This is a genomic window from Sunxiuqinia sp., from assembly GCF_055140945.1.
The window spans coordinates 1-57671 of record NZ_JBSQYS010000022.1 but is presented as its reverse complement, the minus strand read 5'-3'; the positions used below and the strand labels follow the sequence as shown (position 1 = coordinate 57671).

Below are 57671 nucleotides of genomic sequence, written 5' to 3'. Positions count from 1 at the left end.
CTTTTACCCGGATTGTATCTAATCTTTGCTTCAAATATTCCGTATTTCGACTGGAACAAGCCTCCGGTAGTCAAATTATCAGAGGAGTAATCAAATTCATGTTCAACAAATCCGAAAGCTGGATTCCACACCAATGAATTTATTTTATCCTTTTTTACCTGAATTTTTAAACACCGATCTTTTAGATGAATATTTTTCCCATTATCAAAAGCCTGCAAATCGCCAGCCTGTGAAAAATTCTGCCCTACAGTTTTTTCAGCCCAGTAGTTTATGGTTTTCCATTTCGTCTCATCCAACATTCCATTCTCAAATCGATCCTCAAAAGCAAGGTTCCAGTTTTCAAAGAATTCAAAAGCGTTCGAGTCCTTGTACTTCAAATAAAGGCCAATCTCCTGTTTATTTTTCAGCGCTTCGTACCGCTGCTCATCGCGATACTCATCTGTATTTTCCCATTTTTTCGGATCCTCCAAATACGCTCTGTGCTTCTGATAGTCTTCGCTTTCAATAATTTCCTTCAAACCTTCATAAGTTGCCTTTTCCTTCGACTGATCCATTCGAAGGAAATTTTTATAGGCCAATGTTTTAGGATATTTCATAAAAAAGCTAACATCATTAGAAGATTTCAGCTCATTGAATTCAGCTTTCTGTTCCTTATCAGCTCCCCGCGAAATTTGTTTTTCGAGCTCAAAATAACGATCAAGACTGTCTCCGTTTTTCAATTCCTGAAACCGTTTCAAATCAAAGGACTCCAATGTTTCATAATACCTTTTTAGGCGTTTATTTCCTCTTAGCTTTTCAAATTGCTTAAGCTGATGCTCTTCGGGACTCCCTTTAAACTTCAATGATTTTAATTCGGCTTTTAGCTTTTTAAACGACTTGGCAGTGACTTTTTCCTGTAGTTCTAAGAATTCTTTCAACTCGCCCGACTGCTGAACTTCTTTAAATACACGGTAATCATTCAAAAGAGATTCTTTCGCAGACTCGACTTTTGACGTGGCTTTTATACCTCCAAAGGTATTCAGCATAAACAATTTTAAAGACATGAGGATCGTTTTTTCCTGGTTTATGGAATTAAAAATAACAATAAAAAGGTAAGTTAATAACATTTTTTCATCATCTGGTGGAAAAATATTAATTTCAACCTTTGTAACAACACAAACCCAACCTATGAGAATGAGAAAAATTACACTATTTTTTCTTGTCGTTGCATGCTTTTTTACCAGTTTTCCGACTATTGCTCAAGACTATTTTAAGGACGGCGGAGAAGCTGGAAAAACCTATATTTTGATGGCTCATCCAACGGTACAAAATATCGAGCGGATGAAATACCTGATTGACAACCACTTTCTTTTTGTAGGAGAATCTGAGATTGTTGGTATTTATTACAGTTTTGAAAACTACAACTATAACCAATCGATCAATTATATTCGGGATAATGAGCTCAGCAAATTTCACTTGCAACATCTCACCGGACTACTGACCCCTGAAAACATCTACACAGAGAATGATTTTACACATAATTTTGAAGTGTTATTTGAACAGACTCTTGGGATTTTCTTTTTTGGTGGCCCCGACATACAACCAATTACCTACGGCGAGGAAAACCGGTATGCGGTAGTCACCGATCCATATCGGCACTTGTTCGAGCTCACTTTGGCTTTCCACTTACTTGGAGGCTCGCAAAGCCCGGATTATGTACCTTTACTTGAGAAGAATCCTAAATATTTTATTTGTGGGTTCTGTTTAGGCATGCAGACCATGAATGTTGCTACAGGCGGGAAAATGATACAAGATATCCCGGCCGAAATTTATGGCACAGACGATCCGTCAGAAATTGTTGAATTTGACAGAGACAAAATACATCGGAATTATTGGCAGGAAATATTTATCAACGATAAGTTGATGAATGTAAACTTTCATCAATTAAGACTCCCTGAAGGTGGCTTTTTTGCCGAAGAAGTCAAGTGGAAAAATGACGTTTCTCCACCTGTTTTAAGTGCCCATCACCAAGCAGTTAAAGACCTCAATGAATGTTGGGAAGTTACAGCTTGGTCAATGGATAAAAAGGTAATTGAAGGAATTCACCATAAAAAATACCCAAATGTTTTTGGAGTTCAGTTCCATCCTGAGATCCCGGAATTATACTACCCTGCCGATTCCTTAATCTTCTCTCCGTCAGATCAGCCAAAATCATACTTTGATCGTATCGGAAGCGATGGACAAAAATTTCACAAAAAGCTCTGGCGTTTTATATCAAAATCAATCCAATAATTCGTCACCATTTATTCTTTAAAAAATTCTATTTTTGCAGCTCAAATATATTTTATGGGCTTTAAAGAAGAGATCAAACGAAGAAGAACTTTTGGAATTGTTAGTCACCCCGATGCCGGGAAAACTACATTAACGGAGAAGCTTTTGCTTTTTGGAGGGGCAATCAGGGTCGCGGGTGCTGTAAAAAGCAATAAAATCAAAAAAGGTGCAACTTCCGACTTCATGGAGATTGAACGACAAAGAGGTATCTCTGTAGCAACTTCTGTAATGGGGTTTGAATATCGCAACTACAAAGTGAACATTCTGGATACGCCCGGCCACCAGGACTTTCAGGAAGATACGTTCCGCACGCTAACTGCTGTTGAAAGCGTTATTATTGTGATTGACGCAGCCAAAGGTGTTGAGCCGCAAACTGAAAAATTGATGAATGTATGCCGGATGCGAAAAACACCGGTTATTGTTTTTGTTAACAAGCTCGATCGGCCTTCGCAAGACACGTTTGACCTGCTGGATGAAATTGAAAACCAACTCCAGATTAGTACACGCCCACTCAGTTGGCCAATTAATAGTGGACCCGATTTCAAAGGGGTTTACAACATCTACAATCGTAGCTTGAGGTTGTTTGATGCCAATGTACAGCAGATTGAAGAAGGTATTGACTTTAAAGACGTCAGCAGTCCCGAATTGGAAGAATATATCGGCGACGATGCCGACGTATTGCGAGAAGAATTGGAATTGGTAGAAGGAGTTTATCCTGAATTTGATCATCAGGAATATTTGAAGGGAAATTTAGCGCCCGTGTTTTTTGGTAGTGCATTATATAACTTCGGAGTTCAGGAGTTGCTTGATGCCTTTGTTGAAATTGCACCTTCCCCACGTCCCAGCATAACGGAAGAGCGTGAAATTAAACCGGAGGAAGATGGCTTTACAGGCTTTATTTTCAAAATCCACGCTAATATCGACCCCAACCACCGCAGCCGAATTGCCTTTGTAAAAATATGCTCTGGCAAATTTGAGCGCAACAAACCTTACAAACATATTCGAACTGGCAAATCACTTCGAATTTCGAGCCCAACAGCATTTATGGCTTCGCAAAAAGAAATTATTGAGGAAGCCTATCCGGGTGATATTATCGGAGTTCCCGACTCCGGCAATCTGGTCATTGGCGATTCAATAACCGAAGGTGAAGAAATCCACTTCAAAGGACTACCGAGCTTCTCGCCCGAATTGTTCCGCTTTATTGAAAATGCCGACCCCATGAAATCGAAACAGCTTGCCAAAGGCGTTGACCAGCTTATGGACGAAGGTGTTGCCCAATTATTTACCAGCCAATTCAATGGCCGCAAAATAATTGGAACTGTGGGTCAGCTTCAGTTCGAAGTAATTGAATATCGTTTGTTGCACGAATATGGAGCCAAGTGCCGGTTCGAACATTTAAATATGCACAAAGCTTGCTGGATTGAATGCGATGATCCGAAAGTGCTGAGTGAGTTCAAAAAACGTAAGCACCAGAAAATGGCTGTTGACAAGCGCGGAAGAGATGTCTTCATGGCTGATTCAGGTTTTATTTTGCAAATGGCACAAGATGAATTTAAAGACGTTAAGTTCCATTTCACCAGCGAATTCTAGCTTTCGCTTTCTTTTTGGCTTTTGTATTGAATCGATATTTTTCTATTTTTAGAAAAAACCAGGTATGGAAATCCTAAGCATAAATTTTTTCGAAGGCAACCTTTTTTCATACGTTGTATTACCTCTTCTGATCTTTCTGGCTCGCATAAGCGATGTGACAGTTGGAACGCTTCGCATTGTCATGGTCTCTAAAGGACAAAAGTATATCGCTCCTTTGCTCGGTTTTTTCGAGGTGATCATCTGGCTGGTTACCATGAGTAAGATCATTCAGAATATTGACAATTGGGTAGCTTACGTGGCCTATGGTGCCGGCTTTGCTACCGGAAATTTAGTTGGTTTAATTATCGAAGAAAAGTTAGCCGTTGGAATTGTTCAACTACAGATTATCACACGCAAAAGTGCCGACAACCTGATTGCAAAACTGAAAGCAAGTGGTTATGGAGTGACCTATCACGAAGCTCAGGGAGCCAATGAAAAAGTGGCCGTAATTTACACCATCATAAAACGTAACGAAATAAAAAAGGTAACTGAAATCATGCTTACCTATAATCCAAATGCCTTTTATTCTATTCAGGATATTAAAATGATTAGCAAAGGAGTGCCTGGTTTTGTACAGCCAAGCCAACGCTGGCGAAAAGGAAAGTAGCAAACTTAATTTCGAATCAAAACACAAAAAAAATCTAATACAATAAGCTACTTAAAAGTTAACATCCTTCAAAAAAGCAAACCAAAAAATGTCAATTCTTAAATAAAATTCTGATCTTTGTCACACTTTTTAAAGCTACTACATAAAGGCAAAATCAATTATTGAAAATATATATCTATGTTTAAGATTCAGACCTTGAATAAGATTGATCCTGTTGGGTTGAAAAACTTCCCCTTAGATCAATATGAAATCGCCAGCGAGTTTGCGAATCCCGATGGAATTATCGTAAGAAGTATGAAAATGCACGATATGGAATTTCCGTCGAGCTTGAAAGCCATCGCTCGCGCTGGAGCCGGGGTTAATAATATTCCAATTGACAAGTGTACAAACCAAGGGATTGTCGTATTTAACACGCCGGGAGCAAATGCTCATGCTGTGAAAGAACTGACAATAGCAGGTTTAATGCTTACTTCCCGGGACATTGCCGGTTCGATCGAATGGGCAAAATCGCTAATTGGCAAAGGCGACGAAGTTCCAGCACTGGTTGAAGCCGGAAAGAAAAACTTTGCAGGTCAGGAAATTCGCGGTAAAACGCTAGCAGTTATTGGGCTGGGTGCAATTGGTGTTTTGGTTGCCAATGCAGCTCAAGCTCTGGGAATGAACGTATTGGGATACGACCCGTTTATTTCCGTTAAGCACGCGTGGAAACTGAGTCGCAATGTTAAGCAGGCTGAAGGGATGGAATCGTTGTTGGCAAATGCCGACTATATAACACTTCAAATCCCATTAACTGCCGACACCAAAGGGTTTATCAATAAAGATAAATTTAAGATGATGAAAGACGGAGCTCGATTGATGAACTTTGCCCGTGGAGGTCTGGTTAATCATGCAGATTTAGCAGACGCCATTGAATCGGGCAAAGTAGCTCGTTACATCACCGACTTCCCCGATGAAGAAACATTGAAAATGAAAAACGTCATTTCAATTCCTCACCTGGGAGCATCAACTGCCGAATCAGAAACGAATTGTGCGGTCATGGCTGTTGATCAAATACAAGAGTTTTTGGAGAATGGAAATATTATCAACTCGGTAAACTTTCCACCAGCGGAGATGGAACGTGCCGGTGGAGCGCGAATTGTTGTTGCCAATAAAAATGTGCCAAATATGGTAAGCCAAATCGCTACCCTATTGGCATCAGAAGGTTACAATATTGCAAACATGCTAAACCGTAATAAAGCTGAAATAGCCTACAATATTATTGATGTCGATCGTAAAGAAGCAGATCCTGCATTAGCTGATAAAATTGCAGCAATAGACGGAGTAATTATGGTTCGAATGATTCAATAAACCCATTAACAATGAGAAAAAGGGATACCGGTTCATGTTAAGCTTTCGCTTTCCTAAACCGGTATCCTTGTTTTTATTCCTTACAGCTCGCAAATAATTTTATTTTTGCGTACGTTTGAAAAAACACATAAAACTTGAAATTTAAATTCTGGCAAAAAATTAAATCATGAGTAACAAGTTGATTGAAAAAGCAGCAGATAATGTTCGTATACTTTCGGCTGCAATGGTTGAAAAAGCAAAATCTGGCCATCCTGGTGGTGCCATGGGCGGAGCTGATTTTGTAAGCGTATTGTATTCAGAGTTTTTAAACTATGACCCCTCAGACATGAGCTGGGCAAACAGAGATCGTTTCTTTTTGGATCCAGGTCACATGTCGCCGATGTTGTATTCCATTCTTTCGTTAACCGGAAAATACAGCATGGATGATTTATCCAATTTTCGCCAATGGGAAAGTGTAACTCCCGGGCATCCTGAAGTTGATGTTGAACGAGGCGTTGAAAACACATCTGGTCCGTTAGGACAAGGTCATACGATGGCCGTTGGTGCTGCCATTGCTGAACGTTTTTTAGTTGAACGTTTTGGTGACTGGATGGCTCACAAAACATATACATTCATTTCTGATGGAGGTGTTCAGGAAGAAATATCGCAGGGAGCTGGCCGTATTGCCGGATATCTGGGTCTTAGCAACCTGATCATGTTTTACGATTCAAATGACATCCAGCTTTCTACCGAAACGAATGCCGTAACGATAGAAGACACAGCTAAAAAATATGAAGCCTGGGGATGGCGAGTCGAAACAATTGAAGGAAACAACATTGAAGCAATCACTGGCGCACTTCACATCGCCCAGGCAGAAACAGAAAAACCAACCCTGATCATTGGTAAAACCATTATGGGTAAAGGTGCTGTTACCGAAGAAGGAGTTTGTTTCGAAGGTCAGTGTTCAACCCATGGTCAGCCGTTGGGAGCTGCAGGCGGTTCTTTGAAAAAAACAATCGATAACCTTGGTGGAGATTCTGAGAATCCGTTCCAAATTTTCCCTGATGTTGAAGATTTCTTCAAGAAAAGAAATGAAGAACTTATTGCTGCAGCGGCAGAAAAGAAAGCCAAACAAGCCGAGTGGGCAAAAGCAAACCCTGAGTTAGCTAAAAAACTTGAAAAGTTCTTCTCGAAAGATACTCCCGACTTTGACTTCAGTAAGATTGAGCAAAAAGCGGGTGCAGCCACGCGTGGTGCTTCAGCAACAGTACTTGCAGCATTTGCCGAAGAAGTTGAAAACATGATTGTAGCTTCAGCCGACTTATCAAACTCGGATAAAACGGATGGATTTTTAAAGAAAACAACAGCCTTCACAAAAGGAGATTTCTCTGGCGCATTCCTTCAGGCAGGAGTTTGTGAGTTAACGATGGCCGCATTAATGAACGGAATGGCATTGCATGGTGGTATCATTCCTGTATGCGGAACGTTCTTCGTATTTAGCGACTACCAGAAACCAGCTGTCCGCCTTTCAGCCTTAATGCAACTTCCGGTTAAATTTGTATGGACTCACGATGCTTTCCGCGTGGGAGAAGATGGTCCAACTCACCAGCCGGTTGAGCAAGAAGCTCAAATTCGCTTATTGGAAAAATTGAAAAACCATCACGGCGATAATTCAGCATTGGTTATTCGTCCTGCTGACTCTGAAGAAACAACTGTAGCTTGGAAAATGGCGTTGGAGAATACAAAAACACCGACAGCCCTAATTTTGTCTCGTCAGAATATTGCGAATCTTCCAGCGAAGGATCGTTATGCCGAAGCTTTAAAAGCAGAAAAGGGTGCCTATATTGTAACCGACACTGAGGGAACTCCTGATGTAATTCTTCTTGCCAGCGGATCAGAGGTTAGCACCTTGGTTGCCGGAGCTGAATTATTGGCTAAGGATGGCGTTAAATGCCGTATCGTTTCGGTACCTTCTGAAGGACTTTTCCGCTCTCAGAGCAAAGCATACCAAGCAGAAGTTCTTCCTGCCGGTGTTAAAAAATTCGGGATGTCTGCCGGACTGCCAGTTACACTGGAAGGCTTAGTTGGAGCCGACGGTTTTGTATTCGGAATGGAATCTTTTGGATTCTCGGCTCCCTACACGGTGCTTGACGAGAAACTGGGTTTCACCGGGCAAAATGTATACAATCAAGTGAAAAAGCTTTTGGCTTAATCGCAACATACATACAAACAGAAAGGCCGGAATATCCGGCCTTTCTTGTTTTATTTCCATTGCGTTCGACAAGTTTCGAACTCAAAGATTACAAAGTCAACAGGTCATCTCCAGACTTCATCCATTAGAATAGTTTTAATTTTTGGCTGATGAAAATGGAAATAGTTCTGAAGGAACACGCGCTCCATTCAAAATCTGCTGCATTTCCAGAACAAGGTCGGGGTACTCTTCTGCAACATTATTCTCCTCACCAATATCTTCTGACAGGTTGTAAAGCTCAACACTCGCTTTTTCCGGATCAAGCACGTTGTAACTTACATATTTCCAATTCTCCTTGCGAATAGCCTGCCTTCCGCCCATTTCATGAAACTCCCAGTACAAATGGTCGTGTTCTTTCTGACCTTCTTTTTCTAACAAAGTTGGCAAAAAAGAAATTCCCTGAATATTTTCTGGAGTTTCGGCATCAACAAGCTCAGCAAAAGTGGGCATCACATCCCAAAAGGCAGAGATATGATCAGTGGTACTTGCAGCCCTGATTTTCCCCGGCCAAACGGCAATCATTGGTTCCCTGATACCTCCTTCATACAAGTCGCGTTTATAACCTTTCAGGGGGCCGTTGCTATCGAAATAATCCGGATCAGCCCCTCCTTCAACATGTGGACCATTGTCGGAAGTAAAAATAACAAGGGTGTTCTCAGCTAATCCCAATTCTTCCAACTTATCGACAATTTCGCCAACCTGCTTATCGAGCAAAGTGACCATAGCCGCAAAAGCAGCATGTGACTCGGGCTGGTAACCATATGCTCCCTTCCGAAACCGTTCATCACCCGGACTGGCTCCTTCGTAAACATTTTCCGGCATAAACTCACCTCTATATTTGTTTAAATATTCTTCTGGCAACAGCAACTCTGCATGAGGAATAGTAGTGGGATAAAACATGAAAAAACTGGTATCTTTATTCTCTTCCAGAAACTCCAATGCTTTCTGATGAATTAGCTCAGGAGCATATTGCTCAAACTGGTCATCTACATTTTTCTCCAATTCTATTCGTTCGTGATTACTCCAGAGATGATCCGGATAATAATTATGCGCCAGCGTTTGACAATTGTAGCCGTAAAACACATCAATCCCCTGCTTTTTCGGATCTCCTTCTGTGTCAATAAATCCCAACCCCCATTTTCCAAAGGCACCTGTATGATAACCATGTTCTTTGAGCATTTCCGGTATTGTATAGGCCTGAGCTGCCAGCGGAACCTGACCTTCGGGCTTTCTACCAATATTGCCACGAATAGGTGTATGGCCGGTATCCTGCCCCGTTAAAAGCGATGATCTGGAGGGGGCACAAACCGTACACCCGGCATAATGCTGCGTGAAAATCATTCCCCGGCTAGCTAGTTGATCAATATTAGGAGTTTGGAACTTTTGTTGCCCGTAACAACCTAAATCACCGTAGCCTAAATCATCAGCAAGAATATAGACTATATTTGGACTAGTTTCTTCCTTTTCGTTTTGATTTTGAGAAGTTTGACAGGAAGTCAGAATAGCCAAAGCTGCAATGCCTCCTAAAATGGTTCGATTCATAATACTTAATTGATTTGTTATCTTTTTCAGACAACTAATTTAACCAATAATACGATAATCGCACACTACAGAGAGCATTCATCTTACCACCGTAAAAGTGTCTATTCCTCCATACGCTGGAATACAGATTCGGGATAAGCAATATTTGACAAGAACAATCCCTGAGGTGGTGCGGAAACTCCGGCTGCTCCACGATCTTTTAACTCAATTGCTCGCTTAAACTCCTGGATAGTCATTTTCTCCTGCCCCACCTGAATCATGGTTCCAACGATTGCCCGAACCATATTTCGCAAAAACCGATCTGCCTTAATCGTAAAAATCAACTGATTTCCTTTCTCACCCCAACGGGCATAGTATATCTTGCAATCATTGGTTTTCACATCAGTGTGCAACTTGCTGAAGCTCGTAAAATCGGTGTAGTCAAACAATACAGCACATGCCACATTCATTTGATAAACATTCAACGGATGCTTAAAATACCATGATGTCTCTTGCGCAAAAGGATCTTTTTGCTGATTAATGAAGTAGTGATAAGTTCGGGATGTCGCGTCAAAACGGGTATGTGCAGTCTCGCTCACCTTACTCACACGAAAAATGACAATATCAGCTCCTAAAAAGCTATTTAGTTTGTAGGTAAAATCAGGATTATCCAAGTTTGCATTTCCTGATTCGAAGTGAGCAACAAAATAACTGGCATGCACTCCGGTGTCTGTCCGTCCTGCTCCGGTCAGTGCAATCTCCTCCCGACAGATTAAACTCAACGCTTTTGCCAGTGTTTCCTGTACGCTCACAGCATTAGGCTGTATTTGCCAACCATGAAAACGTGTACCATTGTATGCCAGCTCAATAAAATATCGTTGCATCGAAATATTTGCTTTTTAGCAAAAGTAAAAAAGATATCAGAAAAGGGGCAAATGAACGTCTGAAATTATTAATTTTACAGCTCTTTCAGAGGAAAGTTAACTTAACAATTTTTAACAAGTTTACATCCTTTTTAGTACAAGTTTGCATTATTTTCGTGAACCAAAATCGAAAACAAACAATTTAAAATATGGATCAAGCAGTTGATATACGCGAATTGAACGAACGAATCCAAAAAGAAAGTTCTTTTGTGGATTTGCTAAACATCGAAATGAACAAGGTCATTGTTGGCCAAAAGCATTTGGTTGAGAGTTTACTAATCGGATTGCTGTCAGGTGGACACATTTTACTGGAAGGTGTACCGGGACTTGCAAAAACGTTAGCCATTAACACGCTTTCGCAAACCATTAATGCCGACTTTGCCCGTATTCAGTTTACTCCGGATTTATTGCCTGCCGACTTGTTGGGTACGCTTATTTACAGTCAGAAAAACGAAGAATTTATCGTAAAGAAAGGACCTATTTTTACCAATTTTGTGTTGGCTGACGAGATAAACCGCGCACCCGCAAAAGTGCAGTCGGCTTTGCTCGAAGCGATGCAGGAACGCCAAATCACCATTGGCGACGAAACCTATAAACTTCAGGAACCTTTTTTGGTAATGGCCACCCAAAACCCCATTGAGCAGGAAGGTACTTACCCACTTCCCGAAGCGCAGGTTGACCGTTTTATGCTGAAAGTAGTTATCAACTACCCGAAAAAAGAAGAAGAAAGGCTAATCATCCAACAAAACTTACTAAAGCAATTTCCAAAAGCAACGGCGATTCTTAAAACACAGGATATTCTGAATGCCCGCGATGTTGTGAAAGATGTCTATCTGGATGAGAAAATCAGCAAATACATTGTCGATATCGTTTTTGCCACCCGCGAACCAAAGGAATACAAACTTGAGAAGTATGCCGATATGATTTCTTATGGTGGCTCACCCCGTGCAAGTATTAGTTTGGCACAGGCATCAAAAGCATACGCGTTTATCAAGCGCCGTGGCTACGTTGTTCCCGAAGATGTACGCGCCGTTTGTCATGATGTCATGCGTCATCGCATTGGATTAAGTTACGAAGCCGAAGCCAACAACATCACTTCTGAAGAAATCATCACCGATATTCTGAACACTGTTGAAGTTCCGTAAATGAGTTTTGAGTTACTCGTTTCGGATTTTGAATTGTCTCCCTATTTGAAATCTGGAATTTGAAATTTGAAATTTGAAAACTAAAATGAGATGGAACACACGGAACTACTAAAAAAGGTACGGAAGATTGAAATTAAAACCCGCGGGCTGAGTCGCAATATCTTTGCCGGTGAGTACCATTCAGCCTTTAAAGGACGTGGAATGGCTTTCAGCGAAGTGCGCGAATACCAATTTGGTGACGATGTTCGCAGCATCGATTGGAACGTGACTGCCCGCTACAATAAACCGTACATTAAAATATTTGAAGAAGAGCGTGAGCTAACAGTCATGCTACTAATTGATGTTAGTGGATCGCGTGATTTTGGGTCATTGGATGTATTTAAGAAAAATGTCATTACTGAGATTTCAGCAATTCTGTCCTTCTCAGCCATTCAAAACAATGATAAAATCGGGGTGATCTTCTTTTCTGAAAAAATTGAGAAGTTCATTCCACCAAAGAAAGGGAAGTCGCATATTTTGCGAATCATTCGCGAGTTGATTGATTTTGAGCCGGAAAACAAAGGAACAAACATCACCGAGGCGATCCGTTACATGACCAATGCCATCAAAAAGCGATGTACTGGTTTTATTATTTCCGACTTCTTGCAAAATGATCCTGATTTTGATAAAGCACTGACTATTGCCAATAATAAGCACGACATTGTAGCCCTGAGGATTTACGACGAACGGGAAACACAATTGCCGCCAATTGGCATGATCAAACTGAAAGATGCTGAAACGAATGAATACGTCTGGGTAGATAGCGGCAGTAAGAAAGTACGCGACACGTATGCCAAATGGTGGCGCGACACAAGTCAAAAACTGGACACGACCTTCAAGAAGAGTGGTGTTGATTATGCAAACATCAACACGAACGAAGATTATATAAAATCGCTGATGACGCTATTTAAGAAGCGCGGATAAAAAGAAAAAAGCATGAAAGGACTTAAAACGATAGCGTTTGTACTTGCCCTGCTTTTGTGGCAGACAACCACGGTTCAGGCGCAAAAGATACAGGCTCGGGCAATCATCGATTCAACCAACATTCTGATTGGAGATCAAATCAACCTTCGGATTGAGTTGGATCAGCCCAACAATGTGGGAATTGAATTTCCTGTAATTGGAGATTCACTTTCGGCGACGGTAGAAATTATTGACAAATCGCCGCTGGACACTTTTCAGTTGGATGAAGAAGAGCAGATCAGGATTATCCAAAATCTGACAATCACATCGTTTGACAGTGGAAAGCAGGTGGTTCCACCATTTCGATTTCTATTGAAATATGATGAGCTTTACGATACCATTGAAACACTGCCATCCGAGTTTTTTGTGCACAGCATGCCCATCGACACAACAAAAGGGCCGACAGACATCAAAAAACCATACGATGCGCCCGTAACATTAAAAGAAGTGTCTCCCTATATTTTAGGAGCAATTCTAATTGGAGCGCTGATTTTCTTCCTGTTTTATTACATTCAACGGAGACGTAAAAACAAGCCTATTTTTGCGAAACCAGCGAAACCCAAAGAGCCGGCTCATATTATCGCATTGCGGGAACTCGACCGGATCAAGGAAGAAAAGCTATGGCAAACCGAAGAAATAAAAGCTTACTACAGTCTGGTATCAGATACGCTTAGAACCTATATTGAAGATCGTTTCAACATTCAGGCAATGGAATACACAACAGATGAAACAATCCGGGCTTTTGAACAACGCAAGACACTGGTTTCAGGAAAATCGTTTGAAGAGTTAAAAAATATACTGACGCTCGCCGACCTCGTTAAATTTGCCAAATATAAACCATTGCCCGATGATCATAACCTGACCTTGATGAATGCCTACCTTTTTGTAAATCAAACAAAAAAGGAAGACAAAAAGCAGAGTCAACCAACTGACGATCGTGAAGGTGAAGATGTTGTTTTAAAATAAAGAGTACGAGATGAATGGAATAACATATAAAAACCCGGAATTTTTCTACCTGCTATTGGTGTTAATACCAATCATTGCATGGTACATTTTTAAGTATCGAAAGGCAGGGGCAAGTATCCGGTATTCATCAATTAAAGGATTTTCCGGACTTTCGAAAAGCTGGAAACATTACCTCAGGCACTTACCTTTTGTAATGCAACTTGCAGGCATTGGTTTTCTTACTCTTGCTCTAGCCCGTCCGCAGTCGTCAAACAGCTGGCAGGACGTAAAAACAGAAGGAATCGATATTGTAATTGCGCTGGATATTTCCAGCTCGATGCTGGCACGCGACTTTCAACCAAACCGATTGGATGCTGCAAAAAACGTGGCAACTGAGTTTATTTCGGGAAGACAGAATGACAAAATGGGCTTAGTGGTTTTTTCGGGTGAGAGTTTCACCCAATGCCCGCTGACAACTGATCATGCAGTGCTGATCAACTTATTTAACGATATTGAAAGCGGTATGATAGAAGATGGCACTGCCATTGGAAATGGATTAGCGACATCAGTTGCTCGCCTAAAAGAAAGCGATGCGATTAGTAAAGTAATTATTTTACTAACCGATGGGGAAAATAACCGCGGTGAAATTGCTCCCGAAACAGCTGCTGAGTTGGCAAAAACCTACGGGATTCGTGTTTATACAGTTGGTGTTGGAACAATTGGTACAGCCCCCTACCCTGTGCAAACACCATTTGGCATACAAATGCGCGATGTGGAAGTAAAAATTGATGAGGAAACCTTACAGAAAATTGCTGACATCACTGACGGTCGCTATTTCAGGGCTACTAACAACGACAAATTGATTCAGATTTATCAGGAGATTGACAAACTGGAAAAATCGAAAATGGAGGTCAAAGAATACAGTCGCAAAGATGAAGAATTTGAGCGCTATGCTTTCCTAGCAGGCATTATTCTTCTTGGTGGTTTATTCTTGAAAACAACTTTATTCAGAAACATTCCTTAAAAAGGAAAGACTATGGAAATGTTCAGATTTGCACATATTGACTACTTATACGCACTGGCAATAATACCCGTGCTGATTGTACTTTTTTGGATTACACGAAGAAGTCGTCGCAAAGCGTTGGAACAATTTGGTAAGCCAGAAACGGTCAGCCAACTGATGCCGAATGTAAGCCACTCGCGCCCGGTTATTAAATTTATCATTTGGCTTTTGGCAATCGCCTCACTAATAATAGCAGTTGCAAGACCTCAGTTTGGGAGTAAATTAAAAACGGTTAAACGAGAAGGTGTTGAACTGATTATTGGATTGGATGTTTCCAACTCGATGTTAGCCGAAGACATACAGCCGAATCGGCTGGAGCGCGCAAAACGTGCTATTTCTCGTTTGGTTGACAATTTGAATAACGATAAAATTGGCTTAATTGTATTCGCCGGAGATGCCTACACGCAACTTCCAATCACAACTGATTATCCGTCGGCCAAGTTGTTTTTAAACGCCGTCAGCACCGACATTGTTCCGCGACAAGGAACAGCCATTGGAGCGGCCATCGACCTGGCATCATCATCCTTCAGCCCACAATTTGAGGGCAACAAAGCCATCATTATTATTACTGATGGTGAAAACCACGAAGACGATGCTATCGGCGCAGCAACTGCCGCAGCGGAAAAAGGGATTATCGTCCACACCATTGGGATGGGACTTCCTCAAGGAGGACCAATTCCGGTTTATAAAAACGGACAAAGAGATTATCGCAAAGACAAAGAAGGAAACGTTGTGGTAACCAAGCTGAACGAGGAGATGTTGCAACAGATTTCGGCTGCCGGAAATGGAATCTATGTGCGAGCCAACAATGCTCAGGTAGGATTAAATACCCTTTTTAACGAAATTGACAAAATGGAAGAGGCAGAAATGGAATCGTTGGTTTATTCGGATTATGAAGACCAATTTCAATGGTTTTTGGGCTTTTCAATTCTATTGCTATTGATTGACTTTTTACTGTTAGAGAGAAAGAACAAATATTTGAAAAACGTCAAATTATTTGGATAATGAAAAAATTAGGATTTATACATACAGGACTTTTCTTATTCTTGCTATTTCTGGGGATTCAGTCTCAAGCACAAAATGAACGCAAATTTATTCGACAAGGGAACGACATCTTTGAGCAAGCACTGGAAGATACCACCAAGCTCGACACCACTGCCTTTAGCCAAGCCGAAACGGCTTACAGAAAAGCGCTGGATAAACGCCCCGATGATTTGCAATGGAATTTCAATCTGGGCGATGCTCTGTACAAACAAATGAAGTTTGATCAGGCAACTTCGAAATTTGAAGAAATTGCCGAGAAAAGCGATGATAAAATTGAAAAATCCAGAGCGTATCACAATTTGGGAAATTCAATGCTCATGCAAAATAAACTCGACGAGAGTATTGAAGCTTATAAAAAGGCTTTGCGAAACAATCCGGAAGACCTGGACAGTAAATACAATCTGGTATATGCAATGAACCTGAAGAAGAAACAGGAAGAACAAAAGAAACAGCAGGACAAAGACAAGGACAAGGACAAAAATAAAGATCAGGATAAGAACAAGGATCAGCAAGACAAAGATAAACAGGATCAAAACAAAGATCAGAATAAAAACAAAAACAAGGATCAACAAAATAAAGATCAGCAGCAGCAACAACAACAGCAGCAACAGCAAAAAATATCAAAGGAGGCTGCTGAACGCTTGTTGCAAGCCTTACAGAATGACGAGAAGAAAATTCAGGAGAAAGTAAAAAAGGCTCAAGCGGAAAAAGCGAAACAGCGCAAAACCGACAAAGACTGGTAGCTGATTATTTGTTAATTTTAGCAAAAATTTCAATCGAGCATAATTAAGCAAGATGATTAAAAAACTTATTGTAACACTATTGCTTCTCATTCCGGCATTTTTAGCCGATGCCGACAGCGTAAAATTTACCATGTCGGGGCCCAATGTGGTCTCAGTAGGTGAACAGTTTCGTTTATCATTCACACTAAACGAACGTGGCACCGATTTGCAATTACCCGACATATCTAATTTTGATGTTCTAATGGGGCCATCCACCTCGCAAAGTTCGAGTGTGCAAATCATTAACGGACAGACGACTCAATCGGTCAGCTTTTCTTATATTTTTATTTTACGTGCTAAAGAAGAAGGCAAATTCACCATTCGCCCTGCATCCATTAAAGTTGATGGGAAAGTATATGAATCCAATGAGTTGAGCATTCAGGTAGTCAAAGGACAAAAGCCACAAAGTTCAACCAACAGTCAACAGCAGCAATCGTCAACCACTGCCAGTGGTTCTATCGATAAAGATGACCTTTTTGTAAAAGTGGATCTGGATAAACGCAACGTTTATAAGGGCGAACAAATTATAGCGACTGTTAAAATTTACGTTGCACCCGATGTTCCAATCACCAATTTCGATGATGTAAAACTTCCCTCTTACGCCGGGTTTTGGACACAGGAGATTGACATTCCAAATCAGATCAGCTTTGAACGAGAAGTATACAACAACAAGATCTACCAGGTTGGCGTATTGAAGAAAACCATCCTTTTTCCACAGCAAACAGGTAAAATCACCATCGATCCTTTTGAAATCACCTGTTTGGTTCGACAACGCATTCGTCAACAGCGAAGCTTCTTCGACGATTTCTTCGATAATTACCGAAACATTCAGGCTAAAGTGGTTAGCTCTCCGGTTTCAATCAACGTTAAAAACCGTCCTTCAGAACCAGCAAGCTTTACCGGCGGCGTTGGTAATTTGAAGTTTTCGGCTTCGTTGGATAAAGCTCAGCTTAAATCGAACGAAGCAGCAACTTTGAAGATTACCATTTCGGGAAGCGGCAATTTGCGCCTGATTGATGCACCGAAAGTTGAATTCCCAGCTGATTTTGAGGTTTACGATCCAAAAACCAGTGAGAACTTAAATACATCAAACGGCGGATTAACCGGAAGCAAAACGTTTGAATATTTATTTATTCCGCGTTTTGCTGGCGAATATTCTATTCCGCCTGTTAAATTTGCCAGCTTTAACCCGGCTAGTCAAAATTTTGAATACGCTCAGTCCAAAGAGTTTACACTTCAGGTAGAAAAAGGAAACGATGACCAAAATACAACGGTTACCAGTGCCTATTCGAAAGAAGATGTGCGCTTCATCGGAAAAGACATTCGTTTCATTAAACAAGGTCAGTATAAACTGAAGCCCAAGGAATCTTCGTTCTTCGGAAGTTTAGCGTTTTACTTGCTTTATTTGGGTGCTGCACTGCTATTTACTGTGATAGCCTTGGTATATCGTAAAAAGCTGAAAGAGAATTCCAACATGCAACTTGTTCGAAACAAAAAAGCCAATAAAGTGGCTCGTAAGCACTTGAAAGTTGCTGCGGGTCATTTAAAAAATAATAACGACGAGGCTTTCTACGAGTCCGTTTTAAAAGCTTTCTGGGGATATCTGAGTGATAAATTAAGTATTCCGCTTGCTGATATGAACCGACAAAATGCGTCGGAATCACTGGAAAAACGTCAGGTTTCACCAGAGGTAATCACCGACTTTATTCATATTGTCGACACGTGCGAATACGCCCGATATGCACCAAGTGCAGTTGAATCGACCAAAGCAGAACTGTACGATAAAGCCGCTGGCTTAATGGGAAAATTGGAAAAACAAATTCGTTAATAGGAAAAAACAATGAAAACATTTTTTCAAATCATATTCATTCTATTCTTTTCGTTGAATGCCCTCGCTCAACAAAGTTTACTCGAAAAAGCAAATGAGCATTATACGAGTCAGGAATACGATCAGGCCATTGAAGCATATAACGAGATTCTCAATGGTAATTTAGAGTCAGCCGAAGTTTATTTCAACCTGGGCAATGCTTACTTTAAATCCGGTCAGATTACTCAGGCAATCATCAATTACGAACGTGCCAAATTATTGGCACCAAACGATGAAGATATTCAATTCAACCTCGAACTCGCCAATCAGCATGTTGTTGATGCCATTGATCCACTTCCTAAAGTATTTTTTGTTCGATGGTGGAACAATATTGCCAATCAGTTTTCGACTGACGGATGGGCAAAAATCAGCATTAGTTCATTTATCTTAGTTCTAATTCTAGCCGGACTATTTCTTTTTACCCGGACAATAGCAATAAAACGTCTCTCTTTTTGGCTGGGCATTTTTATTATAGGCATTTCAATTTTTAGTTATAACTTTGCCGCCCGGCAGAAAAACCGAATGAAGAGCCACAATTTTGCCATAATTACTCAACCTAGTGTAACTGTTAAAAGTTCGCCATCGGAAAGTGGTACAGATTTATTCTTGATTCACGAAGGGCTAAAGGTGGAAATAAAAGACAGTTTGGGAAACTGGAGAGAGGTTCGAATAGCTGATGGCAATCAGGGATGGCTCCCTGTCAGCTACATAGAAAAGATTTAAAAATCAAATCAGCCGGCAAAAGCCGGTTTTTTGTTGTATGATAATTTTTTACAACCATTTTAAACGAGAGTTGTTTTACTCATAAATTTAAAATCATGGCTTATAATTTACTTAAAGGTAAAAAGGGAATTATTTTTGGTGCTTTAAATGCTGACTCCATTGCATGGAAAGTAGCTGAAAGAGCGCACGAAGAAGGAGCAACCTTCACGCTTACTAATACTTCCATTGCCTTACGAATGGGAGACACAGCTAAACTAGCTGAAAAATGTGGTGCAGAGTTAATTCCTGCAGATGCCACCAATGTTGAAGAACTTGAAAACCTCGTAAAAAAATCAATGGAAGTCCTTGGTGGTAAAATTGATTTTGTTTTACACTCAATAGGGATGTCGCCCAATGTTAGAAAAGGGCGCCACTATAGTGACCTTGATTACAGCTATCTCGAAAAGACACTTGATATCTCAGCGATTTCATTCCACAAAGTACTTCAGGTTTCACGCAAGTTAGACGCAATTAATGAATGGGGATCTGTGGTTGCCCTTTCTTATGTCGCAGCACAGCGTACTTTTTATGGGTATAATGATATGGCTGATGCTAAATCATTGCTGGAGTCAATCGGACGTAGTTTTGGTTATATCTACGGACGTGAACGTAATGTGCGCATCAACACCATTTCGCAATCGCCAACAGTAACCACTGCCGGTAGCGGTGTAAAGGGAATGGACAAACTGCTTGACTTTGGTGAGCGTATGTCTCCGCTTGGGAATGCAACAGGTGATGAGTGTGCAAATTATTGCATTACGCTTTTCTCCGATTTAACGAAGAAAGTAACCATGCAAAACCTTTTCCACGACGGAGGATTTTCATCGATGGGAATGAGTTTAAGAGCACTTGAACAGTACGAAAAAGGGCTGGATTGTGACTGCGATTGTGGTCCTGCAGAAGGAGAACATCAATACGATTAATCGAAAACAACAATTGATATTCAAAGACGAAGTTTTAAAGGCTTCGTCTTTTTTATGCTTTCAAAAACCGAACATCATCCTGATAGTCGAATTGAATATCTTCATGGAGCTTCTTAAGCAAGTTTTCAATTTTAATAACCTGACGAGCATAAATATTCCGCAATGCTAAACTTCTGTTGAGAGGAATTTTCGAGGTTCTAATTTTGCGACAATAATAGATCAATAAATCCAGCTCGGTAGTTTTAATCCCCGAGTACTTAATGTACTTAGTCGTATCTTTTAGTATTTTGCGTAAGCTCTTTTTAATCAAGTAAGTATTTTTCCGATTCAGACTCTCAAAACCGCTATCAATCTCATCTTTTACTGACTGAATATATGCTGCTTCATCATCAGCTTCAAACAATAAATAACTAAGTAATTCTTTATTATCCTTTTTATATTTTGCTAATCTGATGCACAACAATTGTAAATCTTCTGGAGAATAGATTTTTAGTTCATCTCTTAATTGTTTTAGTGAAGCAGCTTTCATGAATGATTTTTGTATTAATTATTTGATAACTGAAACATGACAATGATGTTTCAACCATAATAAGCATAAATTTGTTTCTTTGAATCTAAATTAATCGAAAATAGCAATTTCGACCACCACCCCTAAACTTTATCATATTGAAAAAAAAGTTATCAATTTGAAAAAATCAACTCATCAAAAAATGAAGGAAGTAGCAATCGACAACAAAATAATAAAAAAAATCTTCAGCTTATTTTCATTTGAGATAAGACTGCTAATATCAGCCCTTTATCTTGGCATCATTGTGCTGCTGTCTTTGCTACCTATTGACGACTTTCCAAAGGTGCCATTATTCCCGGGAGCCGACAAGTTAATTCACATGATGATGTACTTTCTATTCTCTCTCCTGGCTTTGTGGACCTTTCACGTGAAAACGAATATCGAACGTTGGAAGCTTTACTTGTTTATTATTGGCTGGGGTGTTTTCATGGAATTTCTTCAAATTACCATGCGTTTAGGCAGGCATTTTTCCTTGCTTGATATCTGCGCCAATATCTCGGGTGTAATATTAGGAATTGCTCTATACAAGTTCGTTATCAGCAAATTAAAGATATAAAACCTATTTTATTGATTCAACTTTTTCAACTAGTTCAATTGGAACATCAGCGAAAACAGAGCATCCTAGCGATTCAAAACGCATCCCGATTCTTTTTCGACCTTTGATCTCTGAGATTTCTCCCTCCATTCCTTCCAATGGGCCACTCAAAACCTTCACTTTCTCGCCCTTAGTCAGGTTTTCATTGGTAACTTGCACGGCGTCATTAAGTTCTTCCAGAAATACTCTTAAATCCTGAATTTGCTTTTCCGGAATCTCGGCTCGCTTTCCTCCAAAACTAACATAAGCCACAACTCCGGAAGCTTGTAAAACCTTAACATACTCCCGATTACTGACCTTTACAAACAGATAGCCCCGAATGAGAGGCTCTTCTACAACTTTAATCCGATCGCTCCATTTCTTCTTCGATATTTTAAGTGGCAAATAGGCATCTATACCTTTAGATGCAATGTCTTCGAATGATCTTTTCTCAGCACGCGATTTGACATAAACGGCATGCCATTTGTAATCCCCTTTTTTCAGCATAACAAAAAAATATAATTAGCCAACGCAACTATTATTTAAAAGTACCATCATGTTTAATAATAATCCTAATTCCAATTTATCCAGCGTCAAAAATAATCATTAAACAAAAAATGAAAGCAATCTATATACAACATTTAGTCGACACGGTCGTTTTCACCGGAAACAAAGTTACTTGATCCAATTTTATTAATCGATAGAAGTTTTTCAGAAGAGTTCACAAACAATAGATTAACAAACAATTACACATCACTATAATAAAAAAAGAGACAAAAGGAAACATTTTAATAATATTAAAATATGCTGACAAACATATTAAAGTGTTACTTTTGCATTAAACCATCTCATTATGGAACAGTACTTATTCTACATAGTCTGCACAATCACAATAAGCTTTTTCATCACTTATGTATGCATTCCCCCAATCGTACGTATTTCACAAGAAAAAAAATTATTTGACGTACCTAATTCACGAAAATTAAACAAAACTGTTATCCCGACATTAGGCGGTGTCAGTATTTTCATCGGTATAACCTTAAGTTCGATCTTATTTATTGGACAGATTGAGTTTCCCGAATTCAGATACATATTTGCTGCGCTCATCATGTTATTTTTCATCGGACTAAAAGACGATATCCTGATCATTGCTCCGATGAAAAAATTGTTGATCCAGGTATTAGCCGCCGGCGTTTTGGTTTTTATGGGCAATGTTCAAATCAGCAGTCTATCTAACTTATTCTACCTCAATCAAATCAGTATTTGGATGAGTGCCCCAATTTCATTTATGCTTCTGCTTTTTCTTATCAATGCGATAAATTTAATTGATGGGATTGACGGGCTTGCGGCTTCAATCACAATATTAGTTTCATCGGTGCTGGGCGTATGGTTTCTGATAACCGGACACTTTGCATACACCATTTTGAGTTTTGCAGTAGCCGGAAGTTTATTAGCCTTTTTACGCTTTAACCTTTGGGGAAATGAAAATAAAGTATTTATGGGCGATACCGGCTCTTTAGTATTAGGATGTTTATTAGGTATTTTGGCGATTAAATTTTTAAGCTTTAACGTGACTGCACCCGAGATGGTAAGAATTTACAATGCGCCTAACTTTATTCTTTCGTTACTCATTGTGCCGGTTACCGATACTTTACGGGTATTTGCTATTCGTCTTTATCAGGGGCGTTCACCTTTTTCGGCAGATATGAATCACATTCATCATATTCTAATTCGTTCCGGGATGAAACATATTCAAGCAAGTGGTTTTTTGGTATTATACACGTTATTCTTTGTTTCATTGAGCATTTCATCACAAGCGTACTTATCGACAACTATAAGTTTTCTTTTAACGCTGACAATCAGTTTTGCGGTGATCGGATATTTGCACAGACGTTCTGAAAAAATTATGAAGAAAAGATCAAAACAAATTCAGCTTACTCGTCGTGTTTTATCAACCGGAATTCCGGTTCACCAAGATCCATTCAAATTTATCAGGTCAAAAAAGAGACTTGCTTAAACCAATAATCCGGTAGATTATTTCAATGAATAGCTCAATTTAACAGCCGCTCCAAAATCGGACGGCAATATTGAGCCATGATCGTAAGCTAGTTGAATACCACACCGCAAAGGAATATTTGGCAATATATAAGTCGCTTGAACTGACGCCGAAAGAAACTCTTTAGGCGAAGCATACTCTGCATTGTGCCTTCCATAGTGCTTCGAATAGCTAAGCTTTGTTTTCCATTCGATTGAGTTGTTGAGCCACCCACTTAAGCCATTGTGAATTGCCCAAAACCGGGTATTATCAAAGCCTTTCGATATTCCGTTTTCATTAAAAATCGGAATGAATAATGGAATTCCCATCATCCGGTCGTAGCTCACAAAACCCGACTTATAAACGCCATGTGTAAAATAATTGTCTTCTCCTTCGCCAACCTCATAATCGGGTCGGCTTGGATCCGGATGGTATTTGTGATGTTGCCCACTTTGATCCCGGGTGTTTGCATATTCCAGCACAGCAGACTCTATAAAAGGTTTATCAGCTACATGCTTCCAATACACTCCCCACAAACCGTCAGGAGCATTTTCAAGCTGAATGCCGGAGCGATCTTCCCAAGGGTGTTGCCAATATAATTTCAGATAATTGCTTTCGCCATCGTACTCCAACGACACCAAGTATTGACCAAGCTGATTTCCCGCCACATTAGCCCGATCAATTGCCGGGGCATCGCTACTTCCTACCCTACCGGTTATATATCTGAAATAATCTTCAAGCCCGGGCATTTTAAAATCGCCGCTGCTAGATGTAAACGTACCACCCCAAAAAACCCAATGATCCAAACCGGCTGAGAAAGTCCACTTGTCGGTTATTGAATAATTTACGTCCAATCGTTTGTGGTGTAAGTTCCCATCATCAACAATTCGGTCGTCAACTAATAAATACTCATTGTACTCAAAATCGAAAGCGAACTTACTGAACCACCCACTTTGAAAGAGCCGGAAGTCGTTAGTTCCAAGGCCAACGCGTGGCAATGGACGTGCGTTATTCGACAGGTAAAAGTTTCCGTTCGTTAGTGATAAGCCATTGGCAAAAACCGGCTCAGCCTTTGCTCCAACATGCAAAAACCACTTTTTAAAGTGCAGCTGCGCCCAGTATTCATTCGGATGAAAGGCCGAATTCTTCGATATTTGTCCAACTAAATTCACACCATAGGCCAGTTGAAACTTATCTTGCAAGTTATAGTCAGCTTGTTTAACGTACTCTATAATAAATAGCTCCTGAACCGGTGCTGAGCCATCGACCATTCCCTGCTGATTCATTTGCAACCAAAAGGGAACATTGTCACCACTCGAGATAATGGTATTAGAATGAATCGTTAGTGCTGGATTGGTATCAGCTACCTGAGCAAAAAGTACAGTAGAAGCGAAGAATAATGCGCTAAGAAATAGTAAACTCTTTTTCATGAATGAGTGGATTTTTTATTGACTGAAAAGTATAAAAAAACAGACAAACTATTTTAACATATAATTGAAAAAATAGTTTGTCTGTATAAAAATTAAAAAACGCAGACCTGTAAGCCGGGTTCTGTATCCTCCGCCAAACGACGAAAAACCTCTATCATTTATCTGGCCGAAGCATCACTGCTACGATCTAGCAACCTACCCCTCACGACTTTCAACCAGGTTGAAATGGAACGGGCAGCTCCTGGTCGTGATATATTTGGTCTTGCAACCCACGAGGCGTACGGCTCTCGAAGTTACCTCCGAAACCGGTGAGCTCTTACCTCACCTTTTCACCCTTTCCCCGGCAAGCCGAGGTGGTCATTTTCTGTTACACTACTGCAAGCTTTCGCCCGCCTTCCAATTAAGAAACATGGTGCCCTGTGTTGCCCGGACTTTCCTCCCTTCAATATAAATTGAAGAGCGATAGAGCGGTCTGCACTGCAAAATTATGAAAAAGGTTGAACTATTTTAGCCAGCCCATTTTATTTATGCAGAATAACCATGGTCGCCCCATAGCCATATTCCTGAAAACTGGCATCCTGAAAGTTATACTTTTTATATCTATGTGTTAGTTCACGACGAACTTCCTGTTTGAGTGTTCCATTTCCCAGGCCATGAATAAAAACGGCTTTCTTTATCCGCTTTTTAATGGCCTCATCCATTTTCTCATGAAAATGAGTCATTTGTAAATCCAACATTTCCTTGTTCGAGAGTCCGGCGGTATCATCAATTAACTCGTGGATATGTAAGTCAACTTCAAGCAGATCTGTATTTTCAACAACTCGTCTTCGTTTACGGGCAGGCTCCTTAGCACTTACCGCTTCCTTCACCTCCTTTTCGGTCAAGTTTTCAACCACCTTTTCCATCGGATTTGGGTTCAGACTTACAACCATCGCCTTTTCGTTAAAAAACTCGTTGGACACAAAACTACCCGACTTATAGAACTTCACCGGGTTAATTTTTACTGAAGCTTCTACAGGACGTTCCAACTGACTGGCCTTTTCGCGATAGCATATCAACTGAAAGAAATACTCCGGCAGCTCCGCAATATCAACCTGGGCAATTGAATCCAACCACAATTTCGTATTCGGCTCCAACTCCCCGGCTTCCTTTGAGCTATATTCGTTTCCTTTCAACTCAGCAAAATGATATAATACGGAAAAATTGCTATCGTTAATCAAGTACAGTTTGATGGTTCCTTCCAGCGGATTTTGGCTATTCTCAGGCACAAAGGCCAACTGAAAATTGGGCTTGTCATTTCCTTCAATCAGCACTGCTTCTTCCTTTACCGGCTCGCTAACCGGTTCCGGCTTTTTCGGATTAGCTTGCGCTGCAAATTGTTCAACACTTGATTTTTCAGCATACTGCTCGTCGGCAATAATCACTAAGTCAGACACTAAAGTCGGAATCTCGAAACCGTCTTCATTTTCAACATGAACTAAAGACTTACTGACAACTTTGGTAACAACGCCGCCGCCGACATCATTCATAAACTTTACCCGATCTCCTACTTTTATCATAGTTCGCTATATTTTACTACAAAATTAAGAACTATTTTAACTGAAAATAATATTTCAGTACTTTTGCCGCTCATGAGCGAAAAAACTTCGATAAAACCGGTTTTCAATCAAAGTGCACAGGCATTGAACTACAATTTGCCGGACGAACGTATTGCGAAATATCCATTGAGCGAGCGCGATGCGTCGAAATTACTCGTTTGGAAAAATGGTCAGATATCAGATGCCAACTTTCGCTCGATTGCTGACTATTTGCCCGAACAGAGTTTACTGGTCTCGAATAATACCAAAGTCATTCGTGCGCGACTTCCATTTCAGAAAAAAACGGGGGCACAGATTGAGATTTTCTGTCTTGATCCGGAATCACCAGCCGACTATCAGCTTGCGTTTCAGCAAACCCAACAATGTAGTTGGAATTGCATGGTCGGCAACTTAAAAAAGTGGAAACAGGAACCACTGGAGCGGCAAGTGGACGTGAATGGGAAAGTAATTACCCTTGTGGCAAAAAAGTTGAGCCAGGAAAATGGCAACGTAGTTGTTCAGTTTAGCTGGAACAATCCGTCGGTTGACTTTGCCTCGCTGATTGAAGCCTGCGGAATATTGCCCATACCGCCCTACCTTCATCGCGAAACTGAAGCCAGCGACCACGAACGGTATCAAACGATTTATTCGAAAATAAAAGGTTCGGTGGCTGCTCCAACAGCAGGGCTGCACTTTACCGATGCCGTATTTCAATCGTTGAAGGAAAAATCAATATCGCTGGCTGAAGTGACGCTGCACGTTGGTGCCGGAACTTTTAAACCGGTTAAGTCTGCCACCATTGCCGATCATGAGATGCACTCGGAAACAATTGTTGTTTCGCGCCAGCTGATTGAAAAACTCATGCAACATACAGGTAAGCTCATCGCTGTGGGGACAACGTCAATTCGTACGCTCGAAAGCCTTTATTGGTTGGGTAAATCAATCATGAAGAATCCGCATCAGGCACCCGACAAATTGCATGTAAAGCAGTGGTCGCCCTACGAAACCACCAACCACGAACCTGCCGCCGATGTTTTACAGGCCTTGCTCGATTATATGGACAAAAACGAACTGCCTGTGGTGATCGCTTCTACCCAAATCATTATTGTGCCAGGCTATCAGTTCCGTTTGGTTGACGGTATGATTACGAACTTTCATCAGCCACAAAGCACCTTACTTTTGCTTATTTCGGCCTACCTGGGCGACGACTGGAAACGGGTGTATCAGCACGCGCTCGACAACAACTACCGTTTCCTCAGCTACGGCGATAGCAATTTATATTTAAAGTAAACAAGCCGTAACGCACAATCTAAACCGAAGTTCTGCAGACCGCAGTTTGCTTACAAAGCAAATTCTACCACGTTCTCATCAGTTCTTTTGGACAAAAATAATTTTCAGGAAGCTTGTCAACCGCAGATGAGAGCAAAATAAATTTTCCAGAATGCTGTCAAAGACAGATGAGAACAAAATATTTTTTCCAGAATGCTCTCAAAGGCAGACGAGAACAAAATAAATTTTCCAGAATGTTGTCAAAGGCTTTCGAGAGCAAAAAAAACTTTCCGGAAGCTTGTCGTCTGCTTTTGGGAACAAAATAAATTTTCCGGGAGCATGTTTTCCGCTTTTGAGAAATCTTCAAACGGCCAAAACGTACCGAGGAAACCGGTGAAAAAAGCGCAAAAAAAAGGCACCCCATTAGGAGCGCCCTTCAATATATCATCAATTAGAAAGTAATCTAAGGTCACGGACCTATTTGATATTTTCGGTTTCGCTTCTATCACAGATTATTAAAGACTCGAAACATCACACTAAATTATTCGCACTACTTACCACGCAAACAAGGGCAAATCCTTCATCATCTTATTTACTTTTTCGCGAACTGATGTGATTACAGCTTCATTTTCCACGTCACTCAACACTTCATCAATCAAATCAACAATCACGGGCATTTGATCTTCTTTCAACCCACGAGTTGTAATTGCGGGAGTTCCCACACGCAAGCCAGAAGTTGTAAATGGCGAACGACTGTCGAAAGGAACCATGTTTTTATTGATGGTAATATCAGCTTTTACCAACGTGTTTTCGGCAACTTTCCCGGTCAATTCAGGAAATTTGGTACGTAAATCAATCAACATACTGTGATTATCGGTACCTCCTGAAATTACCTTGTAGCCTTTATCGACAAAAGCCTGAGCCATAACCGCCGCATTCTTTTTCACCTGGCTTTGGTAGTCTTTATAAGAAGGATCTAACGCTTCGCCAAAAGAAATAGCCTTTGAAGCAATAACATGCTCAAGTGGTCCACCTTGTTGTCCGGGGAAAACAGCAAAATCGATCACTGCCGACATCATTTTTGTTACCCCTTTCGGAGTTTTAAAGCCAAAGGGATTTTCAAAGTCTTCACCCATCAAAATGATACCACCCCGGGGACCACGTAATGTTTTATGGGTTGTTGATGTTACAATGTGGGCGTGTTTGACAGGGTTTTCCAATAAACCGGCAGCGATTAAACCAGCCGGGTGAGCCATATCAACCATAAACATCGCACCAACTTCATCAGCAATTTTACGCATGCGGGCATAATCCCATTCGCGCGAATAGGCTGATGCCCCACCAATAATCAGTTTTGGTTTGTGTTCGCGAGCCAAAGCTTCCATTTCATCGTAATCAACCAAACCGGTTTCTTCTTTTACATGGTATGCAATTGGCTCGTATAAAATACCCGATGAATTAACCGGAGAACCGTGCGAAAGGTGGCCTCCATGAGAGAGATCAAGACCTAAAAATTTATCGCCCGGCTTAAGAATAACGCTTAACACGGCCGCATTGGCCTGTGCTCCGGAGTGTGGCTGAACGTTGGCATACACTGCTCCAAATACTTCTTTCAAACGGTCGATAGCCAATTGCTCAGTCATATCAACACACTGACAGCCGCCATAATACCGTTTGCCCGGATATCCTTCAGCATATTTATTGGTCATTACAGAGCCCATCGCTTCCATGACTTGCTCGCTAACAAAGTTTTCAGAAGCAATTAATTCAATTCCGCTCAACTGACGCTGGCGTTCTTTCTCAATAATGTCAAATACAATTTGATCTCTTTTCATCGTATTAAAATTGTTTACTTTATGGGTATATAATGGAACTTCCGGAAAATCCTGTCATTCTTTTTCGTCCCAACAACAAGGGGAACAGAACACCAAAATTTGCGATCGTTTCATTTGATAATTATTTCGATAACGAATTTAAAGGGCAAAGGTAAAACTTTTTATGTCGTGCCGAAACGATTAGAAATTAACAAACACCTGTTTTTTTGAACGTTTAACATTGAGAAAACCTTCGCCAGTGAGTTCTATACTATCATCCTTTTTCGAGTAGTAACCTTCTTCAGGATTGCTGAGTATAAACTATTAGAGTGGGTTGTCATTTAAGTTACTGCGTGCTTTATGATATTACCTTCGACTGCGTACTTTGATTTTATGCCTTGATTTATTGATTGTTTTTACTGAATGATTTAAAACGACCGTTATGCCAATAAAAAAACTAAAAAAGTATCTGGATCACTACAACATTGAGTACATTACCATTCGCCATTCGCTGGCATTTAATGCCCAACGAGTTGCCGCAACAACACACATTCCTGGTAAAGAAATAGCTAAAACCGTAATTGTAAAAGTTGATGGGAAAATGGCCATGGCTGTACTGCCGGCTTCGTACATGGTAAACCTCGACCTTTTGAAAGAGCAAATCGGTGCCAAAACAATTGAGTTAGCCAACGAAATGGAATTTAAACGATTTTTTCCTGAATGCGAAATTGGAGCAATGCCACCGTTTGGTAATTTATACGATATGCCGGTTTATGTGGCCGAAAGTTTAGCCGAAGATAAAGAAATTGCATTCAACGCCGGAACTCACATCGAATTAATACGAATGGCATACGCTGATTTTGAACGACTGGTACAGCCATTCGTTCTGAAATTTTCGAAAGCAAAAATGGTTTAAGAAGCCGATCATCGAATCGACGAAAAAGAAATCTCCCCCGTTCAGAGGTTTCTTTTTTTGTCTTCTGAAAATTGATGGTCGTTTCATTTTTAATTTGCATTTTTAATTTGCATTTTTAAGCCGCTCATGATCTCATTTGCCCAGAATTATCGCGGGTGAATCAAGAGACCGGAAATCAATGTATAAATGAAAGCAAGCAAAAACGAAGAGCCGTTACTATTTATATCTGCTATTTATTTGAGTTTATTGGGGAGTGTTTTTGGAATAGTGCTCTTCGGTATAGCCGCTTTGTTTTTTACTAAAACCAAGGAACTGGTTATCGGTGTAACCAACCTTACCAGTATGGATCATATTACTCCCTTGTATCTTTTGCTATTTGCCGGATTTTGTGGTGTCTCGCTTATTGGGGTATTGAAAATGAAACGCTGGCAAAAATCAGGATTTTATATTTATACAATCGCCCAACTTGCCATTCTTTTTCTCCCGGCTATTTGGATTGACTGGAATGCTTTTTCGGTAATGAACGGTTTATTTTCAGCTTTGTTCATCTTGATTTACCTTTCCTTCTATCCACGAATGGAATAAAACTCCGTAGCTTTTCACCAGCTAAGGTCGCGAACCTATTTGATATTTTCGGTTTCGCTTCTATCACTAATTGTTAAAGACTCGAAACATGACACTAAGTTATTCGCACTACTTAATTCACTTTTTGTCCTAGCTTTTTAAGCATCTCAAAATGCTTATGAAGGGCATCAAAAAAGCTTGGTTGAACATGATAAGGTAAGTTATACTTTTGAGCTGTATCAGCCACTAAAAGTGAAATTTTTCGATAATGGATATGGCAAATTGCCGGGAACAGATGATGTTCAACCTGGTAATTCAAACCTCCGATAAACCAAGAGAATAATCGGTTGTGGGGAGAATAATCAGTTGTTGTCAGTAATTGATGAATCGCCCAATTGTTCTCCACAGTTCCTGTTTGATCGGGAACCGGATATTTTGAAGAAGGCATTACATGCGCTGTCTGGAATATAACTGTTAGTATAAAACCACATATCAAGTGCATACTTAAATAAAACAAAACAACCAACCACCAAGCGATCGGCAACACCAAAATTGGTAACACCAATATGTAGGTGTAGTAAATTATCTTGGAAATAATCAGCTCTGTCAGAAGCTTCTTAAACGATTTTTTACGTCCCAACTTCACTCCTTCTTTTGAGTAGCGATACAGTTGTTTAAAATCTTTAACCGTGCTCCACATAATTGTCATCAAACTATACAAGAACCAGGCATATACATGTTGAAAACGATGAAATTTATGACGAGGCTTGCCCGGAGAAAGGCGTAATACAATGCCTGGATCAATATCTTCATCGTACCCATCAATGTTCGTAAAGTGATGATGTAATGTATTGTGCTGATATTGCCAGGTTTGGGAAAAACCTCCTAAAAAATTCAATGAATAGGATAAAACCTTATTAATCCTTTGATTTTTTGAATAAGAATTGTGATTCGCGTCATGCATGACCGAAAGACCGATTCCTGCCATTCCCAACCCCATGGTTATCCAAAGAAAAAACAACCCAAGCGGATTTGTAACAAACAGAAAAATCATCAGGAAATAGGGAACTAAATAAAGAGAAAACATGAAAATCGTTTTCAGGAACATCGTTTTATCTCCATATTTCGAAAGCTTATTTTCCTCAAAATAGTCTACTATTCTTTTTCGTAATTCATTTACAAATTCTTGCTTTTGGGCATTTGGAAATATGATTGCTTTTGATTTCATCACCTTTGTTTATTGTTCTAATTTTTACTTCAACTACATTCGAAAAACACGAGTCGTCAACCTTTTTTTCATCACGTATGATTCGACACTTCATCTTCGACCTTATCTTTATGGTACAAAGATATTGGGCTTTGATTCAATTAAAATAAAAAAGGGATTAACGATAGAATTCTGTTATTATTTTGATGCAAATGGGGATAAATAATGGAAGATGATGGCGAGTGGGATTCGCCCCAATTGTATTAAAAAAGCTCTTTGATCTTTAACAAATACTGGCGAGACACGGGAACTGGCTCATCAAAGTCCCTGATTTGCAATAAATGTGTATTATACTTTTTGGTGAGCTTTTCGACATGAAAAGTATTTACAATAGACGTTCGATGACATCTTATAAAATTCGAAAATGGCTTTAACTGTTGTTGGATATTCTTCAGGGTACTCCGTATCAATTTCCTCTTTATTCCTTGTCCTTCGCGGTATATAATTTCGACATAATTATCAGCCGAGCGCAAAAGTATTACATCAGCAATCGACAAGTTCAATTGGTCAGCACTATATTCTGAAATAAATTCGATGGTTTGATTCAAATAGTCATCTTCATAACGTTCAATCTCCTTCATGATGTTTTCTTTTTCACCAAGCAGCAGTTCGTTTTGATATTTCAACTTCTGGAACTGATCGAAGACATTCAAAATAACCGGAGGAACAAGACATATCAGCACTAATTTAAAGACGATGTAAAACGACAATTCAATCAAGCCAACATAGCGCAAATAAAAAGCAAGTGCGACTGTACTGAATGCCAAAATGAGAAATCCGCAAGCATAGGAAAATACGAGTGTATTTTCGTTTTCCGAAAATTTATCATGGATTAATGTTCGAAATGTTGTGCGAACCAGAACCATAAATAGAAAGATAATAGCCACAAAGCCGGCAACAAAAAGCAAGCGATTATTAAAGTTGAAACCGTCGATGGAAAACGGTTGAAAAAACAGAATAAATAAAAAAATACCAAAAGTGATACTCAACAGAAAACCAATGTTTTCTTTGATCCTTGCAACTAATTTATTGATTCTCCCAGCCAGCATAAAAAAGTAGTTTATTGACAGTGAAGTCGGAATATTTTCTTCTTTCAAAGTTAAACCATTTTTCCTCAGTCAGAAGAAATCACCCATTTTCCGACAACCATTTAAAAAGCGTTGGAGATATTCCAAATTTGAATCAGTACAAATTAAATGAGTCCAACACCAGATCATGACGGCTAGTCATGTGAAAAAGTCCGAACGGTTTTACGATAATTTGAAAACACTTTAGCTCGAGAAATAAAGCCAATATACCTGCCTCCGTCAATCACTGCCAAATTAAACCGTCCACTTGTTTCAAATTTCTCGGCAACCACGAGCATCGTATCTTTCGGGGAAATAAAATACTCAGGCATGTACATTAAATCCTTTACATAGACTTTCTCATACAAATCCTGATTAAAAACGATATCCCTGATATCATTCATTTTAATCATTCCTCGCATAATTCCATCGGCATCAACCACCGGAAAAAGATCGCGCTTCGACTTGGAAATAGACTTGGTGAGATCTCCCAAAGTTGCTTCGGGAGAAATAATTTCGAAATCAGTTTCAATCAAATCCTGAACTTCCATAAAGTGAAGAACCGCTTTATCCTTATGATGCGTTACTAACTTTCCATCGAGGGCTAATCGCTTTGTGTATATCGAGTGTTGTTCGAATCGGACTATTGTAATATAAGCGACCAACGATGCAATGATTAAGGGAAAGAAAAGTTCATAGCCTCCGGTAATTTCGGCAGTTAGAAAGATGCCCAGCAAAGGCGCATGCATAACACCCGCCATCATTGCACCCATACCTGCCAATGCAAAGTTATCGAGTGGTAAATTTAACCCAAAGACGAGATTCAGAAAGAAAGCCATAAAATAGCCGCCAATGGCTCCGACAAAAAGTGTTGGTGCAAAAATACCACCGATTCCACCACTAGCCGTGGTAACTGCCATGGCAATTACTTTAAAGCCTAATAAAAGCACTAAAAAAACAACAAAAAACCAAGGATTATCGCGTAACCCGTAAAATAGGGAATTGTCCAACAATTCCAGACCAAGGTCGTTAAACACTTTGTTTATGGAAGTATAGCCTTCACCCCAAAGTGGCGGAAAGAGAAAGATCAAAACTCCAAGAGCTATTCCACCATAAACCATACGAAGCCACTGTCTTTTTATGCCTTTCATTACTTGTTCTACCCACATCGCAACCCTGGTAAAATACAACGATACAAAGCCTGCAAAAATACCCAACGCGATATAAAAAGGAACCTGATCGGCCTGAAAAGTGTGGATCAGGTTGAACTTGAATAGCGAAACATCACCCATAAAATAAACGCTAATTACCGCCGCAGTAATCCCGGAAATTAACAAAGGAACCAGTGAAGCCATTGTTAAATCGAGCATTAGTACTTCCAAGGTAAAAACGATGCCAGCAATTGGTGCTTTAAAAATTCCGGCAATAGCTCCGGTAGCTCCACATCCAATCATTAAGATCACATCGGCATGTCCGAGTTTAAAGAAGCGGGCCAGGTTTGCGCCAATCGAAGCTCCCGTCAATACCACAGGTGCCTCAGCTCCAACTGATCCTCCAAAACCAATCGTGAAACTACTGGTAATCATGGAAGAAAAAGAATTGTGCGACTTAATCTTTCCTCTATTATTTGAAATTGAAGATAAAATTTTAGCTACGCCGTGTCCAATATCATCTTTAATAAAGTAGCGAATAATCAGTACCGTGATCGTAATTCCGATTAAGGGAAGGGCCAGATACAGAAAATTTTCATTGGTCGTAACAAAGTGGCCAACTAACTGTTCTCCAATAAAGTGAATTAATTTTTTTAAGATTAACGCAGCCAATCCACTGACAACTCCAATTATGAAGCTTATCCAGTACAGCTTTTTCTTGCCCATTAGCTGTTTCGCCAATGATTTCAAATCAATCTTCTCAATCCCCAACATGATTTTATTTTGCTTAATCGTGTGATAAATGTGCCATTCGCTTTCTGTATGTCGAAAAAACACGAGCTCTGGATATAAAACCGATGTATTTCCCCTGATCGATTACTGCCAGATTATAACGTTCACTTGATTCAAATTTCTCAACAACTTGTTCCATCGAATCAGACGTTGAAATTGAATGCTCAGGCAAATACATCAAATGACTAACATGAACCTTATCGTAAAGCTCCTGACGGAAAATCAAATGCCGGACATCATCCATTTTCACCATTCCTTTCAAGTAACCATCCTCATCAACAATGGGGAATAAATTCCGGTGTGCCTTGGAAATTGCTTCAGCCAGATCGCCTAAAGTTGAGTTTGGTCGCAGCACAAGAAAGTCAGTTTCAACTAACTTTTTCACTTCCATCATTCGAATAACATTGAGGTCTTTATCATGAGTCATTAGTTCTTTCCGCTTTGCCAGCTGAATATGGTAAACAGAATTTGACGTAAAAGCTTTAACCGTAAGGTATGCGAACGTTGACACAATCATTAATGGTACAAATAGTTTATAGCCTCCGGAAATATCGGCAATCAGGAAAATACCGGTTAATGGAGCTTGCAAAACTCCGCCTATCAATCCGGACATTCCAATCAGTGCGAAGTTATTTACATTTAATTGTTTTAACCCAGTCATGTTGACAAATTGTGCGAATAGCATTCCAGAATTAACACCCATGAAAAGTGTTGGGGCAAAAATACCGCCAATACCACCGCTACCAAAAGTTATTGAGGTGGCAACAATTTTTAAAAGAATTACAGCTATAATCAATACGAACATACTCCACATTTCTCCTTTAAAGCTGTAAAAGATCGAATCATCGTACAAATATCCCAGATCTCCTTCTAAACACATATTGATGGCTTCGTACCCCTCGCCATAAAGTGCAGGGAAAAAGAAAATCAAAATTCCTAAGCTCAATCCACCAATCGTAAGTCTTATTCGCTTTGTACTAAACCCCTCAAAAAGTTTTTCAATGTATAAGTACATTTTGGTGAAATAGGCCGAAACCAATCCGGCAAATATTCCTAAAACAATATAGTATGGAAGGTCTGACAGTTCGAAACTGGTCTCAACACTAAATGGATAAAGGACATCTTGCCCCATAAAAAAGTAGGAAGTCAATACCGCTGATGAAGATGCCAATAAGAGAGGAACCAAGCTAAAGGTAGTCAGGTCGATCATAATAACTTCAACCGCAAAAACAATGGCAGCAATGGGTGCCTTAAAAATAGCTGCCATTGCTCCGGCAGAAGCACAGGCAAGCATCAATATGGTATTCTTGTAATTAAGTCTGAATACTTTTGAAATCCAGGATCCGTACGCTGCTCCGGTAGCAACGGTAGGTCCCTCTAACCCAACTGAACCACCAAAGCCTACCGTAAATGCAGAAGTTATTACCGATGAAAACAGGTTGTGTCTACTCAGTTCGCCTTGCCGCATTGAAATACTGTGCAACACATTGGGAATACCATGACGAACCGGTTTTTTTATAATATAGGTAATAAACAAAACAGTGATAAAAATCCCTGTTATTGGAAGAATTAGGTAGATGTAATTTTCAACATAGTGCCCCAACGAGATATTGTGCACTAATCGTTGAGTCAGCCAAACAGCATTTTTAATTATCGTCGCTGCAATTCCGGCAATAATACCAACAACCACACTCAGAATCACCACAAAGTGGCGTTCGCTCAAGTGCCGTAAACGCCAACGGTGAAAACGAACAATTAAAGACTGCTTATTCTCCATTTGTTCGCAAAAATAATAAAAGGCAGTCTAAAATCGGGGAGAAACTATTTTTTCTTTTTGAAAATTCCTTTGATTACTTCCCAAACTTTTTTCTTTTCTTTCTTCTCAGGATTTTTAACCTCTTTCAACTTCTCTTCTTTCGATTTTCCGGCAAATATTCGTTCAATCAAATTGTCTTTATCATCCAAATCATAAAACTCCCGGTAGTGAGGAATTGCCAGATCGGCTAATAGCCCGTTATTCAAACTTGGAAAATCAGCATACTGCATCGTTTTATATCGAGCATCACGATAAAGCTTACTGTAAAACTTACCTACAATTGGTAAAGCCATGTATGCTCCTTGTCCATATTTTATTGTACGGAAATGAACTCCAGGATCTTCAGCTCCAACCCAGCAGCCAGTTACTAATTCAGGTGTGAGGCCAATAAACCATCCGTCCGACTGATTTTGCGTTGTCCCTGTTTTACCGGCAAAATCGCCAGAAACCTGATAGGTATTTCGGATCGAGCTCCCCGTACCATCATTCACAACTGATTCGAGCATGTGGGTAACAATCTGACAATTGACACCATTCAACGAAGTTCGGGTGGCTGGTTCGCGTTTATATTCAACCAGCTTGTTGCCTTTGTTATCACTGATTGAAACAAGGTAATTGGGTTCAACACGAGTTCCTTGATTTAACATGGTTGCATAAGCAAAAAGCAAATCCTTCAAACTAATTGAAGCTACACCAAGCGCTAAAGAAGGAAATTCGGGCAAGTCAGCTTCTAATCCCAATTCCCGACAAGTCTCAATCGTTTTCTCAATGCCTGTTTTCATCATGACATCAACAGCAACTGTATTTAATGACTGAGTCAACGCTCCTTCCATTGAATAATACCCTGTATACTCTCCGTGTGAATTACTCGGAGACCAATCCTGATAATCTTCATAGACTTTCTTTTCGTTTGGGTAATACTCAAATGGGCTTTGTCCGTCTTCAAGAGCTGCTAAATAAACAAACGGCTTAAATGTAGAACCAACCTGACGCGCTGACAAAACATGATCGTATTTAAAAAAGCGGAAATCAATTCCCCCAACCCACGCTTTTAGGGCTCCGGTTGATGGTTCAATTGCTAAAAAACCGGCATTAAGTAAGCGCAAATAGTGTTTAATCGAATCAAGCGGGGTTGTTTCGACCTGCTTTAATCCTTGGTGGGTAAAAAAAGTTGTCTTTATCTTCGAACTGAACGCCTGATCAATCTGCTCTTGCGTTTTGCCTGCTTTATTCATCTTCTTATAGCGCTCCGAACGACGTATTGCGCTCTTTAAAATGTTCTGTTTCCCTCTCCAAGGTTCTGTTTTTCCCCAGTGGTTGTCAAATACATTTTGTAAGTTTTCCATGTACTCTTTGACCGATTGTTGTGCAAAATACTGGAAATCGTAATTTAAGGTTGTCTTAACCCGCAGACCATCAGTAAATAAATTATATGGTTCACCGTTCTCTTTGGTATTGTTTGAACACCAATCCATCAACTCCGGCTTTAGCATCTCGACAAAATACGGCGCCGGGCCTTCATTGTAAGAAATTCTTCGGTATTTTACACCCAGTGGTTTTTCCTTAAAAACTTCTCCTTGTGCTTCCTCCAGAAAGCCATTTGCGATCATTTGATTGATAACCACATTGCGCCGTTCTTTCGAACGTTCAGGATTAATTCGAGGATTATAACTGTAGTTGGCTTTTAGCATGCCAACCAACACCGCTGATTCATCTACGGTGAGGTTTTTAGGATTTTTACTGAAGAATCGTTCCGCAGCGACTTCAATACCAAAAATGTTTTCTCCAAACGGAACCGTATTCAGATATAGTGTCAGAATTTCTTCCTTGGTATAAATGCGCTCCAAACGATAGGCAATAATTGCCTCGCGCAATTTATTAACCGGCATACTAAACATCCACAAATCATTTCGTGGAAATAAGTTTTTAGCAACCTGCTGGCTCAAAGTACTTCCGCCGCCAGCACTTTTATCCTGTAGCAGGATCGTTTTGAAAAGTACGCGCATCAGCGCAATCTCATCAATCCCGCGGTGTTCATAAAAACGAGCATCCTCTGTAGCAATCAGTGCATTGATTACATTAGGTGATATTTCATCAAATTGAACGTTGCTCCGATTCTCAATATAATAGCGACCAAGTAACCGACCATCCTCTGAGAATACTTCTGATGCCTGTGGGTTTTTGATATCATTTAACTGATTGGAACTCGGAACATGGCCTGTAAATCCTAAATAAACAGCCATAAAGAATATAAAAAAGAGAATAACACCAACTGCAAAAAGCTTAAGCAGAAACATCCAGACATTTCTCTTTTTAGCTTTCGATGATCGTTTTTGTTTTTTTCGTATTGGTTTTCTCTTTTTGGATGGTATCGTTTTTGACCTTTTTGTCGCCATTAAAATCTATTTTAAAAACAAAATTAGATAAATAAAACGATTCAATAGCCGGATGTTGTACTTACATTCAAAAACTTTTCAGTTACTGAGATTGTCTTAAAACTAACAATTAGATAAAACAGAAGTATGAGAATTGCAATTACCGGATCGGGAGGATATATTGGAACAAACATAATTGAAAAGCTAAACCAACGAAATTTTCAAATTATCAGGATTGACCGCGAACTGTTATATGGAGATTATCAATTACTCGCTGAAAAGCTACTAGAAACAGATGCAGTAATTAATTTGGCAGGAGCTCCAATTATTCAGCGCTGGACCAAAAAAAACAAATCAGTTATATACAACAGTCGTGTGCAAACAACCCAAAATCTGGTTAAGGCCATTAACGCAATAAAACATGCTGATAGACCTGGCATAGTTGTGTCAATATCGGCCATTGGTATTTACAGGGATGAATTTACTCACGATGAAACAAGTACCAGGTACGCAAATCATTTTGCAGCTCGCGTGATTGATGATTGGGAAGACACATTGGTTGAGCTACCAGAAGATATCCGGCGTATTATTTTCAGATCAGGCATTGTAATCGGCAAGAACTCACCATTTATGAATCGTCTGCTACCTGTTTTCAAACTAGGGGTTGGTGGAAAAATAGGTGCCGGCAAACAAGCCTTCCCTTTTATTCATATTGATGATGTGCTACAAGCTTTCGAAATCGCACTTACAGATGAATCATATTCGGGTATATACAATTTGGTAGCTCCGGAACAAACTTCGAATCAGGAATTCACAAAAAGCCTTGCAAAGAAAATAAATCGCCCGGCATTTTTTCAAGTTCCTGCTGTCGCATTACGCTTACTTTTCGGTAAAGCTGCGAATCTAATTTTGAAAAGTCCGGTAGTTGTGCCTCAGCATTTGATTCAGCAAAATTTCAAATTCATTTATCCTACCCTTGATGAATCGCTCAATGAGATTATAAACGAATAAAATCAGTAGAAAAATGTTACAGCACACGTCTGTAGGCTCTTACCTTTTTATTGAAAAAGCTCTTTTCTAAAATATAACTCGTAAGAATCATCTTTTCAAGTAGCTCAAATTTATTTTCAATGAGAATATACTTTGGCTTTTTCTTGAGCACTTCTCTTAATTCCAATTCCGGATTAACATTAAAAGCCATTGCCAGATGAGGTGAATTCAGTATGGATGAATGCACATACTTTGTGGGACACTCTTTTTCTAGTAATAAATATACGATTTGCTCATAATTAGCCACAAAAATATTGTCTTCACTAGTAATTCGCTTTTGTAAATATGCGGCAATTACCTCTGGCTCATCGGGACGAACTATTTTTCCCTGTATTCCCACGAACTGAATGACCAGCAACAATAAAATGCCGAAAGACATACCTGTTTTACCCCGAAAGAAAAAGCGAGCATATTTATCTAACCGAAATTCCGGATGAAAAGCCACCCCAACAATAAGACTTATTGGAATCATCAATTGTATCGCATAGTGACTAAATCCTTTTCCCGGAAGATAGATTGCCAATAATATAGCGGCAATCCAATAAATGAGTAAATACTTGTATATTGGCTTAAGTAGCTTCTGCTTCGAAAACAACACATAAAACATCAAAAACGTAACCGGGAAAAATCGACCCAAAAAGTCGAGTAACAGTTTTACAAATCGCCAGGTTGTGCCTTGCTGCATGTACCTTCCCGGCAATTCGTAAGTAATGAATCTAAAATATTCAAAATGATTTCCAACAAAGAAATATAGGTTCACCATCAAAAAAGGTAATGCAAACCCAATACCTGAGAACAGAAAGGGTAAAAAATCCTTCCACGAAAACCGACTTCGGCGCTGCATAATTTCGTAAACCAATAGAAAAGACATTAGAGCTACAAAGTCGAAAAGAACCAGGTATTTAATAATAAACCCGATTCCCATAAGTACACCTGCCACCCCGTAGCGAATTGAGCTCTTTTTCAATAAAAACAACAAAGAGGAGGCTGTAAAAAAGTTAAAAAACAATTCTGTATTAGGAGATAAACCAAAATAGTTCCAAGTAGACGTACAACAAATATAAACGAATCCTGTGGCCAGTGCTGCCGGTTGATTATTCAATATTTTCTTTGAAACGAGAAAAAGCAAGTGAGCAGTCACTCCGACAATAAGAGCAACAAACAACCGGCTCATCACAATTGAATGTCCAAACAAAAAGCCCATGAAAGCATAGATTGCAAATATCCCTACCGGCTTACTATCAGTAACATCATAGTAAAGCAATTTTCCATCCAACAAATCTCTTCCTATTATTAAATAGGTAGATTCATCATGATCAAGCACGCTGGTAAAAAAACTGAAAAGACGGAGTACAACTGCCGTAATTAAAAACAAAATGAGAACCTGCCTATCTTTGAAAACCTTCATCTGCAAAATCACCTACACTTTAAGCACAAAAAAAGCCCCACCAAATTGGTAGGGCTCAAATATAGTAATAAAATGTAATCTCTTACAATTGAGGACCGGCAGCAACCAATGCTTTACCTTCTTCGTTGTCAGTATACTTCTCGAAGTTTTTAATAAAACGACCAGCTAAATCCTGTGCTTTTGCTTCCCATTCTTTAACATCAGCATAAGTATCGCGTGGGTCAAGAATATTAGGGTCAACTCCCGGCAAAGAAGTAGGAACTTCCAAGTTGAATACAGGAACTGTTTTTGATTCTGCTTTTTCGATAGAACCATCAAGAATTGCATTGATAATACCGCGAGTATCTTTAATAGAGATCCGTTTTCCGGTACCATTCCATCCTGTGTTTACTAAATATGCTTCCGCTCCGTACTCTTCCATTTTTTTCACTAACTCAGCACCATACTGTGTAGGGTGAAGTGTTAAGAATGCAGCACCAAAACAAGCAGAGAAAGTTGGCTGAGGAGCAGTAACACCACGCTCAGTACCAGCAAGCTTAGCTGTAAATCCTGATAAGAAATGGTATTTTGTTTGCTCTGGAGTCAATTTTGATACTGGAGGCAACACACCAAAAGCATCAGCAGAGAGGAAAATTACTTTTTTAGCATGTCCTGCTTTTGAAGGAACAGCAATATTTTCGATGTGGTTAATCGGATATGAAACCCGTGTATTTTGTGTTACTGAACCATCAGTGAAATCAATTTTACCATTTTCATCAACAGTAACATTTTCCAACAATGCATCGCGCTTAATAGCACCAAAAATTTCAGGCTCGGCTTCTTTATCCAAGTTGATGGTTTTTGCATAGCATCCACCTTCAAAGTTGAATACACCATCATCATCCCAACCGTGCTCATCATCACCAATTAACTGTCGGCTTGAGTCAGTTGACAAAGTTGTTTTTCCAGTTCCTGAAAGACCGAAGAAAATAGCGACATCACCTTCTTTACCAACATTGGCAGAGCAGTGCATTGAAGCCATACCACGCAATGGCAAGTAGTAGTTCATCATAGCGAACATACCTTTTTTCATTTCTCCACCGTACCAGGTACCACCAATTACCTGCATTTTTTCAGTCAGGTTAAATACAGTATATACCTCTGAGTTTAATCCGTGCTCTTTATATTTTTCGTTTGTGGTTTTTGAACCGTTCATCACAACAAAATCAGGCTCACCGTAGTTTGCTAATTCTTCTTCGGTTGGACGAAGGAACATATTTTTCACAAAGTGTGCCTGCCATGCAACTTCCATGATGAAACGTACTTTCAAACGAGAATCTTCATTCGCTCCACAAAAAGTATCTACCACGTAAAGCTTTTTACCTGAAAGCTGTTCTACGGTATTTGCTTTAAGATCATTCCAAACTTCCTTAGAAATTGGTTTGTTATCATTTGGAGATTCTGGTGAATTCCACCACATGGTGTCTTTAGTTGTTTCATCTTCAACGATGTATTTATCTTTTGGCGAACGACCGGTAAAAACGCCAGTCATTACGTTGACTGCGTCCAACTCTGTCAACTGACCTTTTTCAAAGCCTTCCAACTCAGGCTTCGTTTCTTCCTCAAATAATACTTCGTAAGATGGGTTATGTACGATTTCTTTTACATCAACAATGCCGTACTTCGATAAATCTAAATTTTTCATAATCAACAATTAAAAATTAATATTTCCAACAAAACCAATTTTTTCTCGGCAGACGAAAATAATATTTTTTTCCTTCTTTTTGAGAGGCCAAAATCAATTTAATACTAATTTGAAACTAAGCTAAACAAAAAAAAGACAGCACGTTAACTAACGTACTGTCTCGCAACTTTATATCCAACTTATTTGACTAATTTACAATGTTAAGAAATCATTAAAACAGAACCAGATAATTTCTTATGACCGCGGGTGAAATTGACTAATTGTCGACTTCAAATAATCACGATCAAGGTGAGTATATATTTCAGTTGTCAAAATAGACTCATGTCCTAACATTTCCTGAACAGCTCTTAAATCCGCTCCTCCAGAAATTAGGTGAGTCGCAAATGAATGACGGAAAGTATGTGGACTAATCTTTTTATCCATCCCCACTTTTTCAGCCAAATTTTTAATGATTGTAAAAATCATAACCCGGCTTAGTTTCTTTCCTCTTCTATTCAGAAAAAGAACATTTTCACTTTCAGGGTTAATTTTCAATGTCTTCCGGTATCCACTGAGGTATTTATTAATTTCAACAACAGCTTTTTCGCTCACCGGAACAAGTCTTTCTTTTTCAGCTTTGCCTTCAACTTTTATAAAGCCTTGTTCAAAAAATAAGTTTGTCACCTTCAAATTCACTAATTCAGAAACTCGCAATCCGCAACTGTAAAGCGTCTCCAACATAGCCTTATTGCGCTGTCCCTCAGGCTTCTCAATATCAACAGCATCAATAATCGTATCAATCTCTTCCATTGTTAATACATCTGGAAGCTTACGCCCGATTTTTGGCGACTCCAACAATGTTGTTGGATCTCCCTGAATTTTTCCCTCGATCAACAAGTACTTAAAAAAGGACTTAATTCCAGAAATAGTACGTGCTTGAGTACGAGGAGAAACACCCCTGTCGTTCAGGTGTTCAACAAAACTCCTCAGATGATTTAACTTAACCTTTTCAGGTGCTAAGCGCTTGAAATTTTCTTCTAAAAAAACCATCAGCTTGTTAATATCATTCACATAAGCAGCAATGGAATTTTGAGATAAAGACTTCTCCAGTCTCAAGAAATTTTCAAATCCTTTTTTACTATCTTCCCATTTCATAATTAAACGCATTTAAATTTGTTCTCAAATCAATTTTCGTAATTTTGGTTCTGTAACACTTCTCAACTAAATTGATAACGATAGCTTCTTCCCCAAGAATACATAATTATCAATACGTCGTTAGATCGGCTAAAGTTACTAAAATTTTAATATAAAGCACAATAAAAATGAAAATATTGTTAATCAACGGCCCTAACCTAAACTTACTAGGAAAAAGAGAAAAAAATATTTATGGTGATTCCTCCTTTGAAGATTATTTTAAACAGCTTCAGACACAGTTTACTCAGCATGAACTAACATATTATCAATCGAATGTTGAAGGCGAATTAATAAATAAGATACACGAAGTAGGCTTTGACTATGACGGCATTGTCTTTAATGCTGGAGCTTATACGCATACGTCGGTTGCTATTAGAGATGCCATCGCCGGCATACAAACGCCAGTTGTTGAGGTTCATATATCCAACATCTTAACCCGAGAGAAATTCAGACACAAATCAATCATAGGGCCCGCCTGTAAGGGTAGTATTATGGGTTTTGGCCTCGACTCATACCGTTTAGGGATTGAAAGTTTTCTACAACGTTAACTTTAAAATCATTTAACGATCTCAAAAGGTCCTTTTGTTTACACTATAAGAAAAAAGTCTAATTTTGCCGGCCGATAATGTAATAAATGAATGTAATGAAACATACCAAAATTGTTGCTTCGATTTCAGACCTAAAGTGCGAACCGGAGTTTGTCAAAGCCTTATATCAAGCGGGGATGAATGTCGCCCGGTTAAATACGGCGCATATCACCGAGGAAACAGCCTTGACAATGGTAAACAATATACGATCAGTATCAGATTCAATAGCACTACTGATTGACACAAAAGGGCCTGAAATTAGAACTGTAAATATGGAAAGCCCAATTGAGATAGAGAAAGGGGATCTTGTTGAAGTTTCGGGACTTGACCGTAAAAGTGAAAAAGGCCGCCCTACCATGATGGTATCGTACAATAATTTTCATGTAGAGATACCAGCCGACGGAACATTATTAATTGACGATGGAGAATTAGAACTATCGGTTCAGGAGAAATTTGAAGACTATGTTTTGTGTCTTGTTGAAAATCCCGGGAAGATCAAGAACAAGAAAAGCATAAATACGCCCGGCTTTAGTGTAAAACTCCCATCTATTTCTGAAAAAGATAAAACATTTATCGAATTTGCTGCTAAAAATGAACTTGACTTTATCGCACATTCTTTCGTTCGTAATAAAGAAGATGTTATTCAAGTGCAAGAGCAGTTAGACAAACTCAATAGTCCGATCAAGATTATTGCTAAAATTGAAAACTGGGATGGCGTAAATAATATCGATGGGATTCTGGATCACGCATATGGAATCATGGTGGCTCGTGGAGATCTTGGAATTGAGATTCCGGCGGAAAAAATACCTGGCATCCAGAGAATGTTGATCAAAAAAGCCGTTCAGAGAAAGAAGCCAGTAATCATTGCTACTCAAATGCTGCATAGTATGATCGACAACCCACGTCCGACCAGAGCTGAAGTAAGCGATGTTGCAAATGCGATTTACTCAAGAACTGATGCTATCATGCTTAGTGGAGAAACCGCTTACGGACAATATCCGGTTGAGTCGGTTGAATACATGAGCCGCATTGCACAGCAAGTTGAAAGCAGCAAAGATAAACGTAACGACATTACACTTCCTGCTGTAAATAACGAAGTTGTTGCCTATTTGGCTGAAGCTGCCATTTTAGCATCAGATGAATTAAAAACGAGAGCAATTGTAACCAACACCCTTACCGGGAAAACGGCTCGTTACTTGGCTGCTTTCCGCGGAAAGAACCCGGTTTACGCCAGCTGCTACGAAATGCCAGTTGTTCGTCAATTAGCACTTTCGTATGGTGTTCGACCTTTCTTAGTTGAGCCTAAAAAGAACAAATTTAAAATGGTTCGTTCTTCATTAAAAGAACTTGTAAATAAAGGAAAAGTCGTTAATGATGATAACGTGGTATACGTTGGTGGAAGTTTCGGTATTGGCGGTGGATCAACCTTCATGGAAATTTCAACCGTTGAACGTTTAACCTACAAAGAAAAAGAATAGTTACAAATTATAGAACAAAAAAAAGGAGCTTTAAAGCTCCTTTTTTTATGTTATCTATCGCAAATCAATTTTCTCAACACCAGGGTGCTTCAACAAATCAAACTTAAAATCGGCTGTCGTTGCCGGAACATCTGTTTCTAAGTTCTTCACCTCCACAATGTAGTTGTTTCCTTCACGACCAACCATTTCAGCTTTCTTGATCAACATGCGCTTTTTATCAATCTGAATTCTGATTTTCGTATACTCTATTTCCTCATTGTCAGGAAATAAGTCGATCACATAAACCCCCTGTCCACCAACTGTTTTTTCTTCCACAAATTTATAGGCAAATCCTTCTTCATAAATGGTAAATAATTTCGAAGGATCCATCATTTCATTCATCTCATCATCAGCCTCAGCAATGGTTACCTCTCCGGCATCTTTCATATAAGTCCAAACGGTCTCCCCATTGTTGAAAATCTCCATGCCCAGTTCTTCTAAACTTAAGTGAAATTGATCTCCCATTAATAAAATCTGGCCATTGTTTTCTTCATGGATTCCTTCTGTTTGATTTTCCATGATGTAATTAAAGGTTGCTTGAATGGTCGAATATCCTTGCGTGGTTTCGGTTACCTTTTCTAAAATGCTTTTGGCTTTTTGATCTTGCTGGGCAAAGCCAATGCTCCAGTACAACGCAACGGTCAATAAAATTACTAGTTTCTTCATTTCTATATTTGAATTTTTACATGCTATTCAATAACTGTTCCAAACTATATTCATCCTGAATAAGCACCTGACGAGCCTTACTTCCTTCACTCGGGCCAACTACGCCTGCAGCTTCCAGTTGATCCATAATCCGGCCAGCCCGATTATAACCAATCGAAAATTTACGCTGAATCATTGAAGTTGAACCCATTTGATTGACCACCACGATGCGTGCGGCATCATCGAATATTTCATCCCGGTTAGCTAAGTCTGTTCCCGGAACTCCGCCAGCATCTTCCCCTTCATATTCAGGCAATAAAAAAGCAGTTGGATATCCTTGTTGTTCCGAGATGTGCGAACAAATGCGGTCGACCTCCGGAGTATCAAGAAATGCACATTGTAAACGCGTAATACTGCTGCCCATCGCAATCAACATATCACCTTTACCAATTAGCTGGTTGGCTCCTGAAGTATCTAAAATAGTACGTGAATCAATCATCGACGCTACTTTAAAAGCGATACGTGTCGGGAAATTCGCCTTGATTACCCCGGTAATGATACTTACTGATGGCCGCTGAGTTGCAATAATCATGTGGATTCCTACCGCACGAGCCAACTGTGCAATACGAGCGATCGGCAATTCCACTTCTTTTCCGGCGGTCATAATTAAATCGGCAAATTCGTCAATAACAACTACAATATATGGCAGGTATCGGTGACCTTTGTCAGGATTTAAACGCCGACTAATAAACTTCTTGTTGTATTCTTTAATATTTCGGGTATGTGCTTTCTTCAACAAATCATATCGGGTATCCATCTCAATATTGACTGAATTCAGTGTATGTTTCACTTTCTGAATATCAGTAATAATGGCTTCCTCTTCGTCTGGAAGTTTGGCTAGAAAATGCTTCTCAATAGTCGAATACAAGCTCAGCTCCACCTTTTTCGGATCAATTAAAACCAACTTTAGTTGTGCCGGATGCTTTTTATAAAGTAACGAAGCAATAATGGCATTCAATCCAACCGATTTCCCTTGTCCGGTAGCACCTGCAACCAAAATGTGGGGCATTTTCGCTAAATCAATCAAGAAAGTTTCATTCGAAATTGTTTTACCAAGTACAACGGGCAATTCGGCTGTGCTTTCCTGAAACTTTTTGGAGGCTATGATCGATCGCATCGAGACAATCTCAGGATTTTGATTAGGCACTTCAATACCAATTGTTCCGCGTCCGGGAATTGGTGCAATAATCCGAATTCCAAGAGCAGCCAAGCTCAAGGCGATATCATCCTCCAGGTTCTTGATTTTAGCTATTCGAATTCCCGGAGCCGGCACAATTTCGTACAAGGTAATCGTAGGTCCAATCGTTGCACGAATTTTAGTAATCTCAATTTTGTAATGGCGAAGTGTTTCAACAATTTTATTCTTATTCGAAATTAGCTCTTCATTACTTACTTCTGCATTACCTGAAGAGTGGTCATCAAGCAGATCAATTGATGGAAATTGGTAGTTTGATAAATCCAGCGTTGGATCGTAATCAACCATCGCTTCATGCTCATAATTCTCATCTGTCTCCTCTTCCACCTTCTCAACACTCATCTCCAGATCATCTTCATTTTCCTCTTTCCCGCTTTTTCCTGAAAGCTGTTCGCGCACGTTCGTTTGAATCTTGTTCTTATCAATAGATTCATCTAAATCGAGATCATTTTCATCGGGATCAAAAATGGTTTCGATGGTATCATTATCGTCGATAACTTTTGAAATGCTATCCTCCATCTCAACATCCTGACTTTGCTCAACAGAACTTGACTGCTCTTCAGTCTTACCCATCTCCTTTCTACCAAATAGCTTTTGCAACCAGGGAATAAAGTTTTTAAAACTGAAAAGCACGATTAAGAACAAACTAAGAACCAGAATAAAGAAAGTGCCGACATATCCTACAAGCGAGCTTAACCAAACAGCCAGAAAATAACCATTTTCACCTCCCAAGTACAGGAAGCTTTCGGTATTTACATCCGTTAGTAAAAGCCCAAAAAACAGAGAGAGCCAAAGCATACTCACAAAAGCAAGTATTATTGAATTCCAGTACCTGACCAGCGGACGCTTAAAAAAATGGAACGCTGTAATAACCAACATAAATATCAACAGGAAACTTGAAATTCCGAACCCACGATTAATGATCGCTTCGCTCAAAAATGCGCCAGTTTTTCCGGCCTTGTTTCTAACTTTTATTTCGGTATTCGCCAACAATTCACGCCACGAAAGATCCAATTTACTATGATCAGCATGTCCGGTAAACAAGAAAGACATAAATGCAATTAACAAATAAAGAGCAAACACAAATAGAAATAGCCCAACGGTATACTTAAACTTATCTCCCTTAAACAGAGAGAATAGTCCTTTCAAACTATTGTTTTTCTTCTTCACAGGTTTTCTTTTGGTCTTTTTAGCCATGAGGTATTTTTGAAATTTCGATTGCAAAGTTAACGAAATTTGGACAGCATATCGTGCCTTCTGGGCTGCTTAAATATTGAAAAAAAATCATACCAGATAGTCATTTCAAAAAAACCAACTTTTTTCATCCCTGTGTATTTTTGGTTGAATTTATTTTTTCGAAACAGAATTCTGACTTCCTAAATTTGAAAGAGAAGAACCACACTTAAGGTCACGGACCTATTTGATATTTTCGGTTTCGCTTCTATCACAAATTGTTAAAGACTCGAAACATGACACTAAATTATTCGCACTACTTACAATCAGAATAAAACGATCAAAAAACCTCTGCTCTACAACAGACGAATAAAGAAACAACCAGTAGTTTCGTCACCTTTTTATTACACCTATTTTTCTATGTTTGTGTAAAGCCAGTTAATTTGAAAACGATGAACAAACAAAAGTTGGCAGTAATAGCACTGGGAGGAAATGCCTTGCTACGTGATAATGAAGCTGGAACAATAGAAGAGCAAGAGCAAAACACCACCGCAACTCTCGAAAATTTGGTGCATCTAATTCGCAAGGGATACAACTTAGTTATTACGCATGGAAACGGTCCGCAGGTTGGCAATATCCTGATGCGAAATGATGCTGGAGAAGCCATGTACAATATTGCCCCAATGCCACTCGATGTTTGCGTTGCCGATTCGCAGGGTGGAATTGGCTATATGATTGAACGTATGATGCGCAACGTACTAAACCAACACAAAATTGGCAAAAATATCATTTCTGTGATCAGTATGGTTACTGTTGATCCAAATGATCATGCTTTTCAGAATCCAACAAAACGGATTGGTAAAATATACAGCAAAAGGGAAGCCAATCAGCTCGCGAAATTAAAGGGCTGGCAATTCAAACCAAGTTCAAAACATCAGGGAAGTTTCCAGCGGGTTGTTCCCTCTCCCGCACCAATTGACATACTCAACAAAGATATTATTGAGCGAATGGTGCGCGAAGGAAATATTGTTATTACTGCCGGAGGTGGAGGCATCCCTGTTTATTTAGACAGTGATAATAATGTTCGAACAACAGATGCAGTGATTGATAAAGACATGAGCTCTGCTCTGCTGGCATCAACCATTCATGCTGACGAATTTTACATTTTAACCGACGTCCCATACATCTTTAAAGATTTTGGGTTGCAAACTCAGAGAAAACTTGAATTCCTTAATTACAAGGACACCTTAAAACATCTGAATAATGGTACATTCGGTGAAGGAAGTATGGCTCCAAAAATAAGAGCTTGCCTAAGTTTTATTGAAAACGGTGGACAAAAGAGCGTTATTACTGAAGCAACCAAATTATCAGATAAATCCTATGGATCGAAAATAACGTTGAATTACGACAACAAAAAAACAAAATCATGATACTGAATCTTAAAAACCGAAATTTTCTGAAGCTATTAGATTTTGCAGCCGATGAAATCAATCAACTACTTGAACTAGCCGAGAAACTAAAACTGGCGAAATACAATCGTACTGAGGAACAAATGTTACAGGGAAAAAATATCGCCCTGATTTTTGAAAAAACATCAACTCGCACACGTTGCGCCTTCGAAGTAGCCGCATTCGACCAAGGGGCGCACGTCACTTTTCTTGGGCCGGGAGGTTCTCAAATCGGACATAAAGAATCGATGAAAGATACCGCCCGGGTTTTGGGACGGATGTACGATGGCATTCAATACCGTGGGTTTGGGCAACGAATTGTAGAAGAACTTGGAAAATACGCCGGTGTTCCGGTTTGGAACGGGCTTACCAACGAATTTCATCCAACGCAGATCTTAGCCGATTTTCTGACCATGAAAGAGCATACAGATAAACCACTCGGCAATATTTCATTTTGCTATTTGGGCGATGCCCATAATAATGTGGGAAATTCGCTCATGGTTGGAGCTGCCATAATGGGTATGGATTTTCGGGCTGCGGCACCCAAAAGCTGTCAACCTAACGAAGAGCTAATTGAGCTAAGCAAAAGCATTGCTGAAAAAAGTGGTGCTAAAATTACTGTTACCGATAACGTGCAGGAGGCAGTGAAAGGGTGCGATTTTCTGTATTCCGATGTTTGGGTGTCGATGGGTGAACCGCAAGAAGTTTGGGAGGAAAGAATAAGACTCCTTCTCCCCTATCAAATAAACCATGAACTAATGAAACTGACAGGTAATGCGGATGTAAAATTCATGCACTGCCTTCCGGCATTTCATAACCAGGAAACCAAAGTTGGTCGGGAAATTTTTGAGAAATTTGGACTTCAGTCGATGGAAGTAACTGATGAAGTTTTTGAAAGTCCGGCGTCCATTGTTTTTGATCAGGCAGAAAACCGTATGCACACCATTAAAGCAGTTATGGTTGCTACGCTGGCCTGAACGGAATAGCAAAGGGCACCCAAAACGAGTGCCCTTCTTTCTGATTACTTTTATATTATTACTACTAGTTTAATCTAATTTGATATTTAACGCCAAAACTAATCCAACGCCCCGGCTGAAGAATATTACCTAAATCAACATATTCCTTGTCAAATAAATTTGTTGCCGATGCTGATAACATTAATCTGGGCGTTTTCCAATACACTTTCAGATCAGTCAACCCAAATGCCGCATAGTTTGCTTCACCAACAGGCTCCTTATTTTCAAACTTGGTAAACGTTCCATTTCTTTCCTGAAATCGATAGTTCCACGAAGCAAAAAGGTTCTTCCATATTTTATGGTCGATTGAGATAACCAGTTTGTGTTTTAAATTGTCCAAAGCATAATTCGATAAAAACTCGCTTTGACTTCTATTGAGCGAGTTGTACGAATAGTTAACGTTGATCTTTTTAACGAAGGAAAGAGCATCAATGAGTTCAGGCACAAACAAAGCAGCAGTAAATTCAAAACCATCACTTTTAATTTCTGTAAGATTTCGGGTTTCCCAAAGGAAATCCTCACTTTCGCGAACCCAGTCAATCAAATCCTTTCCAACTCGATGATAGTAGCCTGTCTGCAAATGCAAATAACGATTATTCAGTTTTACACCACCTTCGATAGTTGTTGATCGCTCCGGCTTCAAATTCGGATTCCCTTGATTTGTTGGGCCATTGTAGTATAAATCAGTAAATGTGGGCATTCGCAACGATTTGTTGAATGAACCATACAGTTTCAGTTTTTCAGTGAGTAGGTAACTCAAATCAACACCGGGATAAATATTCCAGTCAAAATTAAGATCCGAAATCCAGTTAGCCATTGCTCCTCCCGAAGCCGTGAATCTTCCCAGATAGAACGTGTGCTCAGCAAAAAAAGATGCTATAGTTCTTGAATGTGATTTCGTAAACTGTTGTTCGTTTTCCCCCGGCACATCAATCGGTTCATCCAAATCTTCACCCAGGACATTGCTCCAAATATTTTCTGAACGAAACTCAGCTCCAAACGCAGTTTTTCCTAAATCACTGGAGAACCAACTGTTAATCGATGTTCCTAAAATATCGGTCATGTGGTAATTATGCCCGGAATACCACGATGCAGGACTATCGCGAAACAGTTCAAACCGATCCTGATGACGACGCCAATACAACGCTGGGGTAAAATGAACCTTTTCACCTGTTTCAAATTTTAATGACGCAAAGGTGGTTTTGGTTTCCTCAAACTGATTCGGATACTTGGGCGTGTAAAAACTGTTGGCTCCAAATTGTTTGTTGGAGAATCCAGCCTGTAGTTCCAACTTTCCGGCATCGCTATTCAAGGCTCCATGATAAAAGATATTTGAACTTTTAAAATCGGTGTTATCAATGTATCCATCGGATGCTTTGTTATTGAAAGCAACAAAACTCTGCAGTTTCCCAATTTGCTTATTTGTCGACACATTAATATCTCTCAACTGGTGTTGCCCATAAGTCACATCCAAAGTGGCCTGATCATTATCATCAGGCTCCGTAACGATATTGATAGCACCCGAAAATGCGTTCGGACCATAAATCCGGGCTCCGGGACCTTCCAAAATTTCAATACGTTTGATGCTTTTAAAACTAACCGGTAAGTTGAGGCTGTGGTGACCGGTTTGGGGGTCGGAAAGATTAATTCCGTTTAAAAGGATGAGTGTTTGATCGAAAGAACCTCCCCGAACTGAAACATCGGCTTGAACCCCATGTGTTCCTCGTTGCCTGATGTCAACACTCAGCGCATACTCCAAGAGGTCTTGAATACTATTGACCGGAGCCGCTTCAATTTGATCTTTCTCAATCACGGAAATAATCCGTGCCACCTGCGAATATGTTACAGGTGCTCGTTGAGCGCTGACCTCGATCTCATCAAGATCATACTCCATCTTTACTTCCAAACTATCGGGTTGTGCAATCGCATCATTAATTCCGGACACCATAAAATAAGCAACGGCCAATACGCCAATACGCACTTGTCTGTTTAATGCCTGAAATAATGAATACTTTTGACCACTCCATCGTTTGAAAACAAGTTTGGTTGCCCAACTGTGTTTAAAACTTAACTTTTTCATTTGAATTTGTTCACGAATAAGTAATCAGAAGCGGCAAATGTAAAAATATCTAACTACATCCGAAAGTCGTTTTCCAGAGCCATTTTGAAAAGCAACAAGCATTTTATGCACTATGGTACAAAATAAGTGAAGCGATCATTTTGTAGAACACATACCCCGACTGTAGATATATTGAAACAAATTAGTTAGTGGCATTTATACACAAACAACCCCCTTCAACAAAACACAACAAACTAACAAACAGCAAAATATGCAATTCAATGCGTCCAAAACAAACAATTCTCACAGGTTCTGCATGATCGTTGAGTATGGAAAGGTAGTTCTTTGATAAATAAATGATGCATAATAAAAAGAGACTATGGAAAATCCACAATAGCAGTTTTCTATTAAAAATTACAAGGAAAAATCCCTTGATAAAGATTTTAAAATACAAAACGAAAAGAATAATTCATAGTTAATCCAGATAAAAATAGATTGTTTTACGACAGCTACAAAACGTCAAACATTTTTATGTAAATGTCGTATCTAAACATTAACTGCTAATAATCAGCATGTATCAATTTTCTTTATCACAAATAAATAAAATCGAATAATAAAAGACCCCTAAATCCTTTATAAAGAGGGGTTGTTTATTTATATTTGTTCTAAACAATAACTCATTTAAAACACGCTGCCATGACACAAGTTCAATTTAACAACGCACTTTTAGGATTGCAAGACAAACTCTTGTATTATGCACTTAGTTTAACTGCAGATCAGGAAAAAGCACAAGATCTCCTGCAAGAGACCTTTTTAAAAGCGCTTACTTACCGTGATAAATTTACGCAGAACACAAACTTTAAAGCGTGGATTTATACCATCATGAAAAACACCTTCATTAATAACTACAGAAGGAATGTAAAAGCCAAAAGCACCTTTGATGGAGCAAATAACGATTTTCATTTAAAGTTTTCAAAAGACAAAATTTATCCGTCGCCGGATTCATTTTACAGTTCTAAAGAAATCATTAAAAATATCAATGCTCTTGAGAAAGAATATAAAGTTCCATTTAAAATGTTTTTGGATGGCTATAAATACAAAGAAATTGCAGACAAACTCAGCCTTCCATTGGGGACCGTAAAAAGCCGCATTTTCTTTACAAGAAAAAAATTAGAAAAAGCGTTAAAAGAATATGCTATCTAGTAAATAGCTATAAAATGATTATATCAGGTAGAAAATGGTTCGCAATTGCGGATCATTTTTTTTATTTTTAATCGAAAGTAAAATATGAACCACGAAAAATAGAAACTGATATGACAAAAATAGCTGTACATTTTGCAACCGGATTTGAAGAAGTTGAAGCAATAAGCATTGTTGATGTTTTAAGAAGAGCAGAGCTGGATGTTGTTATGGTTTCCATGACCGATACAAAAACAGTTGTAGGCGGCCATCAAATACCAATCGTTACAGACATCCTATTTCCTGAGCTCGATTATTCAACTATTGACGTAATTGTATTGCCAGGAGGAATGCCTGGAGCGACAAATCTGGATAATCATAAGGGCTTGCGGGAACAAATCCTGCAGTTTAATAACGAGAAAAAACTATTGGGTGCAATATGTGCAGCACCACTTGTGCTCGGGCATTTAGGAATATTGAAGGGACAGAAGACTGTTTGCTATCCTGGTTTTGAGAATGAACTACATGGAGCTGAAGTTTTAAAAGACCCAACGACTGTTTCTAACAACATCATCACGGGACGCGGAATTGGTGTTGCTTTAAAATTTGGCCTTAAGCTCGTTGAAGAAATAGTTGGTACCGATAAAGCAGAAGAATTGTCCAAAGCCATGTTAGTAGAGTAACAGAATCAGGAATGGCCGTTACTGCTCGGAAGTGCAAAATAGAAACGGCTGCCTTGACCAAGCTTGCTTTCAGCCCAGATGCGGCCACCATTCTTCTTGACAAACTCGCTACAAATAACCAGACCCAGACCAGTGCCGTCTTCCTCATGGGTTCCCTTCCGTTTTACTTTTGAATCAATTTGAAATAGTTTATTCAGGTCGTCAGGATTAATTCCCACTCCGGTATCTTCAACACAAACAGTTACCATCTCCTTTTCTGATTTCAAAACTGTTTTTACCTGTCCTTTTTCATTCGTAAATTTAATGGCGTTATTCAACAAGTTTCGCATAACTGTTTCAATCATCATCGGATCAGCATAAACAGTTACTTGTTCAGGCATTTCTGAAATTAACTGAATATTTTTTTGCGCTGCAGCTGGCAATAGCAACTGTTCAATACTTTCATAAATATCGCAAAAATTGAGTTCCTGCGGAGTATACTCCAATCGGCCCGTTTGGGAGCGGGACCAATCCAATAAATTTTGTAACAATCGGGAAATAGAATTGCTTGATTTATAAATATCTGAAGCATATTGCTTTCTATCAATGTCTGAAAAGCGATCATATTCCTTGTGTATCAAATAGGAATACCCCATTACGGTATGAAACGGATTTTTCAGGTCGTGTGCAATTATTGAAAAGAATTTATTCTTAGAAGCATTTAATAATTCAAGCTCTTTACGCTGTTCTTCAATCTTCAAATTCTTCAAACTCAACAGATCATTTATTCTTCTCTTATTTAAGTATGCAACTGAAACAAAAAATATTGCCGCCACCAATACCAAAATCAAAATAACCCCAAAAGCGCGAAGTTCCTTATCACGCTTTATTTGCAGTTGATCAATTTCTCGCGATACTCTTAATCGCTCAATTTCTGCCTCCTTTTGCTGGGTTTCATATCGCTTTTCAAGCTCAGCAACCTGGTTCTGGCGTTCTTCCTGACGCAAGGTATCCTGATATTGATCATGTATCTTAAACGCATGATAGGCCTCGTCAATTCGCCCTTGTTCTTCGTAGGTAAGAGCCAGATCCAAATAATTAAGTTGCTTTAAATAATATTCGTAATCGTCAGCTAGTTGCAAACTTTTATAAAATGTATTGATCGCACTTTCATACTGACCAAGTTCACGATAAGCGCCACCCAATCCTTCAAGCGCAAAAGCCTCACTTCGACTATCACCCAACTCACCAAATACGTCAACTGCCCTCTTATAAAAATCCAGAGCTAGCTCCATACTATCTTTTGTATTTAGATAGATGTTTGCAATATTATTAAGTGCGATGGCCTCTCTTTTCTTATTTTTCAATTCCCGAAATAAAAACAAGGCTTTATTGTAATACCAGGGCAAACGCATCTAATTTAATTGCCAATCAGCTTTAACAAGTATTCATTGCCCCATCCGGCCATTTTTCTTCGGCTTTTAATGCCCACCTTGGCAT

General features: G+C 39.4%; 46 protein-coding genes and 1 other RNA gene (1 of these 47 running past the window's edge). 26 read left to right on the top strand and 21 right to left on the bottom strand.

The window, feature by feature from the left end; translation table 11 throughout:
* On the bottom strand, window positions 1-1043 hold the 5' portion of the coding sequence (locus tag ACTB00_RS11790) for a glycoside hydrolase family 16 protein (RefSeq protein ID WP_463300118.1). It extends 352 nt beyond the left edge of the window; the window shows 1043 of its 1395 coding nt (coding positions 1-1043); it begins with the start codon at window positions 1041-1043; its stop codon lies off the left edge, out of view.
* 130 nt (window positions 1044-1173) lie between these two features.
* On the opposite strand from ACTB00_RS11790, the gene ACTB00_RS11785 reads away from it, so the two are divergent.
* The 5 genes from ACTB00_RS11785 to ACTB00_RS11765 all read left to right on the top strand — a co-directional run bounded on the left by ACTB00_RS11785 (window position 1174) and on the right by ACTB00_RS11765 (window position 8084).
* A complete protein-coding gene (locus ACTB00_RS11785) occupies window positions 1174-2271 on the top strand; it encodes a gamma-glutamyl-gamma-aminobutyrate hydrolase family protein (protein WP_463300117.1) in 1098 nt (365 codons plus the stop codon).
* Window positions 2272-2325: 54 nt separating this feature from the next.
* Window positions 2326-3900: a peptide chain release factor 3 gene (locus ACTB00_RS11780; RefSeq protein ID WP_463300116.1), complete on the top strand. Its 1575-nt coding sequence runs from the start codon at window positions 2326-2328 to the stop codon at window positions 3898-3900.
* Window positions 3901-3964: 64 nt separating this feature from the next.
* On the top strand, window positions 3965-4546 hold the full coding sequence (locus ACTB00_RS11775) for a DUF2179 domain-containing protein (protein WP_463300115.1): 582 nt from the start codon (window positions 3965-3967) through the stop codon (window positions 4544-4546).
* A gap of 177 nt (window positions 4547-4723) precedes the next feature.
* Window positions 4724-5893: a phosphoglycerate dehydrogenase gene (locus tag ACTB00_RS11770; protein ID WP_463300114.1), complete on the top strand. Its 1170-nt coding sequence runs from the start codon at window positions 4724-4726 to the stop codon at window positions 5891-5893.
* 166 nt (window positions 5894-6059) lie between these two features.
* The gene (locus ACTB00_RS11765) at window positions 6060-8084 is read left to right on the top strand and encodes a transketolase family protein (RefSeq protein WP_463300113.1); all 2025 of its coding nucleotides are present in this window, start codon (window positions 6060-6062) and stop codon (window positions 8082-8084) included.
* 135 nt (window positions 8085-8219) lie between these two features.
* Here ACTB00_RS11765 and ACTB00_RS11760 read toward each other — a convergent pair whose 3' ends face one another.
* Together ACTB00_RS11760 and truA are read right to left on the bottom strand one after the other, a co-directional pair.
* The gene (locus ACTB00_RS11760) at window positions 8220-9665 is read right to left on the bottom strand and encodes an arylsulfatase (protein ID WP_463300112.1); all 1446 of its coding nucleotides are present in this window, start codon (window positions 9663-9665) and stop codon (window positions 8220-8222) included.
* Between the two features lie 101 nt (window positions 9666-9766).
* On the bottom strand, window positions 9767-10528 hold the full coding sequence (gene truA, locus ACTB00_RS11755; RefSeq protein ID WP_463300111.1) for a tRNA pseudouridine(38-40) synthase TruA: 762 nt from the start codon (window positions 10526-10528) through the stop codon (window positions 9767-9769).
* A gap of 188 nt (window positions 10529-10716) precedes the next feature.
* Between truA and ACTB00_RS11750 the strand changes: the two genes are divergently transcribed.
* The 9 genes from ACTB00_RS11750 (at window position 10717) to ACTB00_RS11710 (ending at window position 20100) form a co-directional block, all read left to right on the top strand.
* A complete protein-coding gene (locus ACTB00_RS11750; protein WP_463300110.1) occupies window positions 10717-11712 on the top strand; it encodes an AAA family ATPase in 996 nt (331 codons plus the stop codon).
* Between the two features lie 90 nt (window positions 11713-11802).
* On the top strand, window positions 11803-12675 hold the full coding sequence (locus ACTB00_RS11745) for a DUF58 domain-containing protein (RefSeq protein WP_159517108.1): 873 nt from the start codon (window positions 11803-11805) through the stop codon (window positions 12673-12675).
* A 12-nt stretch (window positions 12676-12687) separates the two neighbouring features.
* A complete protein-coding gene (locus ACTB00_RS11740; protein ID WP_463300109.1) occupies window positions 12688-13680 on the top strand; it encodes a hypothetical protein in 993 nt (330 codons plus the stop codon).
* A gap of 10 nt (window positions 13681-13690) precedes the next feature.
* Window positions 13691-14683, top strand: a complete 993-nt coding sequence (locus ACTB00_RS11735) for a vWA domain-containing protein (protein WP_463300108.1) — start codon at window positions 13691-13693, stop codon at window positions 14681-14683.
* A 12-nt stretch (window positions 14684-14695) separates the two neighbouring features.
* Window positions 14696-15727: a vWA domain-containing protein gene (locus tag ACTB00_RS11730; RefSeq protein ID WP_463300107.1), complete on the top strand. Its 1032-nt coding sequence runs from the start codon at window positions 14696-14698 to the stop codon at window positions 15725-15727.
* A complete protein-coding gene (locus ACTB00_RS11725; protein ID WP_463300106.1) occupies window positions 15727-16509 on the top strand; it encodes a tetratricopeptide repeat protein in 783 nt (260 codons plus the stop codon). The genes ACTB00_RS11730 and ACTB00_RS11725 overlap by 1 nt, the downstream gene beginning before the upstream one ends.
* A gap of 52 nt (window positions 16510-16561) precedes the next feature.
* On the top strand, window positions 16562-18376 hold the full coding sequence (locus ACTB00_RS11720; protein WP_463300105.1) for a BatD family protein: 1815 nt from the start codon (window positions 16562-16564) through the stop codon (window positions 18374-18376).
* A gap of 12 nt (window positions 18377-18388) precedes the next feature.
* Window positions 18389-19138 carry a tetratricopeptide repeat protein gene (locus tag ACTB00_RS11715; RefSeq protein ID WP_463300104.1) on the top strand — a complete coding sequence of 250 codons (750 nt, stop codon included), beginning with the start codon at window positions 18389-18391 and terminating at the stop codon, window positions 19136-19138.
* A 95-nt stretch (window positions 19139-19233) separates the two neighbouring features.
* Complete coding sequence (locus ACTB00_RS11710; protein ID WP_159517103.1) at window positions 19234-20100, top strand: enoyl-ACP reductase FabI; 867 nt, start codon at window positions 19234-19236, stop codon at window positions 20098-20100.
* 52 nt (window positions 20101-20152) lie between these two features.
* On the opposite strand, the gene ACTB00_RS11705 is transcribed toward ACTB00_RS11710, so the two are convergent.
* Window positions 20153-20629 carry a hypothetical protein gene (locus tag ACTB00_RS11705; RefSeq protein WP_463300103.1) on the bottom strand — a complete coding sequence of 159 codons (477 nt, stop codon included), beginning with the start codon at window positions 20627-20629 and terminating at the stop codon, window positions 20153-20155.
* 181 nt (window positions 20630-20810) lie between these two features.
* On the opposite strand from ACTB00_RS11705, the gene ACTB00_RS11700 reads away from it, so the two are divergent.
* The gene (locus ACTB00_RS11700) at window positions 20811-21224 is read left to right on the top strand and encodes a VanZ family protein (protein WP_463300102.1); all 414 of its coding nucleotides are present in this window, start codon (window positions 20811-20813) and stop codon (window positions 21222-21224) included.
* A 3-nt stretch (window positions 21225-21227) separates the two neighbouring features.
* Here the strand turns inward: ACTB00_RS11700 and ACTB00_RS11695 are convergent, their stop codons facing one another.
* Window positions 21228-21749 (bottom strand): UpxY family transcription antiterminator, encoded by a 522-nt coding sequence (locus ACTB00_RS11695; RefSeq protein ID WP_463300101.1) that lies wholly within the window; start codon window positions 21747-21749, stop codon window positions 21228-21230.
* A 346-nt stretch (window positions 21750-22095) separates the two neighbouring features.
* On the opposite strand from ACTB00_RS11695, the gene ACTB00_RS11690 reads away from it, so the two are divergent.
* Window positions 22096-23259 carry an MraY family glycosyltransferase gene (locus ACTB00_RS11690; protein ID WP_463300100.1) on the top strand — a complete coding sequence of 388 codons (1164 nt, stop codon included), beginning with the start codon at window positions 22096-22098 and terminating at the stop codon, window positions 23257-23259.
* 17 nt (window positions 23260-23276) lie between these two features.
* On the opposite strand, the gene ACTB00_RS11685 is transcribed toward ACTB00_RS11690, so the two are convergent.
* From ACTB00_RS11685 to ACTB00_RS11675, 3 genes are all read right to left on the bottom strand, one after another.
* Entirely contained in the window at window positions 23277-24707 is a 1431-nt protein-coding gene (locus ACTB00_RS11685; protein ID WP_463300099.1) for a capsule assembly Wzi family protein, read from the bottom strand.
* A 94-nt stretch (window positions 24708-24801) separates the two neighbouring features.
* An RNA gene (rnpB, locus tag ACTB00_RS11680) (RNase P RNA component class A) lies at window positions 24802-25186 on the bottom strand.
* Window positions 25187-25228: 42 nt separating this feature from the next.
* On the bottom strand, window positions 25229-26266 hold the full coding sequence (locus ACTB00_RS11675) for a Smr/MutS family protein (RefSeq protein ID WP_463300098.1): 1038 nt from the start codon (window positions 26264-26266) through the stop codon (window positions 25229-25231).
* A 72-nt stretch (window positions 26267-26338) separates the two neighbouring features.
* On the opposite strand from ACTB00_RS11675, the gene ACTB00_RS11670 reads away from it, so the two are divergent.
* On the top strand, window positions 26339-27574 hold the full coding sequence (locus tag ACTB00_RS11670; RefSeq protein WP_463300097.1) for an S-adenosylmethionine:tRNA ribosyltransferase-isomerase: 1236 nt from the start codon (window positions 26339-26341) through the stop codon (window positions 27572-27574).
* Window positions 27575-28107: 533 nt separating this feature from the next.
* Here the strand turns inward: ACTB00_RS11670 and glyA are convergent.
* Window positions 28108-29388: a serine hydroxymethyltransferase gene (gene glyA, locus ACTB00_RS11665; protein ID WP_463300096.1), complete on the bottom strand. Its 1281-nt coding sequence runs from the start codon at window positions 29386-29388 to the stop codon at window positions 28108-28110.
* Between the two features lie 421 nt (window positions 29389-29809).
* Between glyA and ACTB00_RS11660 the strand changes: the two genes are divergently transcribed.
* Together ACTB00_RS11660 and ACTB00_RS11655 are read left to right on the top strand one after the other, a co-directional pair.
* Window positions 29810-30283 carry an aminoacyl-tRNA deacylase gene (locus ACTB00_RS11660; RefSeq protein ID WP_463300095.1) on the top strand — a complete coding sequence of 158 codons (474 nt, stop codon included), beginning with the start codon at window positions 29810-29812 and terminating at the stop codon, window positions 30281-30283.
* Between the two features lie 186 nt (window positions 30284-30469).
* Window positions 30470-30868 carry a hypothetical protein gene (locus ACTB00_RS11655; RefSeq protein ID WP_463300094.1) on the top strand — a complete coding sequence of 133 codons (399 nt, stop codon included), beginning with the start codon at window positions 30470-30472 and terminating at the stop codon, window positions 30866-30868.
* 112 nt (window positions 30869-30980) lie between these two features.
* On the opposite strand, the gene ACTB00_RS11650 is transcribed toward ACTB00_RS11655, so the two are convergent.
* The 5 genes from ACTB00_RS11650 to ACTB00_RS11630 form a co-directional block, all read right to left on the bottom strand.
* Window positions 30981-32075 carry a fatty acid desaturase family protein gene (locus tag ACTB00_RS11650; RefSeq protein ID WP_463300093.1) on the bottom strand — a complete coding sequence of 365 codons (1095 nt, stop codon included), beginning with the start codon at window positions 32073-32075 and terminating at the stop codon, window positions 30981-30983.
* A 242-nt stretch (window positions 32076-32317) separates the two neighbouring features.
* Window positions 32318-33211, bottom strand: coding sequence for a LytTR family DNA-binding domain-containing protein (locus tag ACTB00_RS11645; protein ID WP_463300092.1), 894 nt, complete (start codon window positions 33209-33211; stop codon window positions 32318-32320).
* Between the two features lie 125 nt (window positions 33212-33336).
* The gene (locus ACTB00_RS11640) at window positions 33337-35106 is read right to left on the bottom strand and encodes a chloride channel protein (protein WP_463300091.1); all 1770 of its coding nucleotides are present in this window, start codon (window positions 35104-35106) and stop codon (window positions 33337-33339) included.
* Between the two features lie 13 nt (window positions 35107-35119).
* Window positions 35120-36901 carry a chloride channel protein gene (locus ACTB00_RS11635; RefSeq protein ID WP_463300090.1) on the bottom strand — a complete coding sequence of 594 codons (1782 nt, stop codon included), beginning with the start codon at window positions 36899-36901 and terminating at the stop codon, window positions 35120-35122.
* 44 nt (window positions 36902-36945) lie between these two features.
* Complete coding sequence (locus ACTB00_RS11630) at window positions 36946-39336, bottom strand: penicillin-binding protein 1A (RefSeq protein ID WP_463300089.1); 2391 nt, start codon at window positions 39334-39336, stop codon at window positions 36946-36948.
* A 126-nt stretch (window positions 39337-39462) separates the two neighbouring features.
* On the opposite strand from ACTB00_RS11630, the gene ACTB00_RS11625 reads away from it, so the two are divergent.
* Window positions 39463-40326 (top strand): TIGR01777 family oxidoreductase, encoded by an 864-nt coding sequence (locus ACTB00_RS11625; RefSeq protein ID WP_463300088.1) that lies wholly within the window; start codon window positions 39463-39465, stop codon window positions 40324-40326.
* Between the two features lie 16 nt (window positions 40327-40342).
* Here ACTB00_RS11625 and ACTB00_RS11620 read toward each other — a convergent pair whose 3' ends face one another.
* The 3 genes from ACTB00_RS11620 to xerD all read right to left on the bottom strand — a co-directional run bounded on the left by ACTB00_RS11620 (window position 40343) and on the right by xerD (window position 44591).
* Complete coding sequence (locus ACTB00_RS11620) at window positions 40343-41773, bottom strand: ArnT family glycosyltransferase (protein WP_463300087.1); 1431 nt, start codon at window positions 41771-41773, stop codon at window positions 40343-40345.
* A gap of 82 nt (window positions 41774-41855) precedes the next feature.
* Window positions 41856-43457, bottom strand: a complete 1602-nt coding sequence (pckA, locus tag ACTB00_RS11615; RefSeq protein WP_463300086.1) for a phosphoenolpyruvate carboxykinase (ATP) — start codon at window positions 43455-43457, stop codon at window positions 41856-41858.
* Between the two features lie 234 nt (window positions 43458-43691).
* Window positions 43692-44591, bottom strand: coding sequence for a site-specific tyrosine recombinase XerD (xerD, locus tag ACTB00_RS11610; RefSeq protein ID WP_463300085.1), 900 nt, complete (start codon window positions 44589-44591; stop codon window positions 43692-43694).
* A gap of 167 nt (window positions 44592-44758) precedes the next feature.
* On the opposite strand from xerD, the gene aroQ reads away from it, so the two are divergent.
* Both aroQ and pyk read left to right on the top strand, forming a co-directional pair.
* On the top strand, window positions 44759-45178 hold the full coding sequence (gene aroQ / locus ACTB00_RS11605) for a type II 3-dehydroquinate dehydratase (RefSeq protein WP_463300084.1): 420 nt from the start codon (window positions 44759-44761) through the stop codon (window positions 45176-45178).
* A gap of 95 nt (window positions 45179-45273) precedes the next feature.
* Window positions 45274-46695, top strand: a complete 1422-nt coding sequence (pyk, locus tag ACTB00_RS11600; protein ID WP_463300083.1) for a pyruvate kinase — start codon at window positions 45274-45276, stop codon at window positions 46693-46695.
* A 54-nt stretch (window positions 46696-46749) separates the two neighbouring features.
* Here the strand turns inward: pyk and lolA1 are convergent, their stop codons facing one another.
* Window positions 46750-47400, bottom strand: a complete 651-nt coding sequence (gene lolA1, locus ACTB00_RS11595; protein WP_463300082.1) for an outer membrane lipoprotein periplasmic chaperone LolA1 — start codon at window positions 47398-47400, stop codon at window positions 46750-46752.
* Between the two features lie 16 nt (window positions 47401-47416).
* Window positions 47417-49831, bottom strand: a complete 2415-nt coding sequence (locus tag ACTB00_RS11590) for a DNA translocase FtsK (protein ID WP_463300081.1) — start codon at window positions 49829-49831, stop codon at window positions 47417-47419.
* Between the two features lie 428 nt (window positions 49832-50259).
* Between ACTB00_RS11590 and ACTB00_RS11585 the strand changes: the two genes are divergently transcribed.
* Window positions 50260-51237 carry a carbamate kinase gene (locus ACTB00_RS11585; RefSeq protein ID WP_463300080.1) on the top strand — a complete coding sequence of 326 codons (978 nt, stop codon included), beginning with the start codon at window positions 50260-50262 and terminating at the stop codon, window positions 51235-51237.
* Window positions 51234-52232, top strand: a complete 999-nt coding sequence (gene argF, locus ACTB00_RS11580; protein ID WP_463300079.1) for an ornithine carbamoyltransferase — start codon at window positions 51234-51236, stop codon at window positions 52230-52232. Before ACTB00_RS11585 ends, argF begins: the two co-directional genes overlap by 4 nt.
* A 64-nt stretch (window positions 52233-52296) precedes the next feature.
* Here the strand turns inward: argF and ACTB00_RS11575 are convergent, their stop codons facing one another.
* The gene (locus ACTB00_RS11575; RefSeq protein WP_463300078.1) at window positions 52297-54351 is read right to left on the bottom strand and encodes a TonB-dependent receptor plug domain-containing protein; all 2055 of its coding nucleotides are present in this window, start codon (window positions 54349-54351) and stop codon (window positions 52297-52299) included.
* 675 nt (window positions 54352-55026) lie between these two features.
* Here ACTB00_RS11575 and ACTB00_RS11570 point away from each other — a divergent pair.
* Together ACTB00_RS11570 and ACTB00_RS11565 are read left to right on the top strand one after the other, a co-directional pair.
* Window positions 55027-55533 (top strand): RNA polymerase sigma factor, encoded by a 507-nt coding sequence (locus tag ACTB00_RS11570; RefSeq protein WP_159517076.1) that lies wholly within the window; start codon window positions 55027-55029, stop codon window positions 55531-55533.
* 110 nt (window positions 55534-55643) lie between these two features.
* Window positions 55644-56192: a DJ-1 family glyoxalase III gene (locus ACTB00_RS11565; RefSeq protein WP_463300077.1), complete on the top strand. Its 549-nt coding sequence runs from the start codon at window positions 55644-55646 to the stop codon at window positions 56190-56192.
* Between the two features lie 5 nt (window positions 56193-56197).
* Here ACTB00_RS11565 and ACTB00_RS11560 read toward each other — a convergent pair whose 3' ends face one another.
* A complete protein-coding gene (locus ACTB00_RS11560) occupies window positions 56198-57586 on the bottom strand; it encodes a tetratricopeptide repeat-containing sensor histidine kinase (protein ID WP_463300076.1) in 1389 nt (462 codons plus the stop codon).
* Window positions 57587-57671 lie beyond the last annotated feature (85 nt).

What these genes read in the sequence shown, in the direction of transcription:
- ACTB00_RS11670 (WP_463300097.1), top strand. Translation starts at nt 26,339, where the DNA reads ATGAGCGAAAAAACTTCGATAAAACCGGTTTTCAATCAAAGTGCACAG.
- ACTB00_RS11785 (WP_463300117.1), top strand. Translation starts at nt 1,174, where the DNA reads ATGAGAAAAATTACACTATTTTTTCTTGTCGTTGCATGCTTTTTTACC.
- pckA (WP_463300086.1), bottom strand. Translation starts at nt 43,457, where the DNA reads ATGAAAAATTTAGATTTATCGAAGTACGGCATTGTTGATGTAAAAGAA.
- lolA1 (WP_463300082.1), bottom strand. Translation starts at nt 47,400, where the DNA reads ATGAAGAAACTAGTAATTTTATTGACCGTTGCGTTGTACTGGAGCATT.
- ACTB00_RS11705 (WP_463300103.1), bottom strand. Translation starts at nt 20,629, where the DNA reads ATGAAAGCTGCTTCACTAAAACAATTAAGAGATGAACTAAAAATCTAT.
- ACTB00_RS11750 (WP_463300110.1), top strand. Translation starts at nt 10,717, where the DNA reads ATGGATCAAGCAGTTGATATACGCGAATTGAACGAACGAATCCAAAAA.
- ACTB00_RS11655 (WP_463300094.1), top strand. Translation starts at nt 30,470, where the DNA reads ATGAAAGCAAGCAAAAACGAAGAGCCGTTACTATTTATATCTGCTATT.
- ACTB00_RS11780 (WP_463300116.1), top strand. Translation starts at nt 2,326, where the DNA reads ATGGGCTTTAAAGAAGAGATCAAACGAAGAAGAACTTTTGGAATTGTT.
- ACTB00_RS11730 (WP_463300107.1), top strand. Translation starts at nt 14,696, where the DNA reads ATGGAAATGTTCAGATTTGCACATATTGACTACTTATACGCACTGGCA.
- ACTB00_RS11635 (WP_463300090.1), bottom strand. Translation starts at nt 36,901, where the DNA reads ATGGAGAATAAGCAGTCTTTAATTGTTCGTTTTCACCGTTGGCGTTTA.
- ACTB00_RS11715 (WP_463300104.1), top strand. Translation starts at nt 18,389, where the DNA reads ATGAAAACATTTTTTCAAATCATATTCATTCTATTCTTTTCGTTGAAT.
- ACTB00_RS11590 (WP_463300081.1), bottom strand. Translation starts at nt 49,831, where the DNA reads ATGGCTAAAAAGACCAAAAGAAAACCTGTGAAGAAGAAAAACAATAGT.
- pyk (WP_463300083.1), top strand. Translation starts at nt 45,274, where the DNA reads ATGAAACATACCAAAATTGTTGCTTCGATTTCAGACCTAAAGTGCGAA.
- ACTB00_RS11625 (WP_463300088.1), top strand. Translation starts at nt 39,463, where the DNA reads ATGAGAATTGCAATTACCGGATCGGGAGGATATATTGGAACAAACATA.
- ACTB00_RS11720 (WP_463300105.1), top strand. Translation starts at nt 16,562, where the DNA reads ATGATTAAAAAACTTATTGTAACACTATTGCTTCTCATTCCGGCATTT.
- ACTB00_RS11565 (WP_463300077.1), top strand. Translation starts at nt 55,644, where the DNA reads ATGACAAAAATAGCTGTACATTTTGCAACCGGATTTGAAGAAGTTGAA.
- ACTB00_RS11650 (WP_463300093.1), bottom strand. Translation starts at nt 32,075, where the DNA reads ATGAAATCAAAAGCAATCATATTTCCAAATGCCCAAAAGCAAGAATTT.
- ACTB00_RS11620 (WP_463300087.1), bottom strand. Translation starts at nt 41,773, where the DNA reads ATGAAGGTTTTCAAAGATAGGCAGGTTCTCATTTTGTTTTTAATTACG.
- ACTB00_RS11775 (WP_463300115.1), top strand. Translation starts at nt 3,965, where the DNA reads ATGGAAATCCTAAGCATAAATTTTTTCGAAGGCAACCTTTTTTCATAC.
- xerD (WP_463300085.1), bottom strand. Translation starts at nt 44,591, where the DNA reads ATGAAATGGGAAGATAGTAAAAAAGGATTTGAAAATTTCTTGAGACTG.
- argF (WP_463300079.1), top strand. Translation starts at nt 51,234, where the DNA reads ATGATACTGAATCTTAAAAACCGAAATTTTCTGAAGCTATTAGATTTT.
- ACTB00_RS11690 (WP_463300100.1), top strand. Translation starts at nt 22,096, where the DNA reads ATGGAACAGTACTTATTCTACATAGTCTGCACAATCACAATAAGCTTT.
- ACTB00_RS11640 (WP_463300091.1), bottom strand. Translation starts at nt 35,106, where the DNA reads ATGTTGGGGATTGAGAAGATTGATTTGAAATCATTGGCGAAACAGCTA.
- ACTB00_RS11575 (WP_463300078.1), bottom strand. Translation starts at nt 54,351, where the DNA reads ATGAAAAAGTTAAGTTTTAAACACAGTTGGGCAACCAAACTTGTTTTC.
- ACTB00_RS11560 (WP_463300076.1), bottom strand. Translation starts at nt 57,586, where the DNA reads ATGCGTTTGCCCTGGTATTACAATAAAGCCTTGTTTTTATTTCGGGAA.
- ACTB00_RS11585 (WP_463300080.1), top strand. Translation starts at nt 50,260, where the DNA reads ATGAACAAACAAAAGTTGGCAGTAATAGCACTGGGAGGAAATGCCTTG.
- ACTB00_RS11630 (WP_463300089.1), bottom strand. Translation starts at nt 39,336, where the DNA reads ATGGCGACAAAAAGGTCAAAAACGATACCATCCAAAAAGAGAAAACCA.
- ACTB00_RS11745 (WP_159517108.1), top strand. Translation starts at nt 11,803, where the DNA reads ATGGAACACACGGAACTACTAAAAAAGGTACGGAAGATTGAAATTAAA.
- ACTB00_RS11675 (WP_463300098.1), bottom strand. Translation starts at nt 26,266, where the DNA reads ATGATAAAAGTAGGAGATCGGGTAAAGTTTATGAATGATGTCGGCGGC.
- ACTB00_RS11700 (WP_463300102.1), top strand. Translation starts at nt 20,811, where the DNA reads ATGAAGGAAGTAGCAATCGACAACAAAATAATAAAAAAAATCTTCAGC.
- ACTB00_RS11570 (WP_159517076.1), top strand. Translation starts at nt 55,027, where the DNA reads ATGACACAAGTTCAATTTAACAACGCACTTTTAGGATTGCAAGACAAA.
- ACTB00_RS11770 (WP_463300114.1), top strand. Translation starts at nt 4,724, where the DNA reads ATGTTTAAGATTCAGACCTTGAATAAGATTGATCCTGTTGGGTTGAAA.
- ACTB00_RS11710 (WP_159517103.1), top strand. Translation starts at nt 19,234, where the DNA reads ATGGCTTATAATTTACTTAAAGGTAAAAAGGGAATTATTTTTGGTGCT.
- truA (WP_463300111.1), bottom strand. Translation starts at nt 10,528, where the DNA reads ATGCAACGATATTTTATTGAGCTGGCATACAATGGTACACGTTTTCAT.
- ACTB00_RS11695 (WP_463300101.1), bottom strand. Translation starts at nt 21,749, where the DNA reads ATGCTGAAAAAAGGGGATTACAAATGGCATGCCGTTTATGTCAAATCG.
- aroQ (WP_463300084.1), top strand. Translation starts at nt 44,759, where the DNA reads ATGAAAATATTGTTAATCAACGGCCCTAACCTAAACTTACTAGGAAAA.
- ACTB00_RS11760 (WP_463300112.1), bottom strand. Translation starts at nt 9,665, where the DNA reads ATGAATCGAACCATTTTAGGAGGCATTGCAGCTTTGGCTATTCTGACT.
- ACTB00_RS11685 (WP_463300099.1), bottom strand. Translation starts at nt 24,707, where the DNA reads ATGAAAAAGAGTTTACTATTTCTTAGCGCATTATTCTTCGCTTCTACT.
- ACTB00_RS11660 (WP_463300095.1), top strand. Translation starts at nt 29,810, where the DNA reads ATGCCAATAAAAAAACTAAAAAAGTATCTGGATCACTACAACATTGAG.
- ACTB00_RS11765 (WP_463300113.1), top strand. Translation starts at nt 6,060, where the DNA reads ATGAGTAACAAGTTGATTGAAAAAGCAGCAGATAATGTTCGTATACTT.
- ACTB00_RS11735 (WP_463300108.1), top strand. Translation starts at nt 13,691, where the DNA reads ATGAATGGAATAACATATAAAAACCCGGAATTTTTCTACCTGCTATTG.
- glyA (WP_463300096.1), bottom strand. Translation starts at nt 29,388, where the DNA reads ATGAAAAGAGATCAAATTGTATTTGACATTATTGAGAAAGAACGCCAG.
- ACTB00_RS11740 (WP_463300109.1), top strand. Translation starts at nt 12,688, where the DNA reads ATGAAAGGACTTAAAACGATAGCGTTTGTACTTGCCCTGCTTTTGTGG.
- ACTB00_RS11725 (WP_463300106.1), top strand. Translation starts at nt 15,727, where the DNA reads ATGAAAAAATTAGGATTTATACATACAGGACTTTTCTTATTCTTGCTA.